Genomic DNA, 54,493 nt, shown 5'->3' on the forward strand with positions numbered 1-54,493 from the left:
CGATCATCGCCTCCATGCCGCGGCGCGGCCCGTCGGGCCCGCCCGGACCGAAGAAGCCCGGACCATAGATCCGGTGCCCGGCGACGAGGCCGATCCCGAACAGGTTGACGCAAAGCGAGACGGCGGCGACGCCGATCAGCCACTTCGCCTTCGAGCCGGAGAGCGTCATTGCAGGTCTCCGGAAAGGCCGCTGTCGTCATAGGCGAGCGCCACCAGGTCCACCGTGCTGCCGGTGTCGGTGCTGGCAACCGTCGTCGTGCTGCTGTCCGGCACCAAGCCGCTCGCGCCGGCGAAGATGCCGATCGCCAGCGAGGCCGCAGCGGCCAGCGAGCTCAGCTCCAGCAGGCGCCAGCCGCGCGGGTCCAGGGCCGCGAACCAGCCGCTGCGCTTCGGCGCGCGGCTCTCCTGCGTCGCCTGCACCAGGATGCGCTGGCGCAAGGCCAGGCTTGCCGGCTCGGGCGCCATTGCAGCCCGGAGCTCCGCCTCGAATTTCTCTTCATCCATTCGCATGGTCATTCCTCTCCATCCCCGGCGAGCCGCCCCCGCAGCTCGCGCTTCGCCCGCACCAGGAGCGATTCGAACGCTTTCACCGATATTTCCATCGTCTCCGCCGCCTGGGCATTGCTCAGGCCCGCGGTATAGCTCAAGGCGATCGCGGTCCGCTGCCGCTCGGGCAGGTCGGCCACCGCCGCCTGGATCTTCGCGTTGCGCTGCCGCGTCGCGATGTCCTCGTAGGCGTCCGGCCGGTCGTCGCTCTGCTCGGCGACGTTGTCGAGCGCCGCGTTCACCGGCTTGCGCTTCAAGTCGAGACAGCGGTTCACCACCACGCGGTAGAGCCAGGTGGAGAACTGCGCGCGGCCGGGCTGCCATTGCCCCGCCTTCTGCCAGACCTTCATGAAAGCGTCCTGGACCACGTCCTCGGCATCGCTCTTGTTGCCGAGCACGCGCCGCGCCAGCGCGAAGGCGCGGTCGATATGGCGGTCCATCAGCTGCGAAAACGCCCGGCGGTCGCCCTCGGCAATCTGCGAGAGCAAACCATCGTCGCTGTTTTCCGCCGTGAACTCGCGCGGCGGGCGCTCGGCCAGATCCATTCTCGGCATCACTGCAACAGAATTGTCGAACACTGCATGACTCCGATTATGAACCGAACACCCGCCATTGCGCACGTCAAGCTTCATCAACTTCCAGGGACCGAACCTTACGGAGCATCAGGGAGTCGGCGCCTGATCACCGGCCGGCGGCATATCACCCTGCGGCTTCTGCATCTCGTCCTTCTCGATGATGCCGTCGCCGTTCTTGTCCATGCGCTGGAACATCTGCTCGCCGGCGGCCTGGAACTCGGCCTTGGTCACCTTGCCGTCGTTGTCCGCGTCCATGCGGTCGAACATCTTGCCGCCGAAGCGGGCCCAGTGACGCTGCGGCATCTCGTTCTCGGCGATCTTGCCGTCGCTGTTCTCGTCGAGCTTCGCGAACATCTTCGCACCCTCGGCGTCGAACTCGGCCTTGGAGATCTTGCCGTCCTTGTCGGCATCGACCCGCTCCAGGATGCGCTGCGAGAAGTCGCCATGCTTCTTGTTCGCATCCGGCATGCCATTGCCGGCCTGGTCGCCGTGCTTCTTCGACCATTCGGCATGCATCTTGTCGCCGAAGACCTTGAGCTCGTCCGCGCTGACGAAGCCGTCCTTGCTGGTGTCGAGATCGGCGAACCACTTGTCGCGGCTCTGCTGGAACTCGGTCTGGTCGATCACGCCGTCTTTGTTGAGGTCGGCGGACTTCAGGAAGCCACCCGGACCACCGTGACCGCCATTGGGGCCACCGTCGGCGAAAGCGGCCGCCGCAAGCGTGGTCGCGGCAACGGTCAGCAGGGCTAAACGCTTGATATTCATCGTATTTCCTTGTGCCGGGGGCTCCATTGCGGCCCCGATGCAAGTAGTACGACAGCTGAATAGAATCCCTGCGGGCGGATCCCGATCACGAATTTCGTGGGCGCACACCCGCGGCGCGAGATCGCCGGGTCGAGCCCGGCGATGACGGTTTCAGGCGGCGAGGCCGCCGCGGCCCATGGCGAGGAATTTCTCGCGGCGCTCCCGGCGGACGGTGTCGCCATCCATGTTGTCGAAGCGTGCCAGCGCGGCGGCGAGCGAATCGCCCAGGCGCTCGATCGTCTCCTGCTTGGCGCGGTGTGCGCCGCCCAAGGGCTCGGCCACGATCTCGTCGATGATGCCGAGTTGCTTCAGATCTTCGGCGGTCAGTTTCAGCGCTTCCGCCGCGACCTCTTTCTGATCGCCGCTGCGCCAGAGAATGGAGGCGCAGCCTTCGGGCGAGATCACCGAATAGACCGAGTGCTCCAGCATGATCACGTGGTTGCCGGCGGCCAAGGCAATGGCACCACCCGATCCGCCTTCGCCGATGATCGCCGAGACCAGCGGCACGCCGATCTTGAGACAGGTCTCGATGCCACGGGCGATCGCCTCGGCCTGGCCGCGGGATTCCGCTTCGATGCCGGGATGGGCGCCCGGCGTGTCGACCAGCGTGATCACCGGCAGCTTGAAACGGTCGGCCAATTCCATCAGGCGGATCGCCTTGCGATAGCCTTCCGGCTTGGCCATGCCGAAGCTGTGGCGCACGCGGCCGGTGGTGTCGTTGCCCTTCTCATGGCCCATGATCGCGACCGGCCGGCCCTTGAAGCGGCCGAGTCCGCCCATGATCGCCTTGTCGTCGGCGAAGGCGCGGTCGCCGGCCAGCGGCACGAAGTCGGTGACGAGGCCGGCGACGTAATCGCCGAAATGCGGCCGCTCGAGGTGCCGCGCCACCAGCGTCTTCTGCCAGGGCGTCAGCTTGGCGTAGGTCTGCCGGGTGAGTTTTTCGACCTTGGCCTGGAGCTTCGCCACTTCCTCGGCGATGTTGACCTCGTCGCCTTGGGCAAGATGCCTCAACTCGGCGATCTTGCCTTCCAGCTCGGCGATCGGTTTTTCAAAGTCGAGGAAAGTGGCCATGAAGATCCGTCTTAAAGTTTAAGCGGCGGCGGCGATCTGCCTGGCCTTGGCGACCAGCACTTCCGCCTGCCGGATCGACGCGAGATCGATAAGGCGCCCGTCGAGCGAGACCGCGCCCTTGCCCTCTTTCTGGGCCTGGGCCATCGCCTCGAGGATCCGCTGCGCCTTCTTCACCTCGCTGTCGGAGGGGGTGAAGAGCTCGTTGGCGAGTGCCACCTGCGACGGATGGATCGCCCACTTGCCCTCGCAGCCCAGCACGCCGGCGCGGTTGCCGCCGGCCTTGTAGCCGTCGGGGTCGGAGAAATCGCCGAACGGCCCGTCGATCGGCCGCAGACCGTTGGCGCGCGCCGCGACCACCATGCGGGCGACGGCGTAATGCCACATGTCGCCCCAATGCACGTCGCGCTTGCCCGCCTCGTCCTTGTCGGTGAGCACCGAATAGCTCGGGTTGGCGCCGCCGATGTTGGTGGTGCGCGCCTTGGTCGAGGCCGCATAGTCGGCGACGCCGAAATGGAGGCTCTCGTTGCGCTTCGAGGCCGCGGCGATCTCGTGCACGTTCTGCATGCCGAGCGCGGTCTCGATGATCATCTCGAAGCCGATCTTCTTCTTGCGCCCGACCGCGGCCTCGCATTGGGTGACCAGCATGTCGGTCGCATAGACGTCGGCCGCGGTGCCGACCTTCGGGATCATGATGAGATCGAGCCGCTCGCCGCCCTGCTCGATCACATCGACCACGTCGCGATACATGAAATGGGTGTCGAGCCCGTTGATCCGGACCGACATGACCTTGGTGCCCCAGTCGATATCGCGCAGCGCCGCGATGACGTTCTTCCGGGCCTGCGGCTTATCGTCCGGGGCGACCGCGTCCTCGAGGTCGAGAAAGATCACATCCGCCGCCGATTTGGCGGCCTTTTCAAAGAGTTGCGGCTGGCTGCCGGGCACCGCCAATTCGCTGCGGTTGAGACGCGCCGGTGCCTGTTCAACGATCTTGAAGCTCATCCTTGCCCTGCTCCTGGTCCCTTGCGGACACTGCCTGAGAATGTCGGAAGTATGCCGCGGGGGCTCGGCTCCGGGGTTTGTGGCGGGTATCCCGGCCCCTGTCAATCCTGGGGTCATTGCCCGGCTTTTTTGCGCCGTCCGGATGCTGCCAAGGGATGATGTGCCTCCACCAGCTCGGCCAGGCGCTTGCCGGCAACGTGGGTGTAGATCTGCGTCGTCGCGATATCGGCGTGGCCGAGCATCTTCTGCAGGCTGCGCAAATCGGCGCCGTGGTCGAGGAGATGGGTCGCGAAGGCGTGGCGCAGCACATGCGGCGAGATCCGCTTCGGATCGATACTCGCCTTGAGCGCAAGATCCTTCAGCAGCTGCCCGAAGCGCTGGCGCGTGAGATGCCCTTCCTTGCCGCGCGAGGGAAAAAGATGCGGCGAGGTCCCAGGCTTGCCATTTGGGGGCTTTCCATTGGGGCCTTTCGGCAGGAAGGCCTGGCGCTGCTCGAGATAGGCGCTGAGCGCGGCGCGCGCCGGCGCATTCAGCGGCACCATGCGCTCCTTCGAGCCCTTGCCGCGCACGATCAGCACCGGCTGCTCGCGCAGCACCGCGGCCAAGGGCATGCCGACCAGCTCGGACACCCGCAAGCCGCTGGCATAGGAGAGCTCGACCAGCGCCTTCAACCGCGCGCCGCTCGGCCCGTCCAGGGCGGCGCAGACTTCGATGAGGCGTGCCATCTCGTCTTCATCCAGCAGCTTCGGCAGCGGGCGGCCGAGCCGCGGCCCGTCGAGCGCGGCCGACGGATCGTCGCTGCGCACTTCCTCGGCGACCAGGAATTTGAAGAACTGCCGCAGTGCCGACAGGCGCCGGGCACTGCTGCGCGCGGCAAAACCGCGCTTGTCCAAGGCGGCCAGATAGGCCGAGAGGTCGGCCGTCGCGCTGTCGCCGATCGAGATCTTGCGCGACGCCATGAACGCGGCCGCATCCTCGAGATCGCGGCGATAGGCCGCTTCCGTGTTGGCGGCGGCATTGCGCTCGGCGCTCAGCATCTCGAGGAAGCGCTCGATCAGCATGCCCGATGACGGCGTTTCGGCCATGCTCAGAGGCCGATCAGCACCGCGGCCTGGAGCGCGATGTCATGCGCCTCTTTGCCGAGGCCGACCGAATTGAGCCCGCCAAGCGCCGCGGTCAGCGCCGCCGGATCGGTGGCAGCGAGCCGGTCGCCGCCGAAGGCGATCAGCGAGAGCAGCACGGTCTCGCCGCGCCGTCCGGCCATGGCCGCCTGGTTGATCTGGGCCGCGACGCTGCCGCTCTGGGTGATCGGCGTGTAGCCGGTCCAGCCGCCGATCTTCTGGCCGAGGCCGGCGAAGAGCGCATAGACCTGCGCCGCCTTGTCCTGGCCGGCGCCGGCGGACTTCGCCCAGGCCGCGACCGGATCCTGGTCGCCGACGATTCCGCCCTTGCCGCGCGCGAGCCGTCCGAGCAAGCGCAGGCCCGGCGCCTGACGCGCGAGATCGGGATTGCCCGGCGCGGACTCGACCAGGTTCAGCCAGAAGGCGCCGCGATCGTCGTTGCCGGCGAGGAACATCAGCCGCGCCGCTTCCGGCGCGAACCAGGCGAGGTTGCGCGCCGGCTGCACCTGCTGCGCAAAGGGCGTGTAGAGCGCCGCCTGCACGAAGAAGTCGCCGCGCAGCCGACCGCGCTGCAAGGCGGCGCCGATCAGCCGCGCCCGCACGTCCGGCGTCGAGGCCGCAGCCGCGGCCTTGTAGAGCGCGGCCCGCGTCATCGGCGTATCGGCACCCGCCAGCGACGCCACCGGATCGCCGGTGGAGGCCGGCGCCTGTTGATAGAGCGCGATCAATTCCTCGATCGGAATGAGGCCGGCGGCGAAGGCGCGCTCCGCCGCCTCGATGCGGTTGGGCAGCGGCTGCGTGCCGTCGCGCGCCGTGAGAGCTGCGGCAGCGAGACCCGTCGGTTTCGGCGGCACGGCCGCGGCCGTCGCGGGAGTCGGCAGGCCCGCGAGCTGCATCGTCGCGATCAGCAGCGGATCGGCGCTGGCGATCTTCTTCACCGACTTCGGCTTCGCATCGCCCGTCACGACCGAGGCGACCGCGACGAAGTTGGTGGTCGCGGCATCCTTGCTCGGCATTTCGCGCAGCAGGTCGAGACCGAGCGATGCCTGGTCGGTCTGCTGGCGCGCCAGCTGGCAGTAGATCAGCGCCTTGCGCCAGAAGAGATCCGGCGTCGCCATCTTCGCCAGTTCACCATCGACCGTGGCGCAGGCGGCGCCGGAATCGCCGGCGCCGAGCGCCTGCTCGACGGCCTGTTGCGGGTCGGCCGGGGCGACATTCGCTGCCGCGCTGGTCATGCCCATGGCCCGCTCGGAGAAACCCAAGGCGTTCAGCCGGTCGGCCTTGAAGGCGAGCAGCGGATCGGTGCCGGGTGCGGCACCCGCGGGCGCGGCCGCGCTGGTCAGGAGGCGCAGCTGCAGATCCCGCGGCCCCGGCACGGTGACCGGCGCCGGCAATTGCGAAAGCAACGACATCAGCCGCGAGGTCTCGGAACCGAGCCAGAGATTGGGCCCAAGATCGGCGCCGATCGACGGCAGCGGCGCAGCCGCAGCGGCCGGCGCCGGCATGGGTGACACCGCGCCCGGCAGGCTCGCGCCGGGTTCGGCGCCGGTCGCATCCGGCGGCGGGAGGGGCTGGACCTCCGTCGGCGCCGGCAGCGGCTGGCTGTCGATCGAGGAGCCCGATCCGCCGGGCGGCGGCTGGTTATCGGCAGGCGGCTCCAGCGGCCCAAGCTCGGTCGGCGGGGAAAGCGCCCAGGCTGCGCCCGACGTGGCGGCCAGCAGAACGAGCGCGGCGAAGGCGGCCGGTTTTAGAACGGCCGGTCTCCGCGGGGTCTCGTCATTGCAGCGTGAGCCGGTCATTCGGGATCTGGACTTCCAGCTTGGACGTGGCCGGCGGCTGCTGATAGGTGCCGAGGAAGACCACCCCGCCCGCCAGCAGGACCACAACGATGACCACGACTCCGAGGATGATCCGATTCATGCCCAAGTTCTTGAAAAGAAAAGCTTCATTCCGCCGGCTCGGGCCGGCTGCGGCGCCGGGTAACTTGCCATAGGGCTTATTCTCTATGCTAGTCTCGTTTTCGATCACGCCGCGGTGAACGCGGGTGGTCGGCGGTGAGCGAAGGTACGGCGGAGAAGGATGAACAGAGTGATTCCCGGCAATCTCGACCGCACGATCGTCCTGGTCGGGCTGATGGGCGCCGGAAAGAGCTGCATCGGCAAGCGCCTGGCGCAGCATTTCGGGCTGCCCTTCGTCGACGCCGATCGCGAGATCGAAGCCGCCGCCGGCTGCAGCATCTCCGACATCTTCGAGGTGCATGGCGAGCAGGCCTTCCGCGACGGCGAGCGGCGCGTGATCGCGCGCCTGCTGAACAACCCGGTCCATGTCATGGCGACCGGCGGCGGCGCCTTCATGGACCCGCAGACCCGGGCGCTGATCAAGGACAAGTCGATCTCGATCTGGCTGCGCGCCGAATTGGAGCAGCTCCTGAAGCGGGTCGGCCGCCGCAACGACCGGCCGCTGCTGAAGAACGTCGACCAGCGCGCCAAGCTGACCGAGCTCATGGAGCTCCGCTATCCGGTCTATGCCGAGGCCGATGTCACGGTCGACAGCGCCGACGGCCCGCCGGAGATGACCATGGACCGCGTGCTCGAAGCCTTGGACTCCTATCTCAATCATCCGCAGTCGGGCGCGGCGGAATGAGCGACCGATCCGGAATCGACCGGCTGAGCGTCGAGCTCGGCAAGCGCAGCTACGAGATCTTGATCGGCCGCGGCCTGATCGCCGATGCGGGCGCGCTGATGCTGCCGCATCTCAAGCAAAAGCGCGTGGTCGCGGTCACCGACAGCAATGTCGCAAGGCACCACCTTGAAAGCCTGGAACGCGCGGTGCGCGCCGCCGGCATCGCCATCGACAGCATCGTGCTGGAAGCCGGCGAGCAGACCAAGAGCTTCGCCGGCCTGGAGAACCTGCTCAGCCAGCTGCTGGAGCTCGGCATTGAGCGGCGCACCACCTTGGTGGCCTTGGGCGGCGGCGTGATCGGCGACCTGACCGGCTTCGCGGCGGCGGTGGCGTTGCGCGGCATCGATTTCGTGCAGATTCCGACCACCTTGCTGGCGCAGGTCGATTCCTCGGTCGGCGGCAAGACCGGCATCGACACGCCCCAGGGCAAGAACCTGGTCGGCGCCTTCCATCAGCCGCGCCTGGTGCTGGCCGACACCGCGGCGCTCGACACCCTGCCGCGCCGCCAGATGCTGGCCGGCTATGCCGAGGTCGCCAAATATGGACTGATCAACGACCCGGCTTTTTTCTCCTGGCTGGAATCGAATGGCGTCGATGTCATCGAGCGCGCCGATGGACCCTTGCGCCATGCGGTGCTGGAAAGCTGCCGCAACAAGGCGCGCGTGGTCGCCGCCGACGAGCGCGAGCAGGATGCCCGTGCCCTGCTCAATCTCGGCCATACCTTCGGCCATGCGCTGGAAGCCGAATGCGGCTATTCCGACGAGTTGCTGCATGGCGAGGCGGTGGCGATCGGCATGGTGATGGCCTTCGATCTTTCCGCCCAGCTGGGACTTTGCTCGCTCGAGGACGCCGCCCGGGTGCAGCGGCATCTCGCGAGCGTCGGCCTGCCGACCTCACCCAACTGGATCGACGGGCGCGACTGGCAGGCCGAGCGCCTGATCCGCCATATGAGCCGCGACAAGAAGGTGCAGGACGGGCGCATCGCCTTCGTCCTCGCGCGCGGCATCGGCAAGGCGTTCTTCCCGGCCCATGCCGAGCTCAATGAAATCTCCGCTCTGCTGGAAACCGCCATCGCCGCCTGATCTGTTCTCAATGAATGGATGACGCCATGATCATCTATGCCATCGGCCTGATATTGCTGCTGGTCTGCTCCGGATTCTTCTCCGGGTCGGAAACCGCGCTCACCGCCGTCTCTCGCGCGCGCATGCAGTCCCTCATCAGCCAGGGGAACAAGCGGGCGCTGATGGTCGGCAAGCTCCACCAGAGGATGGAGAAGGTGATCGCGACGGTGCTGCTCGGGAACACTTTCGTGAACGCCGCGACTGCGGCGCTGATGACGGCGTTCTTGAGCGCCGAGTTCGGCGAGCGCGGCGCCATGCCGCTGATCGCCGCCGGCGTCGCTACCGCCTTCCTGTTCATCTTCGCGGAAGTGCTGCCGAAGACCTTCGCCATCAACAATGCCGACCGGTTCTCGCTGACGGTGGCGCCGCTGGTGCAGTTCTTCGTCATGCTGACCTATCCGGTCACCCATGTGACCCAGCTGATCTGCAGCGGCTTCCTGCGGCTGTTCGGATTGAAGATCGTCAATGAGCCGGGCGCGGCGGAGCGCATCGAGGAATTGCGCGGCGCGATCGAGCTCCACGCCGGATCGGCGGAGGAGATCCAGGACACCGGGCAGATGCTGCATTCGATCCTGGACCTCGACGACGTGCCGGTCTCCGACATCATGATTCACCGGCGCAACATGACCATGCTGGACGCCGACCTGCCGATCGAAGAGATCGTGAACCAGGCGCTGAACAGCCCGCATACGCGCATCCCGATCTATCGCGGCGATCCCGACAACATCGTCGGCGTGCTGCATGCGAAGGCGCTGCTGCGCGCCCTCCATGCCAACCAATGGAAGTTCGAAGGGCTGGACATCGTCGCGCTGGCCGGCAAGCCCTGGTTCATTCCCGACAGCACCGATCTCCTGGCCCAGCTCGAGGCCTTCCGCGCGCGCCACGAGCATTTCGCCATCGTGGTCGACGAATACGGCGCCCTGATGGGTATCGTGACGCTCGAAGACATCCTGGAAGAGATCGTCGGCGACATTTCCGACGAGCACGACATCAAGGTCAGCGGCGTCACCGCCGAGGCCGACGGCTCCTATGTGATGGACGGCACGGTGACGCTGCGCGACCTCAACCGCGAGTTCGGCTGGCAGTTGCCGGACGAGCATGCCTCGACCATCGCCGGCCTGGTCATGTACGAGGCGCGGCGCATCCCGATGGTCGGGCAGGTCTTCGTCTTCTACGGCTTCCGCTTCGAGATCCTCGACCGCCGCCGCAACCAGATCACCCGGGTGAAGCTGACGCCGCCGGCCACGGAGCCGAAGCCGGAAGGCGAGACGGTTGCCGCGACCCGGGCCGCCAATCCGGACACCACCGTGACGGTGAAGATCCAGCCGAAGAAGCCGGGCGGCGGCACGACCGGAGCTGCGGCGTGAGTACACGGGAGCTGCTGCACAAGCGCGACTTCGCTTTCGAGGGCTACCGGCGCGCCGACGGCCATTACGACATCGAGGGCCGGATGACCGACCGGAAGACCTATGCTTTTCCGAACGATTTTCGCGGCGAGATCAAGGCCGACGAGCCGCTGCACGACATGCGGGTCCGCGTCACGCTCGACGATGAGTTCAGGATCATCGAGGTGGTGGCGGAGACTGCAGCGGCGCCCTTCGCCGTCTGCCCGGCGATCACGCCGGTCTTCGCTTCACTCAGAGGCGCCAGGATCGGTCGCGGCTGGAGCGCGCTCTTAAAGGAGAAGTTCGGCGGAGTCGAAGGCTGCACCCATCACGTCGAGCTGCTGCGCACCCTGGCTACGGTCGCGTTCCAGACCATCTATGGCGCGCAGCAACGGCAACGCCGCGAGAAGGCCGGGCCGCCGGCCGAGAGCGTCGAAGGCAAGAAGAAGCGGCCGGGTTTCATCGACACCTGTCACGCGCTCGCCGCGGACGGAGAGGTGGTGAAGCAGAGCTGGCCGGATTTCTATCAGCCGAAAAGCTGATCGCTGTCAGCGCTTGCCTTTGGCCTTGCCGTGGCCGGCGGATCGATGACCGGCTTCAGTCGCCGCGTCGCGGAAGTAGTTCAGCAGGTACACGCGGATCGCCGCCGTCATGCTGTAGCCGCCGCGCTTCTTAGCGACGCCGGTACAGAAGTCATGCAGGCTCAGCCCTTCGCGGGCGGCAGCTTCCTGCAGCGCTTCCCACATCTCGGGTTCCATGCGCAGACTGGTTCGCCTGCCCGCCACTGTCACATTGCGGGCAATCATCGCCGCTTTCGGCCGTTTTGCCATTTTTCTTCCGACCCCGATTCACCGGCCCTGGTTCATCCCGCCAGCGCCGGCGCCGTCCCTACTCAAATCGAGTACGCTTATCGCTAGATGTTATTCGCTATTAAGTCAACCGGGTTGTAGAGTTTTTCGCTTCAATCCTAGTAAGTTAGGAAACATTGCCCCGAAGTTTGGCCCTGCCCAATTTCGGGTATTGTTCAGGCTTCCGGTTCGCCCGGTGCGCTGGCCGAAATCGCCAAGGCATGCACCGGTCCGGCCAGCTCTTCCGCGAGAATTTGGTATATCGCGCGCTGCCGCTCGACCCGGCTGCGGCCGGAGAACTGCGCGCTGCGGATCGCGACTCGAAAATGTGTTTCGCCGCTCTCGCGCCAGCCGGCGTGACCATGATGCTGATTGGTCTGGTCCTCAACCTCCAGCGCGTCGGGGGCAAAGGCCGCCTTGAGCTTGCTTTCGATCCGCGCCTTTACCGCACCCATATTCACACTCCCACGCGCCTGCCGCACAGGCACAAGCTTGTCCGGCTCGGATATTGTCACCATATCTGCATCATCACGAGAGACAATCCCGACCTTGGGCTGAATCACGGACAGCGGCGATGCAGGCGCGGCATAGGGCCTTTGCTTGCACCGGTGCCGCCGGCTCCGCCATACTGGAACGATGGCCAAGCGCTACCACATACCCGATCCCCCGCCGCAGGCGATGCGCTGCCATCATGCCGGATGTGAGGCCGAGGGGCTCTATCGCGCGCCGAAATCGCCGCACCAGCTGAACCAATATCTCTGGTTCTGCCTGGACCATGTGCGCGAATACAACAAGTCCTGGGATTTCTACGCGGGCATGAACACCGATCAAATCGAAAAGCAGGTGCGCTTCGACACGGTCTGGCAGCGCCCGACCTGGCCGCTCGGCCAATGGGGCACCAGCGCCGCCGCGCGGCGCTTCGCCGCAATGGACGAGACGGAGTTCATGCCGGATGACGTGCGCGAGGCGGTCAACGCGCGCATGAACGCCGCGAAGAACCGCGCCGAGCAGGAGCACCGCCGGCAAAGACAGAAGATCGCCAGCAAGGAAGAGGCGGCGCTCGCCGTGCTCGAGCTCTCGCCGCCGGTGACCTGGGCCGAGATCCGCGCCCGCTACAAGTCGCTGGTGAAGCGGCTCCATCCCGATGCCAATGGCGGCGACACCAGCGCCGAAGAGCAGCTGAAGCTGGTCAACCAGGCCTATGGCACCTTGAAGGCCGCCGCGGCCGAAGCATGACGACGGCCAGCTTGCGGCGCGCCCGCACCTCGGTTCTCGAAATCGCCTACGAAGAAAGCGGGCCGGCCGACGGCACGCCGGTCTTCCTGATGCACGGCTTTCCCGACGACGTGCGCACCTGGGACGGCGTCGCAGTTCCGCTGGCCGCGCAAGGCTATCGGGTGATCGTGCCCTTCCTGCGCGGCTATGGGGCGACGCGATTTCTATCGCCGAACACCATGCGCTCGGGCCAGCAGGGCGCCATCGGGAGCGACCTGAAGGAACTGATGGATGCGCTCGGCATCGCGCGCGCCTTCCTCGTCGGCTACGATTGGGGCGGCCGCGCGGCCTGCATCACCGCGGCGCTCTGGCCGGAGCGGGTGAAGGGCCTGGTCTCGGTCGGCGGCTACAACATCCAGAACATCGCCGGGAACATGAAGCCCGAGCCGGCCGACCAGGAATGGCGCTTCTGGTACCAATGGTATTTCAACACCGCGCGCGGCGTCGCCGGGCTCGCCGCCAACCGCCACGACATCTGCCGGCTGCTCTGGAAGATGTGGTCGCCGAACTGGGCCTTCGACGACGCGACCTATGCCGCGACCGGAGCCGCTTTCGACAATCCCGACTATGTCGACATCGTCATCCACTCCTATCGCCACCGCTATCAGGCGGCACCGAGCGACCCGGCCTATGAAGACATCGAACGGCGCCTGGCCTTGAGCCCCAAGATCACGGTGCCGACGGTCGTGCTGCATGGCGCCGCGGACGAAGTGGATGTGCCCGAGACCTCCGCGCAGCACGCGCCCTATTTCACCGGCTTCTACCGCCGCGAGGTCGTGCCGGTCGCCGGCCACTTCTTTCCCCGCGAGGCGCCGCAGAAGGTGGTCGACGCGGTCCTGGAACTGGCGGCGAAGCCGTAGCCGCGCCGCTCAGCCGTCGCCGAGTATGGCGGCGCGGCGCGCCAGGCTCTCCTTCGGCCACTCCTTCTGCATGTCGTAGTAGACGTCGAAGCTGCGGGCGCCCGGCGGCAAGATAACCCAGGGCACCTTGGACCGCGTGAAGATATGCGCATCGGGGGCGATGTCGTGGGCTTGGTCGAGCGTGGAAACGCGTACGAAGACCATCACGCCGCGGCGACCGTAATCGCTCCACAGCGCCGTCTGGCACTTGGCGCAGCGATAGATGTCGTGCGGCCGCCCGGATTCGGTCGGCATCGTTATGCGCACCGGCTCCTGCGATCCCTCGGCGAGCTCGATGCAGCTCCGCTCGATCAGGGCGTTGATCGCGAAGGCGCCGCCGGTCTGCTTCTGGCAGTCGCGGCAGTGGCAGCAATTGACGAACATGGGCGGGCGCGCCAGTCGATAGCGGACCGCGCCGCAGAAGCACGATCCCGATAGATTGGTCTCGGTCATGAGGCCCTCCGAAAAAAGAATCGGCCCGGATGTCACATTTCCGGGTTCCTCGTTCGTCTTGGTAGTGTAGCAACACGGAGACGACCATGACACCGAAGCTTAATCCTTTCGCCGCCGCGCCCGAGTTGATGAAGAAGTGGCAGGGCGCATCGATCGCCGTCGCCGGCAGCCTCGACCCCGCGCTGGTCCACCTGGTGGAGATCCGCGCCTCGCAGATCAACGGCTGTGCGAACTGCCTCAACATGCACACGGTGTTCGCCCGCGAGAAGGGCGAGACCGAGCAGCGCATCAACCTGCTGCCGGCCTGGCGCGAAGCGCCCTGTTATAGCGAGCGCGAACGCGCCGCCTTGGCCTGGACCGAGGCGCTGACCAAGCTGTCGGAGGGCCATGCCCATGAGCGCGCCTATGAAGCCTTGAAGGCGCAGTTCACCGAGGAGGAGCAGGTGAAGCTCACCCTGATGATCAACATCATCAACGGCTGGAACCGGCTGGCGGTCGGCTTCGGGCTGTGGATCGAACCCGAGGCGGTGAAGGCCAGCCTCAAGGCCGCCGCCGCGTGACCGCCAGGGCGCGCGGGCGTCTCGCGCCCGCGCGGCTCAGGGCTCGACGATCGTGATCCGGTTGCCGGCGCTGCCGGCATCCGGCGCATCCTTGCAGACGCCCGACCAGACGCGCACGCCCTGCCCGGCGCTCATCGCCGGCTGGTTCTGTTGATGGTTGCAGCCGGCGCCGTAGCCGGCGGCCGCGGCTTCGCTGCCCTCGATCGGCTGGCCCATCGTGGTGAGGCGTCGGATCACCAACTCCCCGCCGACCTGGCTGATGTTGATGATCGCCGGCCCGTCCGGCAGCGTCGCGCGCACCACGCTGACGCTGCGCGGCGAAAGGCGCCCGCCGGTCATCGCCACCTGGACCAGTCCGCGATAGGTATCGCCGAAGCCGGGCGTGCTCGAATGATAATTGCCGGCGGCGATCATCCAGTCGCCCGACTTGTCGTGCAGGGCGGCGAGGAACAGCGCGCCATAGGCCACGTTCGACGCGGGGTCGAGCGCGGTCGCGAGATCCGGAAACGCGTTGGGGTGATGCCGCAGGCTGATCTGCATGCAGCCGACATCGATGTTGACGTCGCTCTCGGTCTTATAGGCAGTGAGCGCGGTCAGCGCCGCTTCCTTGGTCGGATAGTAATGCCCCGTGCCGCCGACATTGAGCGTCCAGGGCCAGGGCTTGGAGATGTCGCCATAGGGGCTGCCGCTGGATTCCACGCGGGCGATCGCCTTCAGCATCCCCGCGGGCATACCGTATTGGGTCTCCTGCGCGGCGATGGCGTCGAGACAGAGGTCGCTGTCATCGGCCGAAGCCGACGACGCGGCGGCGGCGGCGAGCCAGGCGCCGCCGAAGACCAGGCCGAGGATGGTCCGAAACCCCATCTCCCTCCAATGCCATGGCGGGGCCGGCTTGTCCAATCGTCCGCCGCGCGCCTGCGCGGTTCAGCGCAGCCTGCTCGGCATCGACGGGCAGCACATCCGGCCCGGACCCGAATCCTCACACCACCGAGAAATGAGAGGAATCGCTTTTCAACCGATTGCCGTGTATGAAAGCCTACCGATTTCAGTCAAGGGGATTTACGTCATGAGATCGATCGCGTTTGCCACGGTGGCCGCACTGTCCGTGCTTCTGGTCGCCTGCGGCTCCTCCGGCAAGAAGGACGCGCCCGCCGCCCAGATGGCGAGCGGCCAGAAAGTCGTCATCAAGAAGGGCGTCTGGGACGCCTTCATCAACTACAAGCATTGGCTGATGCCGAAGAGCTATTCCGGCCCGGTCGGCAACGGCTACTTCGCCGTCACGACGGATGGCAGCGGCTGGGGCCTGACCGGCTGCCCTGACACCTATTGCGAAGTCGGCTCGCTGACCCCGCAGGCGGCGATCAACGAATGCTCCACCCGCAACGGCGGCCGCGACTGCCTGGTCTTCGCGCACCAGGACAAGATCGTCGTTCCCTACGAGATCGCCCAATAACCCGCGACTACTGCATGCCGAGCTGGCGCGCCTGGGATGCGGAATCCCGGGCGCCCCACCGGCGGCGGATCTTCCCGTCCCTGACCTCGAACCACTCGATCGCGACCAGCTCGTAGCTGCGGTCGGTCGGCGTCTGTCCGCGATACGGCCCGACGAAGGCGCCGCTCTCGCGATAGCGCACGGCGACGATGTCGCCTTCGCCGATCATATCCTCGATCGCGAGCCGCAGCCGGAGGCCGTGGTGCAGGTCGTACCAGCCGGGCAGCACCTCGTCGAGCGAGCCCCAGCCGAGCGCGCCGTAGATCACCGCGTCGGGCGCGAACAGACTGCGCAACCGGCCGAAATCACCGGCGTTGAGGGCCTCGACATATTGCTGGATGACGGCCTTGCTGCCGCCGACCGGAGGGCGCGGGACCGGATCGCTCCGGACCGGATTGTCTCGATTGTCTCTAACTTGGGTGGCCATGACCGCCTCGCTCCTATGGGGGGCTGAACGAGCTTCCTTGCGGTTCCAGTATGCTGCGCCGACCCTTACCAAATTCGCAACCCCGGCCTTCGGCCATCCCCCTAGTCAGCACAGGGCAAAGCCGTTAAAACGCTTGCCGGTTTAAGCGTTTGGCGGGTCGGCCCGAATCCGAGCGGGCCCGGCAAATCCTTGAATTGGCTTGCACTTCCTCCCATTTCTGGATTTTGGAACCTGCCCTGATGGCTTTGCAAACTTCCGCCTCGGCCAAGAACGGATCGGCGTACGACAAGTCCACCTTGCCGGACATCACCATCTCCGTGCGCCAGCAGTTCGGCCTCGATTCCGACATGCAGGTTCCGGCCTTCAGCCAGCGCACCGAGAACGTGCCCGACGTGGACGAGGCCTACCGCTTCGACCACGACACCACGATGGCGATCCTGGCGGGCTTTGCGCATAACCGCCGCGTCATGATCCAGGGCTATCACGGCACCGGCAAGTCGACCCATATCGAGCAGGTCGCGGCCCGCCTCAACTGGCCCTGCATCCGCATCAACCTCGACAGCCATATCAGCCGTATCGATCTCATCGGCAAGGATGCGATCGTGCTGAAGGACGGCAAGCAGGTGACCGAGTTCCGCGAAGGCCTGCTGCCCTGGGCCTTGCAGCACCCGACCGCTTTGGTGTTCGACGAATACGACGCCGGCCGGCCGGACGTGATGTTCGTGATCCAGCGCGTGCTCGAGGTCGAGGGCAAGCTGACCTTGCTCGACCAGAACAAGATCATCCGCCCGCATCCGGCCTTCCGCCTGTTCTCGACCGCGAACACGGTGGGCCTCGGCGACACCACCGGCCTCTATCACGGCACCCAACAGATCAACCAGGGCCAGATGGACCGCTGGAACATCGTCTCCACGCTGAACTACCTGCCGCATGACGACGAGAGCAACATCGTCGTCGCCAAGTGCCCGCAATACGACACGCCGGAAGGCCGCAAGACCATCGACGCGATGGTGGCCTGTGCCGACTTGACCCGCGCCGGCTTCATCAACGGCGACATCTCGACCGTGATGAGCCCCCGCACCGTGATCACCTGGGCCGACAATGCGCGGATCTTCAACGACGTCGCTTTCGCCTTCCGGGTCTCGTTCCTGAACAAGTGCGACGAGCTCGAGCGGCCGGTGGTGGCGGAATACTACCAGCGCTGCTTCGGCACCGATCTCAAGGACAGCGCCGCCAAGGCCCAGCTCTCGCACTGATCATGGCATGAGCGGATCCAAGAATCCGATCGATGAGTTCCGGCGCGTCACGGGTGCTGCGATCCGTGCGATCGGCGAACGCAACGACGTCCAGGTGAGCTTCGCCCCCGGCGCCGCCGGCGGCGGCCAGACCGGCCTGCTCGGTGGCGAGGCCCGGCTGACCGCGCCCTCGCGCCACATGCCGGCCAATGAGGTCGCCTGCACTCGCGGCGAGGCGGATGCGATCGCGCTGAAGCTGAAGCACCACAACGCCAAGACCCACGGCAAGGAAAGCCCGCGCACGCCGCTCGCCCGGGAGATTTTCAACGCGATCGAGACCGCGCGGGTCGAGGCGATCGGCTCCAAGCAGATGGCCGGCGTGCAGCAGAATTTGACCGCGCAGCTGGAAGAGCACTGCCGGCAAAAGGGCTATGCCCGGATCAACGCCAAGCAGGAGAACAACCTCGCCGAGGTGATGCGGCTGCTGGTGCGCGAGGCGGTGACCGGCCAGGCCGTACCGGCGACCGCAAAGTCGATGGTCGATGCCTGGCGCAGCGACCTCTCGGCCCAGGTGCGCGACGATATCGGCCAGCTCTCCGACGTGCTCGGCAACCAGCGCGCCTTTGCCAAGGCGACGCGGCGCCTGCTGCAGGACATGCAGCTCGAGGACATGCAGGAGGATGCGGAATCGGATTCCGACGAGGAATCCGAGGACCAGGACGACAACCAGCAGCAGCCCGACGACCAGCAGTCCAAGGGCGGCGAGAAGGACAAGTCGGAATCCAGCGTCGAGATGGAAGCCGATGCCGCGCAGGCCGAGGCGACCGAGGCCGAGGAAGCCGACGACACCGAAGACTCCGATATGGACATGGAAGCCGGGGAGGAGCAGCCCGGCCGGCCTTCCAAGCGCCATGAGCCGGACTTCAACCGCGGCCGCAACGAGCCCGCCTACAAGGCCTTCACCACCCAGTTCGACGAGGTGATCGACGCGGCCGAGCTTTGCGACGCCGACGAGCTGACGCGGCTCCGCCATATGCTGGACCAGCAGCTCAGCCACCTGCAGGCGGTCGTCGCGAAGCTCGCCAACCGGCTGCAGCGCCGCTTGCTGGCCAAGCAGAACCGCTCCTGGAACTTCAATCTCGAGGAAGGCCTGCTCGACGCGGCGCGGCTGCCGCGGGTCATCGTGAACCCGGAGCTGCCGCTCTCCTACAAGCAGGAGAGCGACACCGAGTTCAGGGACACCGTGGTCTCGCTGCTGATCGACAATTCCGGCTCGATGCGCGGCCGGCCGATTACCGTCGCGGCGATGACCGGCGATATTCTCGCGCGCACGCTGGAGCGCTGCGGGGTCAAGGTCGAGATCCTCGGCTTCACCACGCGGATGTGGAAGGGCGGCCAGTCGCGCGAGCATTGGATCGCCGGCGGCAAGCCGAGCAATCCGGGCCGGCTCAACGATCTGCGCCACATCGTCTACAAGTCGGCCGACGCGCCCTGGCGGCGCGCGCGCAAGAATCTCGGGCTGATGCTGCGCGAGGGCATCCTCAAGGAGAATATCGACGGCGAGGCTTTGCTCTGGGCGCATCAGCGGCTGATCGGCCGGCCGGAGCAGCGCAAGATCATGATGGTGATCTCCGACGGCGCGCCGGTCGATGACTCGACGCTCTCAGTCAATCCCGGGAATTATCTCGAGCATCACCTCAGACAGGTGATCGACTGGATCGAGTTGCGCTCGCCGGTCGAGCTCATCGCGATCGGCATCGGGCATGACGTAACGCGCTACTACCGCCGCGCGGTCACGCTGGTCGATGTCGAGCAGCTGGGCGGCACGGTGCTGGAGCAGCTCGCCGCCCTGTTCGAGGAAGATTCAGCGCCGGCGCAGCGCCGCTTCGCTGCCGCCGGCCGCCGCTAGAATCCCAGATCAGCACCCGTGGCCGGGCTGCGCGCTCGAGGAGCCGAAGCCGGTCGTCCCGGTACAGGGCGACTTCGGATCGTCGAACTTGCCGGTGCCCGGGGGCGCCAGCTTCAGCGGCTCGTAATCGTAGTCCAGCGTGCTGCTGCCGCTGCCGCCCACGGCCGAGCTGCCGTTGGTGCCGCCGAGCGGGCCGACCGCGCCAGGCCGGCTCGGGCTTGACGGCGCGCTGACGCCGCCGGCGGCCGAGGTCGGTGCGCCGACACCATCGGCCAGCGCCAAGGGCGCCGCGATGCCGAGCAGCGCGACGGCGACGACCGCAACGATCGCCAGCTTGGCCTTGGTCTGGGTGTTCATCTCTTCGCGCATGGCGAGAATCCTCGCTGTCCGATGCGGCATAAATGGGCAGCCGGCGCAGGACCCTCAAGTCACGTTGCCGCGCGGATTGCCGCAGCCCCGCCCGAGCATTAGAACGGGGCAATAATACGCTTGGATGCAGGGGAATCACCATGTCGGATGCCGAATCCTTCGCGATCAACCTCGCCTGGTGGAACGGCGTGGTGGAGACCCATGTCCATTCGTCGGACTACCTGACCCAGGCCTTCCGCCAGGGCGGCGACACCTTGCACCCGATTGAAGCCGAGGAAATCGGCGATGTCCGCGGCAAGTCCCTGGTCCATCTGCAATGTCATTTCGGTCTCGACACCTTGTCGCTGGCCCGGCGGGGCGCCAAGGTGACCGGTCTCGACTTCGCCCCCAATGCCGTGGCGGCGGCGCAAGCGCTCGCCGCCGAGGCGAAGATCGACGCACGATTCGTGCAGAGCAATGTCTACGACGCTGTCGCGGCGCTCGGCGCCAGCTACGACATCGCCTTCGTCACCTGGGGCGCCATCGTCTGGCTGCCCGATCTCCACCGCTGGGCCCGGGTCGTCGCCGAGGTGCTCAAGCCCGGCGGCTTCCTCTATTTGCTGGAGGGCCACCCGATGGCCCTCACCCTCGAGCAGAAGAAGGCCGAGGATCCGCTGGTCCCGGGCTGGCCCTATTTCGAACATGCCGCGCCGCAGGTGGTCGAGGAGCAAGGCACCTACGCCAACAAACAGGCCAAGCTCGCCCATACCCGGACCCATGAATGGGCGCATCCCTTGCGACAGATCTTCGGCGCGCTGCTCGAGGCCGGCCTCGCGATCGAGATGTTCCACGAGCATGACCGGATCGCCTGGCAGCTCTGGCCCTGCCTGGAATACGACGGCAACCGGATGTACCGGCTGCCCAAGGACCGCATCCCCTTGCCGCTCAGTTTCTCCTTGCGGGCGCGGAAGCCGGCCTAGGGCGCCGCGACCCTCCATTCTGTACATGCTGGGTACATGCAAGGCGGCCCATCTACCCTTCGCGCCAATTGTACCTGCTTTGTTCCATCAATGCAATCGTCAGCCTCCATCCCAGGAATCCCCCCAGCCCAGCCGCTTCGCCCGTTTGTAGGAATCGCCTTCGCGCCGGGTGACGAGGACGCGCCGCGCCTCTCCATCGCTCCCGCATAATTTCAGCGCGACCTTGCCGCTCCCGGCCTGCGGCGGCGCGATGACGCGCGCCGCCGGCAACGCCGCCGAATTCCGCGTGACGGCAAGATAGCTGAACTTCTCGTCTTCCCAGGGCACTTCGGCATCCTTGGCCCGGAGATGGGCACGGCTGCGCGCGACGCGGCGGGAGAAATGGCACCAATCGGGGGCGATCAGCGGACATGCGCCGCCGTGCGGACAGGGCGCGATCATGCGCGCACCCTGCTTCAGCAGGAGATCGCGCGCCTCAAGAACGCGCCGGTAGCCGCCGGGCGTGCCGGGCTCGACGATCAACAAGGTGTCGCCGGTGAGCGACCAGAGTCGTTCGACGAGTCGCACGCGTTGCGCGACATCAAGCTCGTCCAGCACATAGGCGAGCGTCACGAGATCATGCGTGCCGGAGGCCGGTGCATCGCCGCGCCAGTCGATCGCCGCCACCCCGCTCTGCGGCGCAAACTCCGCGCCGAACCTGCGCATCGAGCCGCTGGCTTCGACCAGCGTTGCCGCATTGAGACCGGGCCAGCAATCGGCGGCGGCCCAGAGCGCGGTGCCGGGACCGGCGCCGAAATCGAGCAGGCGGCGCGGTGCGAATTCCGGCCGCACGGCGGCGACGGCGTTGAGCGCCGCGCGGATCGCGGCGTAGGTGGCGGGCAGGCGGGCGGCGAGATAAGCGCGGGCCGCCATGTCATCGGCGACATGCAGGCGGCCGTCGTGCAGTTCCGCGCGATAGCGTTGGGAGAGTACCTCCGCGGCTGCGGCGAGATCGCGCGGCGGGACGCCTTGCAGGGCTTGATCGACGGCTTGGCGCAGGGCGCCCGGCAATTCCATGTCCGGCTACGCCCCCGCCTCTGTCCTGCCGTTCTGCATTCAGGAACCCGCCTTCAGCGCACGGCGGAACGCCGCCGTCGTCATCTCGATCAACTGCCGATGAATTTCGTAGCGTGAACGCCCGCCGCCGTCCATGCAGATCGGGTCGCCGATCTCCTCAGCCTCGGCGAGCGCCGCCGCGCCGGGTTTGCACTCGGCAAACATGCTGAAATGGCTGGCATCGGCGATCGTCGCGTAATGCGCGTTCGGAATCGCCCGCGCCGCCTCGGCCGCATCCAGCGTCACCGGGATCTTCCCCGGCTGACCGAGATTGACGAGATCGACCGGAATCCCGACCGCGGTAAAGCTCTCGAACGCGAAGACGTCGATCGGGGCCGGATCGATCGCCATCGCGAAACGGATGCGCTGGTCCCGGTTGTCGCGAGCGGCGGATTGCAGATCGAGGGCATGAAGATCGACGCCGCTCTGCCGGACCCATTCGCAGAGCGAGGCGTTGCGCAGGTCGGTGTCACAATAACCCGCCAGACGCTTCGGATCGATGCGCGCACCGGCGATCGCCAAGACCGTGCCGCCGCCCATCGAAAGACCGAGCGCACCCACCCTGGTCGGGTCGAGATGCGGTTTGAAGAACGGATCCTGCTCCAGGGCATCGAGGGTTGCGGTGAGATCGCCCGGCCGCATCCAGAGCTTCATCGTTTCCGCGGCGGATCGGTTCTTGCCGGAGTTTCCGGGATGGGCCGGCGCCGCGACGATGAATCCCTGTCGGGCCAAGGCTGTCGCGACCCAGCTCAGCGCCTGCGGGTTTCCCGCCAGACCGGCACCATGGGAAAGCAGAATGAGCGGAAATCGCCCGGCCGGGATCGGGGAATCCTGCAAGGCGGCCGTTCCCTGAAAGAACAGGCTGTCGCCCAGCACGACCGGCGCGCCGCCCGCCTGGGCCGGATACCAAACCGTTGCATCGAGATTGCCGCCGCGCGCGGCGGCGGGCGCCAGGATCTGGCGGACACCCACCGGGTCTTCGGCCTCGGCCAGCGGGGCCAGTATCACCATGGCCATTCCGGCGGCCCACAGCATGAAACAGACTCTGATCGAAACCTTCACCGAAACCTCCCATATGGCGGAACCGGCCGGAAACATGGCCGGAGGCGGCGCCGTGGGGCGACCTCGAACGCGTTTCGATCGTGCTGAATCGCGATTTAGTCCCTCCCGGCGGGCGACGGACCAGAGGCTGGATCAGGCCGGCTTCGTGCGGCGCTGCCGCCACGCCGCCGGCGTCATGCCGGTGACGCGGCGGAACTCGCGATTGAAGTTGGATTTGGTCTGGAAGCCGACTTCGAGCATGATTCCGGTGACCGGCTGGTCGGTCTCGGCCAGCAGCTTGCAGGCCGCGGCGATCCGGAAATCATTGACGAACCGGGAGACGTTCTTGCCGGTGGCGCGATTGATGGCCGTCGAGATCCGCCGGGCCGGGATCACCACCTTGCGCGCCAGGCGATCGAGATTGAGATTCGGGTCGCGATAGGACCGCTTGGTCTCCATCAACGCCTGAATGGAAGCGAGGATCTCCTGGTCGCCGGGCTCCTCGACCTGCGCGCGGATGTTTTCGGGCTCGACGAGGGCCCGGCCGCGCAGCGCGACCGCGCCGGCGATCGACAGGATGATCAGCGCCAGCAGATTGCCGAGGGCCACGATTTCCGGAGCATGCCGGCCGGCGGTCCAGGAAAAATCCAGAAGGACCAGGAGATCGAGCGTCGCCGAGAGCAGCAGCGACAGCGCCGCGAACAGCAGCGCGCGATAGACCGGCTCGGCACTTTCGAACGGGGTGGCCCGCAGCGCGTCCGACCCCGTCCGCATCAGATGCAGGATCGCCCCGGCATAGCCGACGAAGATTGCCGGCAGCGCCAGGTCGACGGCACTGCGCCATGTCACCAACAGGAGAAGGACCAGGGCAGCGGGAATCCCGTGCAGGGCCAAGCGCCAACGGAGGGAGAAGCGGCTGTTCCGGACCTGCCTGGCAACGCCGGCATAGACCAGCGGCGGCACCAGCGCCGCAGTGACGGGCGTTACGAACATGACCGGTGCGATGCCGTAGCCCCAGCGCAGTCCGGAGAGCAACGCCTGGAAGGCGCAGAGCAGGATCAGCGCCAGGAAGGGCAGGTTCCGCGCGGTTCCGGAAGCGGATGCGCTATCGCGCTTCAACACGGCAACGAACAGGACGAGGAGCAGAACGGCGACGACGAAGGAAATCGGGACGAAGGGCATCAGGGCCGGGCGTGGAAATGAGTGAGGCGGGTAACACCGATCATGGTCGTCTCCGAGAGGCTCACTGCGCGCCGGCGGCTTCGATCATCAGCTCGGCGATCTCGACCGCGTGCATTGCCGGGCCGCGATCGCCGAACAGCTGGCCGGTGACGAAGATCCCTTCGATCAGGAGCAGCAGCCCGTCGGCCAGCACCGGCGGGCGTTTCGCGCCCATGCCCTTCGCCATCTCGGTCAACCGCGCGCGCAGGCGCTGCTTGTGGTCCTCGGCGACCCGGCGCGCCGGATGATCGCCGGTCGGGTATTCGACCGCGGCGTTGGTCAGCCCGCAGCCGCGGTAGTCGTCGCGCTGCGCGCGCTGCGAGAGGCCGCGGATGTAATCGAGGATCTGCGCCTTGGGATCGTCCGGGTGCTTTTCCGCCGAGTGGTTGAAACGGGCCCAGAACTCGCCGTCATAGTCGCGCAAGTAGGCGGCGGCGAGCTCGTCCTTCGAGGTGAAGCTGCGGTAGAGGCTGGGCTTGGTGACGCCGGCCTTGGAGACGATCTCATCGACGCCGACCGCGCGGATCCCTTCGCGGTAGAACAGCTCCCGCGCGGTCTTGCGAATCCGGTCGGCCGCCAGCATCGGCTGGACCGCGTCCGTCTTTGAGTTTTTCCGAGCCATATCAGCAGTTTAAAACTTTTATTGACACCCGTACGGACCGGTACGTATATAGGCGTCCCTTTAGATACGTACCGGTTAGTCACATGCTGAAGATAGTGCGTCGCGCGCCGTTTGGGAAGAACTATGCGTTCGTGGTGGTGGGCGTGGTGTTCCTCGCCCTGCTGGTCGCGGCCGGGCAGCGCGGCGCGCCGAGTGTGCTGATCCAGCCGCTGGAGCGGGCTTTCGGCTGGGACCGCGCGACGATCTCCTTCTCGGCCAGCCTCGGTATCCTTTGCTACGGCCTGATGGGGCCCTTCGCCGCGGCGCTGATGCAGCGCTTCGGCATCCGCCGCGTCATCACGATCGCCTTGGCGCTGATGTCGCTCTCGGTCGGCGCCAGCTATTTCATGACCCAGGCCTGGCAGTTGATTCTGCTCTGGGGCCTGTTGTCCGGCGTCGCCTCCGGCAGCGTCGCGCTGGTGCTGGCGGCGACCATCGTGGCGCGCTGGTTCACCACGCATCGCGGCTTGATCATGGGCATCATGACGGCGAGCACGGCGAGCGGGACGCTGGTCTTCATCCCCGGCCTCGCCTGGATCCAGGAACAGGGTGGCTGGCAACCGCTGGTCCTCACCGTCGCGGCCTGCACCGCGCTGATGATTCCGGTGGTCTATTTCCTGCTGCCGGAATGGCCGTCGGATCTGGGGCTGCGCCGCTATGGCGCGACGCCGGAAGAAGCCGATCCGGCACCGGATCGCCGCAACCTGGTGGCGCTGTCGCTGGGCACCTTGGCGCGCGCGATGAAGACCCGCGCCTTCTGGTATCTGTTCGCCACCTTCTTCGTCTGCGGCTTCACCACCAACGGGCTGGTCGGCACGCATCTGATCGCCTTCTGCGGCGATCACGGCATCATCGAGGTGCAGGCGGCGGGGCTGATGGTGACCATGGGCATCTTCGACCTGATCGGCACCACGGCGTCGGGCTGGCTCACCGATCGCTTCGACCCGCGGAAGCTACTGTTCATGTATTACGGCCTGCGCGGCCTCTCGCTGATCTACCTGCCGTATTCCGACTTCGGCTTCTATGAGCTGGCGATCTTCGCGGTCTTCTACGGCCTCGACTGGATCGCGACCGTGCCGCCGACGCTGAAGCTGATCCAGGAGAATTTCGGCACCGCCGATTCCCCGATCATCTTCGGCTGGGTCGCCGCCGGCCACCAGATCGGCGCCGAGGCGGCGGCCGCCTTCGCCGGCTGGATGCATTCCTGGCAGGGCAACTACGTGCAGGCCTTCGTGATCGCCGGCTTCACCGGCCTGGTCGCCGCGGTGATCTCGCTGCTGATCGCGCGGCCGGGCAAGGATGCGGCGCAGCTCAAGCCAGCGACGCAGGCCGGGTGAGTACGAGCTTACGCTTGCACCATCGGACGCAGCTTCAAGACCCTCACCCTGTCCCTCTCCCTACGGGCGAGGGGACGCTGCGGCATGAGCCTTCACAAAATCTCCCTCTCCCGTAGGGAGAGGGCTGGGGTGAGGGTCTTGCCGCAGCTTGAGGCCTTTCAAGCAGACACTGGCTACCCGATATTGCGTTTCAGGAAGTCGATCGTCCGGTCCCAGGCCAAGCGCGCGTCTTCCTTGTCGTAGTTCTGGCCGGTCGGGTTGGCGAAGGCGTGGTTGGCGTCGTAGCTGTAGATGTCATGCGGCTTGTTCGCCTCCTTCATGTTCCCGCCGAAGGCCTTGACCATCTCCGGGTTGATGAAAGTGTCCTGCTTGCCGAACTGGCCGAGCACCGGGCCTTTGAGCTTGCGGAGCTCGGCCGCCGGCTTGTCGACCCGGCCGTAGTAGATCACCGTCGCATCGACCGGATGGGCGATCGAGGCGTTCAACGACCAGCCGCCGCCGAAGCAGAAGCCGAGGGTCGCGACCTTCCCGTTCACCTCTTTCATGCCATAGAGATAATCGATCCAGGTGTTCGTGGTCTCGGTCGCCTCCTCGTCCTTGACCGCGCCCATCGCCGCCTTGGCGCCGTCGGGATCGGTCGCGACCTTGCCGTCGTAGAGATCGATGGCGAGGCCGACGAAGCCGTTGGCGGCCAGCTCGGACGCGACTGCCTTGATCTGGTCGTTCAAGCCCCACCATTCGTGGATGATCATCACGCCGCCGGCGGGAACCGTCGCCGGCAGCGCCAAGGCCGCCGAGACCGAACGGCCGCTCGGCGTCTTCACCGTGACGGTTTGCAATCCCGCGGCGGCCTGCGCCACACGGACCGGATCGGCGAGCAAGGCGGCGAGCGAGAGTCCGGCAAAGCCGGTCAGCACCTCACGGCGGGCAGGAGAACGGAGATAGGCTTTGAGCTCGGTCATCGGGGCCTCCTCGTTTTCGGATGATCGGGGGAAGGAAGGATCGGAAAGAAGAAAGGCATTATCGCCGAGGCGCGACGGCGCAAAAGCCCCGACGCAGCCCTTGCCGCTTTTGTGATCTCGACTCTGGCCCCGACTCGGACGGCTCGACTATGCTGCGGGCCCTTGAGTCGCACCATCGTGGGAGCTTGTCGATGCGCCTGACCCTGCAACGCGGCACGGCATGGATGGCCGTGGTCGCCGGATTGGGTGCGGGCCTGATGAGCGCCGCGCCTCTCGCCACCGCCGGCGAGGACGAGGCCCGCCAGTTCATGCAGGCCGGCGAATACGACAAGGCCATCCAGGAATTGCAGCCCCTGGCCGACCAGGGCAGCCCGACTGCCGAATACCTGTTGGGCGAGATCTATTTCGGCGGCCATGGCGGCGACATGCAACAGTCGCTGAAATGGATGACCGCATCGGCCGAGCAGGGCTATGCCCAGGCCCAGGCGCGGCTCGGCATCATCTACGCCAAGGGGCTGGGCGTGCCGGTCAACAACATCGAGGCCTATCGCTGGTTCTCGCTCGCCGCCCAGGGCGCCGATCCCAAGGCGCAGCTGAAGACCGTCTCCGAGGCCAATCGCGACGTCATCGCCAAGCGCCTGTCGCCGGCCGAGCGGCAGCAGGCCGAAGGCATGGTCCAATCCTGGCGCGCGGCCGGAACGCCGCTGATCGCGGCGCCGGCGCAGAGCGAGGGCGTGATCGGAAAGGTCGGGGAGGTCATTCCCGGCATCCGCATCCAATTGGCGGCGGTGAAGAATGCCGACGAGGCGACGCCCGAATGGAGCCGGCTGCAGAAGGCGTTGGGCGGGCAGCTCGATGGCCTGGTGCTGACCGTGGAATCGGTCGACCTCGGCACCAAGGGCATCTATCACCGCATCCAGGCCGGACCCTTCGCCGACAAGGCCGCCGCTTCGGCCAAATGCGAGGTCATCAAGCAGATGAAGCACGACTGCCTGGTGGTGGTGCGGAAGTAGCCGACCCCATGCGTTCGGAACCGCGCCGCGACTGGGTCGTCTACCCGCTGGCCATCCTCGGTCTGCTGATGCTGATCGTCTTCGGTTTCATCGGCATTACCAGCACGCCCTATAACATGCCCGCCCGCAGCATGCTGCCCAATCTCCAGGTCGGCGATCGCTTCTTCGCCTGGCGCGGCTACTACCAGGATCACGCGCCGGAACGCGGCGAGATCGCCATCTTCCGGACGCCGCGCGGCGACGACTACACCAAGCGCGTGATCGGCCTGCCGGGCGACACGATCCAGATGAAGGCCGGACGGCTCTGGATCAACGGCGCAGAGGTCGAGCGCAAGCCCGAAGGCGACGTTACGGATGAAACCTTCGGAACGCTGATGCAGTATCGCGAGATGCTGCCGGACGGCGCCAGCTACCTGATCCTGGAGCGGGACGACGCCTCGTTCCTGGACGAGGTCGGTCCGTTCCAGGTGCCGGCCGACGCCTATTTCATGATGGGCGACAACCGGGACAATTCCAACGACAGCCGCATGCCGGAAATGGGTGCGGTGCCGCGCGCCAGTTTCCAGGCCCGTCCCTACCTCATCTACTACTCGCCCGACCTCGAACGGATTGGCAGCCGGGTCAACTGATCCGGCGTGACCGGCATCACCGATCGGTCGGATCGCCGTCGCGGCCGGCGTTCATTTTGCGGTAACATCTGAACCGTGATCGCCGGGCGCGCGACTTAGGCGCCGGATGCGATCCTTCGGGGGATGATTCATGGGTAAGCTCAGGCAGGCTTTGCGCGCCGACCTTCAGTCGGAGCGCGAGGATCGGAAATTCGGCAGCGGCTGGATCAGCGGCGTGCTGGCGCTCGCCTGCTCACTGGCGGGCCTGATCACCGTGCTCTGCATCCGCTATCCGAACCTGCTGACCACGCCGATGCTCAGGGAGCAGCTCGATGTCGGGCTGGTGCGCCTGGCGTTGCACGTCGTGCTGATCCTGGGCTTCCTGCTGGCGGTGCTGAACCTCGCCTTGCGCCGGCAGAAGATCATGGGCTTCACCGCGGTGACCGGCATCCTGGTCGCCACCCTGCTCGGCGGCTCCAAGGCGGAAACCAGCGACGTGCTGGATACCGGAGTCTATTTCGGGCTCGACTGGTTCCTGATGAACCTCGCCTTCCTCGGCATCATCTTCATTCCGCTGGAGCGGATCTTCGGCCGCCTGAGCGAGCAATCGATCTTCCGCCAGGACTGGCGCGCCGATCTCTTCTATTTCCTGGTCAACTCGCTGCTGGTGCAGTCGCTGACCTATCTCTCGCTGAAGCCGGCGCTGACCGTGGTCGCCAACACGCAATGGACCGAGCTGCGCGCGCTGATGGCGAGCCAGCCCGTGTGGCTGCAGTTCCTCGAGATCATGTTCCTGACCGACCTGGTGCAATACTGGGTGCACCGCTTGTTCCACCAGATCCCGTTCCTGTGGAGATTCCACGCGGTGCACCACTCGGCCCAGGCGATGGACTGGATGGCGGGTTCGCGCATGCATCTGTTCGAGATCGTGGCCTTGCGCGGCTTCACCGTCATCCCGATGTATGCCCTGGGTTTCGAGGAGACCGCGCTCAAGGCGTATATCCTATACGTCTTCCTGCACTCGACCTTGCTGCATGCCAATGTACGTTTCGACTTCGGCCCGCTGAAGCATGTAATCGCCACGCCGCAATTCCACCACTGGCATCACGGCATCGAGCAGGAAGCGATCGACGTCAATTTCGCCGTCCACTTCCCGCTGCTCGACAAGCTGTTCGGCACCCATCACCTGCCGGGCAAGGCCTGGCCGACGGGCTACGGCGTGGGCGGCCATCCGGTGCCGGACGGCTACTGGAACCAGTTCCTGTATCCGCTGAAGCCCTAAAACGTCATGCCCGGGCTTGACCCGGGCATCTCGCTCCGCGTGGAGCCAGATCCCCGGGTCAAGCCCGGGGATGACGATTTGATGATTGGGATTAACCTTGTCTGCCGCAGTGCAACACTGCATTCTCCCTCGCATTGCGGGTGGAGCATCGGATGGTCAGCACGGCTGCGGCGGAGAAACAGGGTCCTTTGCCCAAGGCGACGGCGGCCCCGTCGCGCACCGCCTGGATCGACATGGCCCGCGGCATGGCAGAGGTCTCGGTCGTCACCTTCCACATCCTGCAGGCGATGAACAATGCGGGGCTGACACCCGAAGGCCTGTTCGATTTCTGGACCCCGGTCGGCGACATGATCCGCATGCCGCTGATGATGTTCGTGGCCGGCCTGTTCGTCGAATACTCGCTGCGCAAGGGCCCCAAGGCCTATTTCACCGGCAAGACCCAGCGCGTGGTCTGGCCCTATCTCGTCTGGGCCCATGTCTATTCGATCTACTGGTTCGTGAAGCCCTCGGAGTTCGACAGCCGAAGCTTGAACGACGTGCTGCTGACGGTGTTCATGCCGGGCTCGCATCTCTGGTTCCTGCAGTCGCTGTTCATCTATTACGTCGCGGTCTATTTCCTGCTGAAGCGCGGCCTGAAGACCACCTTCGCGATCTCGATATTGCTGCTGGCGATCATCCCCTTCTTCGATGCGGAGGAGATCCGGCGCCTGCCCTATCTCTTCCTGTTCTTCCTGTTCGGCATCGGCTTCAACCGGATCCTGCGGGCGAAGGGATTCCCGTTCGGGCCGGTGGTCGGCTGCGTGCTGATCGCGCTGGCGATCGCCGTGCCGGTGCTGATCACCGATGCGCTGGGCTTCTCGAAATACCAGCTGGTCGCGATCCCGGCCTCGATCATCGGCGTGCTCGCCTGCCTGCAGATCTCACGCTTCCTGGTGCATGTGCCGGTGGTCAACTGGCTGTTGAACCTGTTCGGCACCTTCTCGCTGGAGATCTACTGCGCCCATGTCGTGTTCTCGTCGCTGACGCGGCAGGTGCTGGTGAAGCTGTTCGGCTGGAACGAGTTCTGGCCGATCTTCCTCGCCTGCACCACGGCCGGCCTGTTCCTGCCGATCGTGATGGCGCTGGTACTGCGGCGGATCGGCCTCGACGTGGTGTTCGAATGGCCGAAGCATCTGTTCCGCCGCGAGAAGGCGGTCGAGGCGCAGAACTTCTGACCAGTGCCGTCTGCAGAGAGAGATGGCCGGGTCATGCCCGGCCATGACGGACTTAAATGCTCAGCCGTTCTCCGCCAGCACGGTGCCGGCGAGGTAGAGAGAGCCGCAGATCAGGACGCGGCAGGCCGGGCCTTCATCGTGGGAGTCCACCACCGAGCGCAAGGCGGCTTCGACCGAGGGGAAGGCGCTGGAGATCAGACCGACTTCGGTGCCGGCTTTCACGCAGTCCTCCGCGGAGAGGCTGGCATGGTCGCCGGAGATGGCGACGGCGTTCAAGTCCTCGAGCAAAGGCGCAAGGGGCTTCAGGAAGGCGACCGGGTCCTTGGTCGAGAGCATGCCGAAGATCGCATGGGCGCGAAGATCGGCGCCGCGCTTGCGGTCCTGGTCCTGCCAGTCGCGGATCATGTTGGCGATCACCTGGCCGGCATCCTCGTTGTGGCCGCCGTCGAGCCAGAGCTCCCAGTCCGGCGGCAGCATTTCCACCAGCGGCCCATGCGTCAGGCGCTGCATGCGCGCCGGCCATTGGACATTGCGCAGACCCTGCGCGATGGCACCGTCGTCGATTTTGAAACCCTCCAGCCAACGGGTCGCGGCGATCGCGGTCCCGGCATTGGCAAATTGATGTGAGCCCAAGAGGCCCGGCGGCGGATAGCGACGCGGGCCGCGGGTGTCGAGGAAGCGGAGCGAGTCCTTCAAGAGCCCGTCGACGAACCACTCCCTCCCGTAGCGATAGAGCGGCGCGCCGAGCTCCTTGGCCTTCGCCTCGAAGACCGCCAGCGCCTCCGGCGGCTGGCGGCCGACGATCGCCGGGCGGCCCTGCTTGATGATGCCGGCCTTGTTGGCGGCGATCTTCTCGAGCGTGTCGCCGAGGAACTGCATATGGTCCATGGAGATCGGCATCAGCACGGATGCGAGGGGCCGGTCGATCACATTGGTCGCGTCATAGGTGCCGCCGAGACCGGTTTCCAGCAGCACGACATCGGCCGGATTGCGGGAGAAGGCGAGATAGGCCGCGGCCGTGGTGATCTCGAAGAAGGTGATCTGCTGGCCGCCATTGGCCTGCTCGCATTCCTCCAGCAGCTCGATCAGCGCCGGCTCCTCGATCAGCGAGCCTGCGAGGCGGATCCGCTCGTTGAAGCGCACCAGATGCGGCGAGGTATAGACATGGACCTTGTAGCCGGCGGCTTCGAGGAAGGCGCGCAAGTAGGCGATTACCGAGCCCTTGCCGTTGGTGCCGGCGACATGGATCACCGGCGGCAGCTTCTTTTCCGGATTGCCGACCCGGTCCAGCAGGCGCTGCACGCGGCCGAGCTCGAGATCGATGAGCTTGGGATGCAGCTTGTTCAGCCGCTCCAGCACGATGTCGCTGGAGCTGCTGGATCCTTGGGTCGACGCGTTCACCGACGCGATCTTGTTCACGGTCGTTATCGCTAAAAGTTAAGCCGCTTCACGCTTGGTCAAGAGGCCGATCAGACGGGCGAGCTGCTCGCGCAGCTCCTTGCGCGGCACCACCAGATCGACGATGCCGTGCTCCAAGAGGTATTCGGCGCGCTGGAAGCCTTCCGGCAGCTTCTCGCGGATCGTCTCCTCGATCACCCGCTGGCCGGCGAAGCCGATCAGCGCGCCCGGCTCCGCCACATGGATGTCGCCCAGCATCGCGAAGGATGCGGAGACACCGCCGGTGGTCGGGTCGGTCAGGAGGACGATGAAGGGCAGGCCCGCCTCTTTCACGCGATCGACCGCGATCACGCTGCGCGGCATCTGCATCAGCGAGAAGATACCCTCCTGCATGCGGGCACCACCCGAGGCCGGGATCGCGATCATGGCGGCGCGCTTCTCGACCGCGAGGTCGGCCGCCTTCACCAGGCCCTCACCGACGCCCATGCCCATGGAGCCGCCCATGAATTCGAAATTGAAGGCGGCGACCACGACGGGCACGCCGAGGATGGTACCGGAGCCGACGATGATCGCGTCCTGCTCGCCGGTCTTGGACTGCGCCTCTTTCACCCGGTCGGTGTAGCGCTTGCGGTCGCGGAACCTCAGCGGATCCGCCTCGACCTTCGGCAGCTCGGCGCGCTCATATTGGCCGTCGTCGAACATGAGCTCGAGCCGGCGCTTCACGCCGATCCGCAAGTGATGGCCGCAATGGGTGCAGACCCGCTGATTCGCTTCCAGCTCGCGGTGGAAGATCATCTGGCCGCAGGACGGGCATTTGTCCCAGAGATTGTCCGGCGTGTCCGGCTTCTTGACCAGCGCACGGATCTTGGGGCGGACGAAATTGGTGAGCCAGCTCATGCCACGGCGCTCCGCTGCTTCGCCGCCGCACGCACGCCACGGCTAAGATCGCGCACCAGTTCCAGCACATGCTCCTTCAAGGCCGGCTTCGGCTTGCCGCCCGCGTCGAGCGAATCCGCGATGCGTTGGACGATCGCGGAGCCGACGACGGAGGCATCGGCCTGCTCGGCCACGGCGCGCGCCTGGTCGGCGGTCTTGATGCCGAAGCCGACGGCAACCGGGAGATCGGTGTGGCGCTTCAAACGCTGCACCGCCTTGGCGACGTCGACATGGCTCGCCGACTTGGTGCCGGTGATGCCCAGGATCGAGACGTAGTAGACGAAGCCCGAGGTGTTCTGCAGCACCGTCGGCAGGCGCTGGTCGTCGGTGGTCGGCGTCGCCAGGCGGATGAAGTTCAAGCCGGCCTTGAGCGCGGGGAGGCAGAGCTCCTCGTCCTCTTCCGGCGGCAGGTCGACGATGATCAGGCCATCGACGCCCGCCTTCAGCGCGTCCTTGAGAAACGCCTCCACGCCGTAGGAATAGATCGGGTTGTAGTAGCCCATGAGGACGATCGGCGTGTTCTTCTCGGCAGCGCGGAATTCGGTGACGAAGGCGAGCGTCTTCTTCAAGGTCATGCCGCTCTTCAGCGCGCGCAAGGACGAGGCCTGGATCGCCGGGCCGTCGGCCATCGGATCGGTGAAGGGCATGCCGAGCTCGATCACGTCGGCGCCGGCGGCGGGCAAAGCCTTCACCAGGTCGAGCGCGGTGGCGTAATCGGGGTCGCCCGCGGTCACGAAGACGACGAGGCCGGCGCGGCCTTCCGCCTTCAACTCGGCGAAGCGGCGTTCGATGCGGGTGGTCATAGCTTGGTCCCGAGCCTTTCCGCGACGGCGAAGATATCCTTGTCGCCGCGGCCGCTCAAATTGACGATCACGGTCTTGTTCTTTCCGAGCTTGGGCGCGAGCTTCTTCACATAGGCCAGCGCATGCGCCGGCTCGAGCGCCGGGATGATGCCTTCGAGCTTCGAGAGCAGCTGGAAGGCCTCCAGTGCCTCGGTGTCGGTCGCCGAGACGTAGTTGGCGCGGCCGATATCGTGCAGCCAGGAATGCTCCGGGCCGATGCCGGGATAGTCCAAGCCGGCCGAGATCGAATGCGCGTCGGCGATCTGGCCGTCGGCATCCTGCAGGAGATAGGTGCGGTTGCCGTGCAGCACGCCGGGGCGGCCGCCGGTGATCGAGGCGGCGTGGCGGCCGGTCTCGACGCCGTCGCCCGCGGCCTCGACGCCGTAGATCTCGACCGAGGTGTCGTCGAGGAAGGGATGGAACAGCCCCATCGCGTTGGAACCGCCGCCGATGCAGGCGACCAGCGCATCCGGCAGGCGGCCTTCCGCCTCGTGGTGCTGCTGCTTCGCTTCCTCGCCGATGACGCTCTGGAAGTCGCGCACCATGGCGGGATAGGGATGCGGGCCGGCGACGGTGCCGATGATGTAGAAGGTGTTCTCGACGTTGGCGACCCAGTCGCGCAGCGCCTCGTTCATCGCATCCTTGAGCGTCCGGGTGCCGGACTTCACCGGCACGACCTCGGCGCCGAGCAGCTTCATGCGGAAGACGTTGGGCTGCTGCCGGGCGATATCGACCTCGCCCATATAGACGGTGCAGGGCAGGTTGAAGAGCGCCGCGACCGTCGCCGTCGCCACGCCATGCTGGCCGGCGCCGGTCTCGGCGATGATCCGGGTCTTGCCCATGCGCTTGGCCAGCAGGATCTGGCCGATGCAGTTGTTCACCTTGTGGGAGCCGGTGTGATTGAGCTCCTCGCGCTTCAGGTAGATGCGCGCACCGCCCAGTTCCTCAGTCAGGCGCTGGGCGAAATAGAGCGGGCTCGGCCGGCCGATGTAATGCTTGCGCTGATACGCCATCTCCTCGGCGAATTTCGGGTCGGCCTTGGCTTCGTCATAGGCCTTCTCGACGGCGAGGATCAGCGGCATCAGGGTTTCGGCGACGAAACGTCCGCCGAAAATGCCAAAGCGGCCGTGTTCATCGGGGCCGGCGCGGAATGTATTGGGTTTGTTCACGGGCTTCTGGTGACCGGTCTAGCGAAAGGGGCGCAATCAACCATAGACCAAAGGAAAGGTCAAAGGCCAACCCGCCTCACAGCGACTGGGCGACCGCCAGGAAGTCTTTGATCTTGCTGACATTCTTCTCTCCGGGCCGATCCTCGACCCCGGAGGCGACATCGACCGCCGGCGCCCCGCTCCGCCGCACCGCCTCAGCCAGGTTCCCGGGGGTGAGGCCGCCCGAGAGCATCCAGGGCAGCGGCGAGCGGAAGCCCTGGAGCAGGGTCCAGTCGAAGCTGACCGCATTGCCGCCGGGGAGCGCGTTCTTCATGTCGGCGGGCGGCTGGGCGTCGAACAGCAGGCGGTCGGCCACGGTCTGATACGCAGCGGCGCGGGCGATGTCGGCGGCGTCGCGGACCTTGATCACCTTCATCACGGCCAAGCCGAACTTCGCCTTGATGGCGGCGACCCGTTCCGGCGTCTCGCTGCCGTGAAGCTGCAGCAGGTCGAGCGGTGCCGCGGCGAGGATCGCGGCGATCCGCGTGTCGTCATCATCGACCAGGAGCCCGGTCTTCAGCACATGGGAGGGAACGGCGCGACCGAGCAAGCCGGCCTGTTCCGGCTCGACATAGCGCGGGCTCTTCCTGAAGAAGTTGAAGCCGATGAAGGCGGCGCCGTGCGCGACGGCGGCGGCCACGGTTTCCGCGGTCTTCAGGCCGCAGATTTTGGCCGGTATCACGATCACACCGTCTCGCGCAGGAAATAGGGAAAGGCGGTGACCAGGATCGCGAGCTGGATGGCGATGCCGACCAGCTGCAGCACGGCGGTGATGAGGGTGAAGGTCAGCGGCGCGTATTGGATCAGGAGAGTCGCGGCGAAGAGGCTCTCGATCAGCTGCTCCACCACCATCAACGGCACTTCGACGGCGATGAGCGCGATCAGCAGCTTGAAGCCCTGGCCGGCGGTGCGCTTCCAGGCGGTCTTGAGCGGCATCGGCGCATCGAGCGCGATGCCGATCCAGCTCGGCGAGATGCGGACGACCAGCGCCGCCCAGATCAGCAGGCTGGCGAGCAGCGCCGCCATCACGCCCGGCATGCCGAAGCCGGCGAGGAGCAGCATGAGAATGAGGGCGACGAAGCCGCTGCCGATCGAGGTCGAGAGGAACAGCAGGAAGAAGCGGAGATGCCGGCCGTTCAGGGAAAGGCCGATCCCGGGTGCCGCATCCATGCCCAGCGTCAGCTGGCGCAGCCAGTTCACCGAGAAGACCGCCAGGGTCGCGGCATAGGCCACGGCGAGCAGCGCGATCAGCGGCATCGCGCCGCCGTCTTCCGGGATCTGGTTGGGCTGCGCGGCGGCCATCGCCTCGAGCATCACCTGCTGCAGCGGCACCAGGATGCAGAGCATGGCCGCCAGCGGCACGACCGCCAGACGCAGGAAGTGATCGCGCGCATCCCAGCTGCGCCGGAAGCCGGCGCGCAGCAGCGGTCCGAGCAGGATCTCGCGCTTGGGCTCGACGATCATAGAGACTTAGGCGGCGTCGATTTCCGCCACGATCCTTCCGGCGGCGCCGGCGGGATCCTGGTCGGCGGTGATCGGCCGGCCGATCACCAGGTAATCGGCACCGGCCCTTGCGGCCTCGGCCGGCGTCATGACGCGCTTCTGGTCACCGGCGGCCGACCATTCCGGACGGATACCCGGCGTCACCAGCAGGAAATCGTTGCCGAGGCGCTCGCGCAACGGCGCGATCTCCTGCGGCGAGCAGACCACGCCGTCGAGATCGCTTTCCTTGGCGAGCTCGGCCAGGCGCAGCACCTGATCCTTCGCCGGCACCGACTGGCCGACGCGGCGCAGATCGACGTCGTCGAGGCTGGTGAGCACGGTCACGGCGATCACCTTCGGCCGGCGCAGGTTGAGCTTGTCCGCACTCTCCGCTGCGGCGTCGCGCGCGGCACGCATCATGGTCTTGCCGCCCGCGGCATGGACGTTGAGGATCAGCGGCTCCAGTGGTGCGACAGAACGCACCGCGCCCGCGACCGTGTTCGGGATGTCGTGGAACTTCAAGTCGAGGAAGATCGGCGCCGGTCCGCTGGCGCCCTCCTTCTGGGCGGCGACGATGGCGGCGATGCGGCGATAGCCCGGCGCGCCATGAGCCATGTAAAACTCCAGGCCGAGCTTGATGCCGGCGACCGAGGGTCCGAGGCGACCGGCTTGCGCCGCCGCCGCTTCCAGGTCCGCCGTGTCGATCGCCGCCAGGACGCCGCTCTTGCGCAGCAGTTTCATCGCGCTCAAGGCCTCTTTCTCCCGCTTATCCACCGGTGGGCTGCTTCTAGCCCAGTTCCGGCCCCCCGTCATCACTCGGAAATCTGGGGGCGGCGTTGCACGAAGCAATGCCCTTGTCATGGCCAAACTGGTATTTTCCCAGCGAACCCATAGGGCGAATCGCGAAGGATGACATGATGCGACACGCTGCGGCGCGGATTGCCGCCGGGTTAGGCCTGCTGGCCCTGCTGCTGCTCACCGGCTGCGGCACCGAGGGGCCGCGCGGACCGCAGCTGCAGCCGCGCGCGGGCCTGTCCTGGCAGGCCGCGATCGGCCAGGTGGCGACCAGCACCGCCGACGTGCATTGCTCCGGTGTGCTGGTGGCGCGCGACATCGTGGTCACCGCCTCGCATTGCCTGTTCCTGAACACCGCCAAACGCCCGGCTTCGCCGAGCGACCTGGTGTTTCGGCCGAACCTCGGTGGGCTGCAGGCGCTGCCGCCTTCGCGCGGCGTCGCCTTCCTCGGCCAGGGCGCCGTCTTGCGCGGCGGCAAGCTCCGCAACGAGGATGTGTCGAAGGACTGGGTGGTGCTGCAGATCAGCCCGCCGGTGACCGCCGTGCAGCCGATCACCGTCGCCAACCTCACCATCGACGGCATGCTGCACATGATCGATTCCGGCAACCGGCTGGTGACTGCCGGCTATGGCAGCGGCCCCTATGACGAGCTCCGGGTGCATGAGAAATGCCGGCTGCTGTCGCAGCAGGAGCTCGGCCTCTTTCCCGACGACAGCTGGCTGCAGCTCGACTGCGTCTTCCGGGTGGGCGACAGCGGCGGCGGCATCATCCTGCTGGACGGCGCCAACCAGCCGGCGCTGATCGGCATCATCGCCGGCTTCGGCCATATGCCGCGCAACAAGACCGAGCCGCTCGGGCTCGGCGTCAATGCGAGCCAATTCCTGCCCTATCTCCGGCAGCCGGTCTCCCAAGCACCGACCCCGACCCCGCGCCTCGCCGCCTTGCTCACCAATTGACACCCTGCCGCAAGCTGTATACAGCTTGGAAGATCGCCGGACCGAGGGAGCGTGGGATGAGCGGAGAACGGGGCGCCCGCGAGTCAGTGCGGCGCAAGGAGCGCCGGGTGCCGGTCAAGGGCATCCGCCAGCTGCCCTTTGCCCGGGTCGAGAACCGCTATCCGCCGATCCAGCTGCTCTCCGCCGACGAGCTTGAATCCATCCACCGCGCCTCCTTGCGCCTCCTCCAGGAGGTCGGGATGGAGGTGCTGCATGAAGAGAGCCGCCGCGTACTGCGGTCCGCCGGCGCCGAGGTCGACGAGACCAACCAGCGGGTCCGCTTCGCGCCGGAGCTGATCGAGAGCTTGGTCGCCAAGGCGCCGGCCGAGTTCACCCTGGAGGCGCGCAACCCCATCCACAACGTTCGGGTCGGCGGGCCGCATGTGATCTTCGCCGCGACCGGCGGCCCGGCCTTTGCCAGCGACTGCGACCGCGGCCGGCGCGCCGGCAACTACCAGGACATGTGCGACTACATCCGCCTGGTGCATCGGCTCAACGTGATCCACCAGGAAGGCGGCTGCCCGATCGAGCCGACCGATCTGCCGGCCGAGACGCGGCATCTCGACTTTTACCGCGCGGCGATCGCGCTCACCGACAAGACCTGGCAATGCTGGGCGCTCGGCGGCTATCGGGTCGAGGATGCGATCGAGATGGCGGCGATCGCCATGGGCAAGACGCGCGCGGAATTGCGCGCCAGCCCGGTGACCTTGACCGTGGTCAATTCCAACTCGCCGCTTCGGCTCGACATCCCGATGGGCGAGGGCCTCGCCTCCATGGCGAAGGCCGGGCAGCCGGTGGCGATGACACCCTTCACGCTCGCCGGCGCCATGAGCCCGGTCACCATCGCCGGCGCTCTCGTGCAGCAGAATGCCGAGGCTTTGGCCCTGATCGCGCTGGCGCAGATCTATGCGCCGGGCGTGCCGGTGCTCTACGGCGGCTTCACCTCGAACGTCGATATGCGCACCGGCTCGCCGGCCTTCGGCACGCCGGAATATGCCAAGGCGGCGCTCGCCTCGGGGCAATTGGCGCGGCGCTACCAGATCCCGTTCCGCTCCTCCAACGTGACGGCTTCGAACTGCGTCGATGTGCAGGCGGCTTACGAAGGCGGCATGTCGCTCTGGGGCACGATCATGGGCGGCGTCAATCTCATCGAGCATGCGGCGGGCTGGCTGGAAGGCGGGCTCACGGCCTCTTTTGAAAAACTGATCCTCGATGCCGAGATGCTGCAGTTGATGCGGGAATTCCTGAACCCGCTGCAGATCGACGAAGACAGCCTCGGCCTCGAGGCCATCCGAGAGGTCGGGCCGGGCGGGCATTTCTTCGGCACCGGCCATACCCTCGCAAGGTTCGAGCGCGCCTTCTACGAGCCGATGCTGTCCGACTGGCGCAATTTCGAGAACTGGCAGGACAGCGGCGCCAAGTCCGGCACCGAACGCGCCAATGCAATCTGGAAGGAGCTGCTCAAAAGCTACGAGCAGCCGGCTCTCGATCCCGCCATCGCCGAAGCGCTCGACGCCTATGTGGCGCGGCGCAAGGAAGAGATCGGGCGGCAGACCGCGTAGCGGGGATCATTCCCGACAACCACGACATCAATATGTGAGGCGGCGCACTTCTACGCGGGGGCGGAATCCATTAGGATTTCCGCCATCTCTGGGAGGTTTCCATGCGGCGTCTTCTGCTTGCGGTGCTTGCGGTGATGGTCCTGGCCGTGCCGGCGCTGGCGGAGCCACGGATCGCACTTGTGATCGGGAACTCCGATTACAGGGGCGAGCTCCCGAAGCTCGCCAACCCGGCGAATGACGCGTCGCTGATGACCGCGACCTTGCGGAAGCTCGGCTTCAAGGTGGTCGAGGTGCGCAACGCCGATCTTGACGACATGCGACAGGCGCTTTCCGATTTCAGCGGGCTGCTCGCCGGAGCGGGCCCGCAGGCGGTGGGATTGTTCTTCTACGCCGGCCACGGCATCCAGGTGGAGGGCGTGAACTACCTCATTCCGCTCGGAGCTGACATTCAGCGGGCCGCGGACGCCGACCTCAAGGCCCTCTCCGCGGACATGGTCCTGAAGCAGATGAACTTCGCCGGCAACGGATTGAACATCATCATACTCGATGCCTGCCGCAACAACCCGCTCTCGCGCGGCATGCGCTCGGCCAGCACTGGCCTTGCCAAGATGGATGCGCCGATCGGCACCTTCATCGCCTATTCTACCGCGCCCGGGCAGACCGCGGCCGACGGCAAGGGCAATAACAGCCCCTATACCGCCGCCCTCGCCAAGGCGATCCAGAAGCCCGGCATCGCGATTGAAGAAGCGTTCCGCGACGCGCGGGTCGAAGTGCTGCAGACGACCAACAAGGAGCAGATCCCCTGGGAATCCTCCTCGCTGACCGGCGCGTTCCAGTTCAACCCGGGACCGAAAACCGCCGAGCCGCAGGTTGCGGCGGCTGCGCCGGCTCCGGCACCGGCGACAGCACCCACGCCAGCGCCCCCGGCACCGGCCGCGAAGACGCCGGCGGCACCGAACGGCAAGGCTGCGAAGTGCACGGATTGTCCCGAGATGGTTTCGATTCCGGCCGGTTCCTTCATGATGGGTTCACCGGACAGCGAGGATGAAAGACAGGATAACGAGGGGCCTCAGACCAAGATCAGCGTTCGCGCCTTCTCGATGAGCAAGAACCTCATCACCCGCGGCCAGTTCGGCGAGTTCATTGCCGCGACCGGATACAAGCCCGCCGATCGATGCGAAGCGGAGATGACCAGCAACGGCTTGAAATACACCGACAATGCCAACTGGAAGAATCCCGGTTACAGCCAGACCGACAAGCATCCGGTCGCCTGCGTCAGCTGGGATGATGCCAATGCCTATGCGAATTGGCTCGCGCAGACCACCGGCCAGCCCTATCGCCTGCCCAGCGAGGCCGAATGGGAATATGCCGGGCGCGCCGGCACCACCACCAGCCGCTTCTGGGGCGACGACGCGGACGACGCCTGCGATTACGCGAACGCCGCCGACAAGGCGGCGAAACGGAAATTCTCCGGCTGGAACGTGGTCGATTGCGACGACGGCTTCGTCTACACGGCGCCGGTCGGCAGCTTCAAGCCGAACAAGTTCGGCCTCAACGACATGCTCGGCAACCTGAAGCAGATGGTGGCGGGCTGCATCACCGATTCGATCTCGGATCTTCCGACCGACGGATCGGCCGGCACAAAGAACTGCGATGCGCATCCGCTGCGCGGCAGCTCCTGGGAGTCGATCCCCAGCGTCATGCGCATGGCGGACCGGCAGATCATCCAAAGCGGCGAAGCCGGATTCCACATGGGCTTCCGCGTGGCAATCGGCCAATAGCCGCCGGCATCGATCAACCTGCGGTGCACTTGAACGCGCACGATTTCGGGGATGGGCTCATGCGTCGATTGCTGCTGGGTATGCTGGTCGCGATGCTGATGACCGCGCCGGCCTTGGCCGAGACACGGGTGGCGCTGGTCATCGGCAATGCCAGATATGACGGCGAGCTGCCGAAGCTCACCAACCCCGCCAACGACGCGGACCTGATGGCGGCCACGCTCAAGAAGCTCGGCTTTCGGGTGAACATGGTCAAGGACGCGAACCTCGACCAGATGAAGCGGGCGATCCAGGATTTCGGCACCTCGCTGAGCGATGCCGGGCCGACCGCGGTCGGTCTCTTTTATTACGCCGGCCACGGCATCCAGCTTGCCGGCGAGAACTACCTGCTGCCGCTCGGCTCCCGGCTGCAGAAGCCCGCCGACGCCGATCTGGTCGCGGTGAACGCCAATCTCATCCTGAAGCAGATGGAGTTCGCCGGCAACGCGCTCAACATCATCATCCTCGATGCCTGCCGCAACAATCCGCTGTCACGCGGCATGCGTTCGGCGGATCAGGGTCTTGCGCGCATGGATGCCCCGATGGGGAGCTTCATCGCCTATTCGACCGCGCCCGGCGCCACCGCCGCCGACGGCAGCGGCAAGAACAGCCCCTACACCCTGGCGCTGTCCAAGGCGATGCAGAAACCCGGCATTCCGATCGAGGAGGCTTTCCGCGACGCGCGGGTCGAGGTGATCGCCGCGACCGACAAGACGCAGATCCCCTGGGAGTCGTCGTCGCTGACCGGCGCCTTCCAGTTCAATCCGGGTGCGCGGGCCGCCGAGCCGCAGGTCGCCGCCGTCGCGCCGGCTCCGGCGACTGAACCCGCGCCAGCACCGGCTGCGAAAGCTCCGGAAGCGGGCGGCGCGAAGGTGGCGATGTGCAAGGACTGCCCGGAGATGGTGTCGATCCCGGCCGGGTCCTTCCTGATGGGATCGCCGGAGAGCGAAGATGATCGCGATGAGAAAGAGGGGCCGCAGACCAAGATCGATATCCGCGCCTTCGCGATCGGGAAGTATCCGGTGACGCGCGGTCAGTTTGCCGAGTTCATCCAGGCGACCGGCTACAAGCCGGCGCGACGCTGCTTTGCCGAGGTGAGCCACGGCAAGTGGGAAGAAACGAGCAAGGCCAGCTGGAAGGATCCGTCCTTCTCGCAGACCGACCGGGATCCGGTGGTCTGCGTGAGCTGGCAAGACGCCATGGCCTATGTGAAATGGCTGTCGCAAGCGACGGGAAAGCCCTACCGCCTGCCGAGCGAGGCCGAGTGGGAGTATGCGGCCCGGGCCGAGACCACCACCAGCCGATATTGGGGTGACGATGCCGACGAGGCCTGTACCTACGCCAACGCCTCCGACCGGCATACCAAGCGGGAATACGACATGCCTGCCGTCGATTGCGACGACGGCTACCTCTACACGTCGCCGGTCGGAAAATTCAAACCGAACAAGTTTGGGCTCTACGACATGCTCGGTAATGCGCGTCAGGTTGTGGCGGGCTGCCTCACCGATTCCATTGCCGCGCTTCCCAAGGATGGCTCGGCAAACGAGGACTGCAGTGAGCACCCACTCCGCGGCAGCTCCTGGGAGTCCTGGCCAAAGCTCATGCGCTCAGCATCCCGCGAATGGATCGACTCGGAATACGCTCATCTCGGTTTCGGCTTTCGCGTCGCGCTCGGCGAGTAGAAACAAAAAGCCCCGCGCCTTTCAGCGCGGGGCTTTTTGCCGTCCCACTGAAGGGATCAGATCACCGAGTGGATCCAGTCGGCCAGCTGCTGCTTCGGCAGCGCGCCGATCTTGGTGGCGGCGACCTGGCCGTCCTTGAACACCATCAAGGTCGGGATGCCGCGGATGCCGTACTTCTTCGGCGTCGCCGGATTATGGTCGATATTGATCTTGGCGATCTTCAGCTTGCCGTCGAGATTCTGCGCGATCTCCTCCAGCGCGGGGGCGATCATCTTGCAGGGGCCGCACCACTCCGCCCAGAAATCGACCAGCACCGGGCCGGACGCCTTCAGGACGTCGGTGTCGAAAGAGCTGTCGCTCACATGGGTCGTGCTCATCGGGTTTCCTTTGTTGATCGCCGAATGGGTCCCGTCACCGGACGGCCCAAACTTGTTAACAAATCTATGGACGCCCCCCGTCCGGGTCAAGCCGAGCGGATGTGACGCCGGTCCGCGGCGCATGCATATCCAGGAGCGCCGCAGGGATATCCATCAAGACCGGGACCGCACTCCAGAGAATCTTGCAGGCGATTGATTTCCCTGGGTAAATCACCGCGATCGCGGCCCGGTAGGCGCTGAGCTGCCGCAAGTAAGCCGGGGCGACCTGCTGCACCTGCAGGGGCGGCGGGCGGTTGCTCTTGTAATCCAAGATGACGCAGTCCCGTTCCCGCACCAGCAGGCGGTCGATCTGGCCGGTCAAAGCCTGGGTCTTCCCCGCCGCGTCGAACAGCGTCGCCACCACCGGCACCTCGGCCCGCGAATCGGGACCGAACAGCGCGGCAAGATCCGGATCCCGCAGGATGCGCAGCACCTCGCCGCCGATCTCGGCGACCTGCTCGGGCTTGAGCCCATTGGCGCGGCGCGACAGGAATCGCTCGGCCGCCGCCGGCCAGGAATCGGCGGCGACGTTGGGCAGCAATTCCAGCAGTCGGTGCACCAGCAAGCCGCGCTTGAAGCGATAGCCCTGATCGCTGCCGATCGGGCTGAGCGTCGCCGGCTCCGGCTCCGAGGGACGCGACGGTGCGAGCGGCTGCGGCGGGTCGGGCTCGGCGGCGACCGGTGACGCTGCCCAAGCGGGCAGCGCGGCATCTTCGACCGGGAGGCTCGACTTGGCCGACGTCGATTCCGGGTCCGCAGTCTGCTTCTCGACATAATGGGAGGCCGTGCCGATCCAGCCTTCCGCGGTGTCGATGCCCGGCGGCGCCGGCCAGTTTTCGAGCGGCACCGTGTGGCCGGGCAACTGGGCGATCGCCGCGACCACCAGTTCGTGCCAATCCGGCGCGGCGCGGAGTCCGAGGCGGCCGCAGACATAGAGCCGGTCTTCGGCACGGGTCAGCGCCACATAGAGCAGGCGATTGGATTCTTCGCGGCGCTTCCGCTGCATCTCTGCCCGCGCGCGCGCGGTCAAGGCGACGTCGGCCTGCCGGCGCGGCGACCAGAGCGGCAACTCGCTGCCCGCGCCGGGGATCCAGAACAATCCGGTCGAGCGGTTGTCGAATTGCGGCTTGTCGGCGAGGAAGACGATCGGCGCCTGCAGGCCCTTAGCGCCGTGCACGGTCATGATGCGAACCTCGTCGGCGGCGGAGTCGCCCAGCTCGCGCTTCACGATCGAGGCGGTGGAGCGGATCCATTGCAGGAAGCCCTGCAGCGAGGGCGTGTTGCCGGCGGCATAGCGCAAGGTGAGGTTCAGGAACTCGTCGATCGCCTCGTCCGCCTCAGGCCCGAGCCGGGTATGGATGCGCTTCCTGCCGCCGCCGGCGCCGAGCAGGTCGGCGAACAGCGCGAAGGGGGAATCGAAATCGGCGCGCGCGAGATAACGGCCGAGCCGGTCCGCCGCCTCGCGATAGAACAGGGTCTGCGGTGCCATGGCGTTGAGGCGTTGCCAGACCGATTGGCTGCCGCGATCGAGGCAGAGATTCATCACTTCATCCTCGCCGAGACCGATCAGCGGACTCTTCAACAGGCTGGCGAGGTTGAGATCGTCCTCCGGCATCAACAGGAAGTCGGCGAAGGCCATCAGGTCCATGACGGCGATGTCTTCCAGCAGCCGCAGCCGGTCGATGCCGGAGACGGCGATCCCCTGGCCTTTCAGCGCGCGGACCAGATTCAGGACGAAGGGATCGCGCGAGCGTACCAGCACCATGATGTCGCCGGCGCGAATCAAACGGCCGCGCGAGGGCAGCTCCTCCTTGCCGACCATGGCGGCGATCTTCGCCGCGATCGCCTGGGCGAGGCGCTCCGCCGGCGAAGCGGTGCCGGCGGTCACCTGCGGCACGGCCCAGGGTTCGGGATCGCCCAGCTTCACCGGCCGGCAGCGCGGCCAGACCTCGACCAGGCCGGCCTGGCCGATGCGTTTGAGCCCGTGCGTCAAGGTCTGCCCGGGATCGAGCACACCTTCACGACCCGGTCCGGCGATCACCGCATCGACCAGCTTCAAGACGGCACCGGTCGAGCGGAATGAGACATCGAGCGGCACGTCGAGGAAAGGCGGGCGGAGATCGTCGCGCCGGGATTCGTCGGGCAGCAGGTCCTTGTAGTAGTCGCGGACCTTGCGCGCCTCCTCAGGCTCGGCACCCTGGAAGCTGAAGATCGACTGCTTCTGATCACCGACCGCGAAGATGGTGCGGGTCGCGCGCTCCGGGTCCTGGCCCGCGGCGCCCTCGCCGGCGAAGAATTCCTCGGTCAGCGCCTTGATGAGGTCCCATTGCTGGTGGTTGGTGTCCTGCGCCTCATCGACCAGGATGTGGTCGATGCCGCCGTCGAGCTTGTAGAGCACCCATTGCGCGATGCCCTGGCGTCGCATCAGGTTGCGGGCCTTCAAGATGAGGTCGTCGTAGTCGAGCACGGCCCGCTGGCTCTTGAGCGTCGTGTAGCGGCGCAGGATGTCGAGCGCCAGCACCGCGAGCGCGTGGCTGTCGGCCAGGCAATCCGCGCGCCGCAAGCGCTCGAGAGTCTCGGCGATGCGATCCGCCTCGGCGCGCAAGGCGTCGCCGATGCCGGGCCAGGCCTGTTCGACGGCCTTGGTGGCGAGCTTCCCGCGCGGTTCGCCCTCCTTGGTGAAGAAGATGTTCTTGTAGGTGTGGAAATCCTGGATGCGCACCTCCTGCTCGGCGTGGAGCCAGGTCCGCAGGGCCTCGGCGCGGGCCTGGTCGGACTTCCCGCCGTTCGACAGCTCCTCGATCGCGCGGCGCAAGGCGGCGGTGTCGCAGGCGCCGTCGTCGCAGGCCGCGGCGACGATCGATTCCGGCGTCTCGTCTACCCCCACGTCGAGCGTGGTGGCCATTGCGCGGCGGAGAGATTCCGGCGAGTCCATGCGATCGCGCAAGGCCTCGAGCCGGTCGCGCTCCTGCATGAAGCTGTCGAGCAACTCCTTCAATCGGCTCTCATGCATGCGGCCGACGACCTTGGCCAGCGCCTGCGTGAGGGCCATCGATTGCCCAGCTCGGGCGGCAATCAGCATCGATTCCCGAGCCTCGAACAGGAGCTCGGCGGAATCGCGCTCCTCGATCAGGCGGAAATGCGGCGCGACCCCGGCTTCGAGCGGGAAGCGGCGCAGCAAGGATTGGCAGAAGGCGTGGATGGTCTCGATCCGCATGCCGCCCGGCGCGTCGAGCACGCGGGCGAAGAGTCCACGGGCGCGCGCCATCATCGATTCCGGCGGACGCGCGCCGGTCAGGCGCTCGAGATCCCTCACCAGCACGTCCTGGTCGACGATCGCCCATTCGCGGAGCTGGGTGGCGATGCGGTTCGCCATCTCCGCCGCGGCGGCGCGGGTGAAGGTGAGGCACAGGATGCTGGTCGGCCGGGCATTGGCCAGCAGCAGGCGCAGCACCCGGTCGCGCAAAACCGTGGTCTTGCCCGAGCCGGCCGAGGCGTTGACCCAGGCGCAGACCGCGGGATCGGCGGCCCGGCGCTGCAGCCGGGTCGCCCGTTCGGCGGCATCGGCGCCGGCGGGCCGGAGCGTCACGATCTCAGCCATAGTCGCCCGCTTCCTCGTCGGTCTGGTTGACCGACCATTCGCGGATCCGCTCGAGATGTTCATAGTCGTTGAAGCGTGGCGCGTATTCGCCACGTGGCACCGGCGGATAGGCGGCGCCGTCGCGGCCGAAGGCTTGCAGCAGGCCGACCAGGCCGGCGCGGGCTTCGGCGGCGAGATCGTCGGGATCGACCGGCCCGCCGCCGCGTCCCGGCTGGCGCACTTCGGCGATCTCGCCGGGCGTGGCGCCGCCGGAGAGCCGCCAGTATTCAAGCCGCGCGACGGGGCCCTTGGCGAGGTCCGTGAAGGCGCCGCCCTGGATGATGGCGGCCTCCAGCGCCAATTGCGGCGCCAGGCCGAGCAGCACCTCCTTCAGGGCCGGCGGCGTGCCGGTCTTGTAGTCGATCACCACGAGCGCGCCGTCGGCCTGGCGGTCGATCCGGTCGGCCCGCGCGCGGAGCTCGAAGGCCGGCTTCACCTCGGTGAGCTTCAAGCTGCCATCGAGTTCGGTGCGGCTCTCGTCGAGACCCGGCCGGCGCTCGATTTCCTTGGCGATGAACCAGCGGGCGATCTTTTCGAAACGCGGCCACCAGAAAGCCATGACCGCGGGTTTCGACTCATAGGGCTTGAACTCCGCGCGGCCGATCTCGATCAGCCGCGCCTCGGCCTCGGGTGAAAGAGCGTCGGGGAATTCCGAGACGAAGCGATGCAAGGCCTGATGCACGATGGTGCCGAGGTCGGAGAAATCCGGATCCTGGTCGATCGGGTCGAGCGGCTTCAGGCCCAGGATATGCCGCGCATAGATCGCGTAAGGGTCGCGCATCCAGGTCTCGATCTGCGTCACCGAGAGGCCGGCGGGCCGCCGCTTCGCGCCCGGCGTCGGCCTCGGCCGCTGGATCGGCTGCACCATCTCGGCGCGGTCGAGGCGCTGGCGCCAGCCGCGCCAGACCGGCGCCGACTGGCCGGAGGCGGCAATCAGGTTCTGATCGATGCCGAGCAGCTTCAGATAGGCTTCGAGGCGCAGCAGCCAGCGCGCGGGAATGGTCGGCTGCCCGTCGGCGCGGAGCGCGCGGGTGAGCACCACCTGCTTCGCCCCCATCGCCTGCTGGAAGTCATGGGCCGAGAGGCCGATCCGGCGCTCCGGCGCCGGCAGGCCGAAATCGCGGCGCATCGGCCGGTTGAGCCAGGAATCGACCGCCGGTTCCGGCGGCCAGACGCCTTCATTGAGGCCGCCGAGCACGACGAACTCGGCCTGCTGCAGGCGCGCTTCCAGCGGACCCCAGATGAAGAGGCGCGGGTGCAGGCCGTAGCGCGGCCGGACGGCGATGCCTTCCATCAGTTCCGGCAGCAGGGCCGCATAGCCCGCGCCGTCGAACGGCGGCATGTCGCGGGCTGCGAGCAGCAGGTCCTGGACGAAATCGGCCAGCGCCTCGCCGTCTTCCCCGGCCCAGAGACGCGCGACGCCGGATGCTGATTCGGTGGACGCAAGGGCCTCGGCGACGCGCACCTGGGCTTCCAGCCGTTCGGCAATCGGGCATGGGCCGTCGAGATCGTCGAAGGTGGCGGTCATTTCGATCAGCTTCTCGACGAAATATTGCGCCGCGCGCAGGGCATCGCGCTCGGATTCGCGCGTGCTGGCCTTGCGCGCGCTCTCGAGCGTGTCGCGCAACCCGCCGAGCCCCGGCTTCGGGCGCGGCCCACGCAGGATGGCGCGTTCGAGGGCGCGCACCCGCTGGCGAAACTCGGGCGTCGGCATGCCGCCCGAGGCGAGCGGGTGTTTCAGCAGGCTGAGCAGCGGCACCGGCGCCCATTCCGCGGCGGCGGCCTCGGCGATCAGCAGGAAGAAGGCGGCGGGCGGCGTCAGGCGCAGCGCCTCGCCTGCCGAATCGTCGATCGCGATGCCCCAGCGCAGGAGTTCCGCCTTCACGCGCCGCGCCAGGCCGCGATCCGGCGTCACCAGGGCGGCGCGTTCCGGCGCCGGACGTTCGACCGCTTCGCGAAGCAGCAGCGCGATGACGCCGGCCTCCTCCTGCTCGGTCGCGCAGTCGATGCGGGCGACATCGCGCCAGGCCTGCTCGACGACCTGCTCTCCGCCGGCGGCAAGAGTCTGTCTCGCGCGCTTGTCCCAGCTCTCCGTCACCGGGGCCGGCAGCAGCGAGTCGGCGACGATGCGCGCGCGCAAGGGCGGCGCGCCGGTGAAGCCGTCGCTCGGCCAGACGGCGACGTCCTTCGGTTCGGTCTCCAGGCGGTTCAGCAGCTGGTGCAGGCCGAATTGCGGATGGCTCTGGTCCTCGGCGATTTCTTTCCAGGTCGCGGCGTCGGCCTCGCGGTCGAGGCCGGGCAGCACGACCATGCCCTGCGGCAGGCCGGCGACCAGCGCGATCAAGTCGGCGCTGGCGGGAACCGAGCCGGTCGAACCGGCGGCGATCACCGGGTCCTGCGGCGGCCGCTCGCGCCAGAGCGCGCATTGCCGTTCGAGAAGAGTGTTGCGCCGGGTCGGCGGGTCGAGCACGCCCTCTTCTTTCAGGATCGTCGGCCAGTTCAACTGCACCAGATCGAGGAATTGCACCGTCAGTTGCCAATAGACGGAGTCCGCCGGTGCGAGATCCTTCACCTTGCTGAAATCGAGCCGCTCGGTCTCGACCTGGTCGATGAGCCGCGCGAGCTCGGCCGCGAGGCGCACCGCCTGGTCGAAGGCGATGCTGCCGCTGCCGGCGCCGAGCCGCGCCTGCGGCGAATGGTGGATGAGGCGCGCCAGCAGCATACGGCGCCGCAGGTCGCCGATCGCCGGCGGAATCTCTGCGGCGTCGATCCCGGGGATCCCGGCCTCGGAGATCGACTGGCCTTCCTCGTCGGGTTCGCCGATCGGCTGCAGCCGCGGCAACAGCAGCCCGCCGCCGGGAACACCACCGGTTCCACCGGCCTGGCGCAGGAAGGCTTCCGACAGTGCGCGGGCGGCGCGGCGGTTGGGCAGCAGCACCGTCATCTTCGACAGGGTGAGCGGATCGCCGGCGCGCGCGATCAGGCCCGCGGCCAGGGCATCGGCGAAGGGCACGCCGGTCGGAATGGTGTAGACGGCTTTGCGCGGAGTCATCCGCGGGATGATGGACTAGAAGCGAATCCCGTGGAAGCCGAGTTCGCGCTCGACCTCGCGGAGATGCTGCGGCGTGGAGACGTGGTACCACTCGCCGTCATGGCGGATGCCGTGCAGCCGGCCCTGCTCGATCGCGCGATCCCAAAGGATGTTGACCGAATAGGCGCCGTCGGGCGAGGCGTCGAACAGCCTGGGATGGGTGATGTTGATGCCGCTGTAGAGGAAAGGCGCCACTTCCCATTCCGGGCGGCGCTTCAGCTTGCCTTCCTGGTCCATCAGGAAATCGCCCGGCCCGTCATAGCCGATCGCGGTCACGGTCGGCTGGAGCAGCAGCAGCGAATCCATGCGCTCGGGATCCCAAGCCTTGGCGAGGCGGTGCAGCGCATCCTCGCGGCCGTTCAGCCAGATGATCTTGGCATTCACGACGAAGAAGGGATCGCCGCCCAGCAAGGGCAGCGCCTTCTTGGTGCCGCCGCCGGTTTCCAGGATCTCGGGCTCCTCGGAATAGAGGATCTCGATGTCCTTGCGGGTTTTCAGGTGATCGCGGATCACTTCGCCGAGATGATGCAGGTTGATGACCGCGCGCTCGACGCCCGCGGCGGCGAGGCGGTCGAGCACGACGTCGAGCATCGGCCGGCCCAGCACCTTCACCATCGGCTTCGGCACCGTGTCGGTCAGCGGGCGCAGCCGCGTGCCGTAGCCGGCCGCCATCACCATGGCGGATTTCGGAAGCTTGAAGGCCGTCACGCAGGGCTCCGTTCATCGACTTCAAGAATGCGCCGGTCCGCCGGGGGCAAGTGGCGCCGATACCAGGCCGCCACCGGCTCCAGCGCCGGATGCGCCGTGTAGCGCTCGATCAGCGACCAGACGCGGGGCATGAACTTCTGATAATGCAGCTTGCCGTCGCGCCGCAACAGCCGCGCGAAGGTCCCGACGATCCGCGTGTTCCAATGCGCGGTCTTGACCGCGAAGGCGGTCATGAAGGCGTCACGATCGAGCGCCGGAAAGGCCGCGAGATAGCGGTCGATCAGCGCGTCGCGCAGGCCGTCGGCAATCGCGCGCCGGTCATTGGCTACGAGAGTCGCGAGGTCGAAGACCACCGGCGCCTGCACCGCGTCCTGGAAGTCGATGATGCCGCAGGCGGCGACCCCGGGCCGGTCGAGCTTCAGCAGGTTGTCGGTGTGATAGTCGAACAGCGCGATCGAATCCGGGACGGTCCGCATCCTGGGCAGCACGGCGTGCCAGGCGGATTCGAACTCCTGCCGAACCGTGTCGCTTGGCGGCGCGCCGTGGATCGCCGGCCAATACCAGTCCAGCATGCGGAAGAGCCCGTCGAGCGCGCGGTCATCGTCGAAGGCCGGCAGGCTCGCGAGATCGGCCGGCGTCGCCCGGCGGTGCAATTCGATCAGCAGATCCACGGCGAGCTGGTAGAGCGCGGTCTCGTCCTCGCCCTGGCCGAGCAGGCGCGTGAAGGTGTCATCGCCGAAATCCTCGACCAGGGCGAGCCCGGCACTGGAATCCGCCGCGAGGATTTCGGGCGCGCTCAGGCCAAGCTTGCGCAGCAGCGCGTCGACCTTCAGGAAAGGTTCGATCGAAAGCTCCGGCGGGCATTCCATCAGCAGGCAGCGCTGGTCCCCGCGCAGGAGCCGCGTGTAGCGGCGCACCGAGCCGTCGCCGGCCAGTGGATGCGCTTCCGCAGCGTCCCAGCCATGCTCGCTGAGAAAGTTCATGCGAAGGTTTTCGCGATCGCCGCGGCGCGGTCGCGCCAAGCGGGTGTCGGCAGCAAGGTCGCCTGCCGCGCGCCGTCGCCGGTGATGGCGAGGCGCATCTCGAGATGCTCGCGGGGCTTCAGCGAACCCAGGCGATCCGGCCATTCGACCAGCGATATGCCTTCGGCGAAGGCTTCCTCGATGCCGAGTTCCAGGGTCTCGTCCGGCGATTTCAGGCGATAGAGATCGAAATGCCAGATCTCGACCGGTTCGCCGCCCACCGCGGCGTCATAGGTTTGCACCAGGGTGAAAGTGGGACTGGGCACCTCTTCGGGTGCAGAGGTTAACGCGTTGATGAAGGCCCGTGCGAAGTGGGTCTTGCCGGCGCCGAGGTCGCCGGAAAGCAGAATCACGTCGCCGGGGTGCACTTGCCCGGCAATGATCGCGGCCAGTCTCTCGGTCGCCGCGGGATCCGGCAAATTGAGGTCGATTTCAGTCGAGTCGCCCATGTCGGGCAAGCTGTACCGGCCTTATTTGCGCAAGGCAACGCCTTGATCCATAAGCCTCCCGCGGGCAGGATGCGCTGCGCTTGACGGGAGAGAGTCGCGATGGGGCAAACCCATAAGACGGATGTGGCGATCATCGGCGCGGGGCCGGTCGGCCTGTTCGCGGTGTTCGAATGCGGCATGCTGAAGATGCAGTGCCACGTGATCGACGCGCTGGAAGGCGCCGGCGGGCAATGCGTGGCGCTTTATCCCGAGAAGCCGATCTACGACATTCCCGGCCATCCGCGGATCGACGCCGCCGAGCTCATCGCCAAGCTGGAACAACAGGCGGCGCCCTTCAAGCCCATCTATCATCTCGGGCACCGGGTCGAGAAGCTGACCCGGAACGGCGAGGGCTGGAAGGTCGAGACTAACCAGGGGGCCACGATCGAGGCGCGCGCGGTGGTGATCGCTGCCGGCTGCGGCGCCTTCGGGCCCAACCGGCCCCCGCTCACCGATCTCGAGAAATACGAGGGCAGCAGCGTCTTCTACCTGGTGAAGCGGCGCGAGGATTTCCGCGGCAAGCGGGTCGTCATCGCCGGCGGCGGTGACTCGGCGCTGGACTGGACCATCGGCCTGGCGGATATCGCCGAGCGCATCATGGTGGTGCACCGCCGGCCGAAATTCCGCGGCGCGCCGGAATCCGTCGCCAAGATGGAGCAGCTCGCCAAGGAAGGCCGCATCGATCTCGTCGTGCCCTATCAGCTGCACGGCCTGGTCGGCGCGAATGGCAAGCTGGAAGCGGTCGAGGTCGCGACCCTCGACGGCCAGGTGAAGCGGCTGGAGGCCGATATCCTGCTGCCCTTCTTCGGCCTCGCCATGGACCTGGGGCCGATCGCGCATTGGGGCTTGAACGTCGAGCGCAACCACATCGTGGTCGATCCCACGACCTGCGCCACCAGCGCGCCGGGGATCTTCGCGGTCGGCGACATCGCCCACTACGCCGGCAAGCTGAAGCTGATCCTCTGCGGCTTCTCGGAGGCCGCCATGGCGGCGCATGCGATCTATCCGCTGGTCCATCCCGGCGAGGCGCTGCATTTCGAGTATTCGACGACCAGCGGCGTGCCCGCGGCGGCGAAGTAGCATCCAGTCTGGGGCACCCCCTCCCAGCCTCCCCCGAAGTCGGGGGAGGGGCGCACCCCGCTTGCCTCTCCCTCCCCCGTCTTCGGGGGAGGTAAGGTGGGGGTGCCACGCAATGACTCTCTCCGGGTTAGGGGCTCTACCCGCTGATCGCGACCGGCGCTCTGGCG

The 54,493-nt window shown here is 66.7% G+C and carries 55 protein-coding genes (2 of these 55 only partly in view); 21 read left to right on the plus strand and 34 right to left on the minus strand.

What is annotated here, in order from left to right:
• From ACYQ4T_RS25640 to ACYQ4T_RS25680, 9 genes are all read right to left on the minus strand, one after another.
• Window positions 1-169, minus strand: partial view of a periplasmic heavy metal sensor gene (locus ACYQ4T_RS25640; RefSeq protein ID WP_459859473.1) — the 5' end (the start) only. The gene continues 353 nt to the left of window position 1, outside the view; only the first 169 of its 522 coding nucleotides appear in the window; its start codon is at window positions 167-169; its stop codon lies off the left edge, out of view.
• Window positions 166-504 carry a hypothetical protein gene (locus ACYQ4T_RS25645; protein WP_459859474.1) on the minus strand — a complete coding sequence of 113 codons (339 nt, stop codon included), beginning with the start codon at window positions 502-504 and terminating at the stop codon, window positions 166-168. The genes ACYQ4T_RS25640 and ACYQ4T_RS25645 overlap by 4 nt, the downstream gene beginning before the upstream one ends.
• Window positions 505-512: 8 nt before the next feature.
• Window positions 513-1,091, minus strand: coding sequence for an RNA polymerase sigma factor (locus ACYQ4T_RS25650; protein WP_459859475.1), 579 nt, complete (start codon window positions 1,089-1,091; stop codon window positions 513-515).
• Window positions 1,092-1,208: 117 nt separating this feature from the next.
• Entirely contained in the window at window positions 1,209-1,886 is a 678-nt protein-coding gene (locus ACYQ4T_RS25655; protein ID WP_459859476.1) for a hypothetical protein, read from the minus strand.
• 150 nt (window positions 1,887-2,036) lie between these two features.
• Entirely contained in the window at window positions 2,037-2,996 is a 960-nt protein-coding gene (locus ACYQ4T_RS25660) for an acetyl-CoA carboxylase carboxyltransferase subunit alpha (protein ID WP_459859477.1), read from the minus strand.
• An 18-nt stretch (window positions 2,997-3,014) separates the two neighbouring features.
• Window positions 3,015-3,995: an HpcH/HpaI aldolase/citrate lyase family protein gene (locus ACYQ4T_RS25665; protein WP_459859478.1), complete on the minus strand. Its 981-nt coding sequence runs from the start codon at window positions 3,993-3,995 to the stop codon at window positions 3,015-3,017.
• A 113-nt stretch (window positions 3,996-4,108) separates the two neighbouring features.
• Window positions 4,109-5,080 carry a site-specific tyrosine recombinase XerD gene (locus tag ACYQ4T_RS25670; protein WP_459859479.1) on the minus strand — a complete coding sequence of 324 codons (972 nt, stop codon included), beginning with the start codon at window positions 5,078-5,080 and terminating at the stop codon, window positions 4,109-4,111.
• A gap of 2 nt (window positions 5,081-5,082) precedes the next feature.
• Window positions 5,083-6,915, minus strand: coding sequence for a hypothetical protein (locus ACYQ4T_RS25675; protein WP_459859480.1), 1,833 nt, complete (start codon window positions 6,913-6,915; stop codon window positions 5,083-5,085).
• The gene (locus ACYQ4T_RS25680) at window positions 6,893-7,036 is read right to left on the minus strand and encodes a hypothetical protein (RefSeq protein WP_459859481.1); all 144 of its coding nucleotides are present in this window, start codon (window positions 7,034-7,036) and stop codon (window positions 6,893-6,895) included. Before ACYQ4T_RS25680 ends, ACYQ4T_RS25675 begins: the two co-directional genes overlap by 23 nt.
• A gap of 159 nt (window positions 7,037-7,195) precedes the next feature.
• Between ACYQ4T_RS25680 and ACYQ4T_RS25685 the strand changes: the two genes are divergently transcribed.
• Genes ACYQ4T_RS25685 through ACYQ4T_RS25700 form a run of 4 tightly spaced genes read left to right on the plus strand, consistent with a single transcriptional unit; the run spans window position 7,196 to window position 10,846 of the window.
• Window positions 7,196-7,759: a shikimate kinase gene (locus tag ACYQ4T_RS25685; protein WP_459859482.1), complete on the plus strand. Its 564-nt coding sequence runs from the start codon at window positions 7,196-7,198 to the stop codon at window positions 7,757-7,759.
• Window positions 7,756-8,880, plus strand: coding sequence for a 3-dehydroquinate synthase (gene aroB, locus ACYQ4T_RS25690; RefSeq protein ID WP_459859483.1), 1,125 nt, complete (start codon window positions 7,756-7,758; stop codon window positions 8,878-8,880). Before ACYQ4T_RS25685 ends, aroB begins: the two co-directional genes overlap by 4 nt.
• A gap of 26 nt (window positions 8,881-8,906) precedes the next feature.
• Complete coding sequence (locus tag ACYQ4T_RS25695; protein ID WP_459859484.1) at window positions 8,907-10,286, plus strand: HlyC/CorC family transporter; 1,380 nt, start codon at window positions 8,907-8,909, stop codon at window positions 10,284-10,286.
• Complete coding sequence (locus ACYQ4T_RS25700; protein ID WP_459859485.1) at window positions 10,283-10,846, plus strand: DUF2889 domain-containing protein; 564 nt, start codon at window positions 10,283-10,285, stop codon at window positions 10,844-10,846. Before ACYQ4T_RS25695 ends, ACYQ4T_RS25700 begins: the two co-directional genes overlap by 4 nt.
• A 6-nt stretch (window positions 10,847-10,852) precedes the next feature.
• On the opposite strand, the gene ACYQ4T_RS25705 is transcribed toward ACYQ4T_RS25700, so the two are convergent.
• Window positions 10,853-11,134 carry a ribbon-helix-helix domain-containing protein gene (locus ACYQ4T_RS25705; protein ID WP_459859486.1) on the minus strand — a complete coding sequence of 94 codons (282 nt, stop codon included), beginning with the start codon at window positions 11,132-11,134 and terminating at the stop codon, window positions 10,853-10,855.
• A 194-nt stretch (window positions 11,135-11,328) separates the two neighbouring features.
• Entirely contained in the window at window positions 11,329-11,607 is a 279-nt protein-coding gene (locus ACYQ4T_RS25710) for a BolA family protein (protein ID WP_459859487.1), read from the minus strand.
• A 181-nt stretch (window positions 11,608-11,788) separates the two neighbouring features.
• Between ACYQ4T_RS25710 and ACYQ4T_RS25715 the strand changes: the two genes are divergently transcribed.
• Together ACYQ4T_RS25715 and ACYQ4T_RS25720 are read left to right on the plus strand one after the other, a co-directional pair.
• The gene (locus tag ACYQ4T_RS25715) at window positions 11,789-12,388 is read left to right on the plus strand and encodes a J domain-containing protein (RefSeq protein ID WP_459859488.1); all 600 of its coding nucleotides are present in this window, start codon (window positions 11,789-11,791) and stop codon (window positions 12,386-12,388) included.
• Window positions 12,385-13,287: an alpha/beta fold hydrolase gene (locus ACYQ4T_RS25720; protein WP_459859489.1), complete on the plus strand. Its 903-nt coding sequence runs from the start codon at window positions 12,385-12,387 to the stop codon at window positions 13,285-13,287. Before ACYQ4T_RS25715 ends, ACYQ4T_RS25720 begins: the two co-directional genes overlap by 4 nt.
• 9 nt (window positions 13,288-13,296) lie before the next feature.
• Here ACYQ4T_RS25720 and ACYQ4T_RS25725 read toward each other — a convergent pair whose 3' ends face one another.
• On the minus strand, window positions 13,297-13,779 hold the full coding sequence (locus tag ACYQ4T_RS25725) for a GFA family protein (protein WP_459859490.1): 483 nt from the start codon (window positions 13,777-13,779) through the stop codon (window positions 13,297-13,299).
• Window positions 13,780-13,865: 86 nt separating this feature from the next.
• Between ACYQ4T_RS25725 and ACYQ4T_RS25730 the strand changes: the two genes are divergently transcribed.
• Window positions 13,866-14,339 carry a carboxymuconolactone decarboxylase family protein gene (locus tag ACYQ4T_RS25730; RefSeq protein WP_459859491.1) on the plus strand — a complete coding sequence of 158 codons (474 nt, stop codon included), beginning with the start codon at window positions 13,866-13,868 and terminating at the stop codon, window positions 14,337-14,339.
• A gap of 36 nt (window positions 14,340-14,375) precedes the next feature.
• Here the strand turns inward: ACYQ4T_RS25730 and ACYQ4T_RS25735 are convergent, their stop codons facing one another.
• Complete coding sequence (locus ACYQ4T_RS25735; RefSeq protein ID WP_459859492.1) at window positions 14,376-15,203, minus strand: transglycosylase SLT domain-containing protein; 828 nt, start codon at window positions 15,201-15,203, stop codon at window positions 14,376-14,378.
• A gap of 202 nt (window positions 15,204-15,405) precedes the next feature.
• Between ACYQ4T_RS25735 and ACYQ4T_RS25740 the strand changes: the two genes are divergently transcribed.
• On the plus strand, window positions 15,406-15,792 hold the full coding sequence (locus ACYQ4T_RS25740) for a hypothetical protein (protein WP_459859493.1): 387 nt from the start codon (window positions 15,406-15,408) through the stop codon (window positions 15,790-15,792).
• Between the two features lie 7 nt (window positions 15,793-15,799).
• Here ACYQ4T_RS25740 and ACYQ4T_RS25745 read toward each other — a convergent pair whose 3' ends face one another.
• Entirely contained in the window at window positions 15,800-16,258 is a 459-nt protein-coding gene (locus ACYQ4T_RS25745) for an ester cyclase (protein ID WP_459859494.1), read from the minus strand.
• A gap of 239 nt (window positions 16,259-16,497) precedes the next feature.
• Here ACYQ4T_RS25745 and cobS point away from each other — a divergent pair, with 239 nt between their 5' ends.
• Both cobS and cobT read left to right on the plus strand, forming a co-directional pair.
• The gene (cobS, locus tag ACYQ4T_RS25750; RefSeq protein WP_459859495.1) at window positions 16,498-17,514 is read left to right on the plus strand and encodes a cobaltochelatase subunit CobS; all 1,017 of its coding nucleotides are present in this window, start codon (window positions 16,498-16,500) and stop codon (window positions 17,512-17,514) included.
• 7 nt (window positions 17,515-17,521) lie between these two features.
• A complete protein-coding gene (gene cobT, locus ACYQ4T_RS25755; protein WP_459859496.1) occupies window positions 17,522-19,402 on the plus strand; it encodes a cobaltochelatase subunit CobT in 1,881 nt (626 codons plus the stop codon).
• A 9-nt stretch (window positions 19,403-19,411) separates the two neighbouring features.
• Here cobT and ACYQ4T_RS25760 read toward each other — a convergent pair whose 3' ends face one another.
• Window positions 19,412-19,771 carry a hypothetical protein gene (locus ACYQ4T_RS25760; RefSeq protein ID WP_459859497.1) on the minus strand — a complete coding sequence of 120 codons (360 nt, stop codon included), beginning with the start codon at window positions 19,769-19,771 and terminating at the stop codon, window positions 19,412-19,414.
• A gap of 140 nt (window positions 19,772-19,911) precedes the next feature.
• Here ACYQ4T_RS25760 and ACYQ4T_RS25765 point away from each other — a divergent pair, with 140 nt between their 5' ends.
• Window positions 19,912-20,730 (plus strand): class I SAM-dependent methyltransferase, encoded by an 819-nt coding sequence (locus ACYQ4T_RS25765; protein WP_459859498.1) that lies wholly within the window; start codon window positions 19,912-19,914, stop codon window positions 20,728-20,730.
• A gap of 99 nt (window positions 20,731-20,829) precedes the next feature.
• Here ACYQ4T_RS25765 and ACYQ4T_RS25770 read toward each other — a convergent pair whose 3' ends face one another.
• The 4 genes from ACYQ4T_RS25770 to ACYQ4T_RS25785 form a co-directional block, all read right to left on the minus strand.
• The gene (locus tag ACYQ4T_RS25770; RefSeq protein ID WP_459859499.1) at window positions 20,830-21,786 is read right to left on the minus strand and encodes a small ribosomal subunit Rsm22 family protein; all 957 of its coding nucleotides are present in this window, start codon (window positions 21,784-21,786) and stop codon (window positions 20,830-20,832) included.
• Between the two features lie 39 nt (window positions 21,787-21,825).
• Entirely contained in the window at window positions 21,826-22,836 is a 1,011-nt protein-coding gene (locus tag ACYQ4T_RS25775) for an alpha/beta hydrolase family protein (protein WP_459859500.1), read from the minus strand.
• Window positions 22,837-23,019: 183 nt separating this feature from the next.
• Complete coding sequence (locus tag ACYQ4T_RS25780) at window positions 23,020-24,048, minus strand: helix-turn-helix domain-containing protein (RefSeq protein WP_459859501.1); 1,029 nt, start codon at window positions 24,046-24,048, stop codon at window positions 23,020-23,022.
• 61 nt (window positions 24,049-24,109) lie between these two features.
• A complete protein-coding gene (locus ACYQ4T_RS25785; protein WP_459859502.1) occupies window positions 24,110-24,670 on the minus strand; it encodes a TetR/AcrR family transcriptional regulator in 561 nt (186 codons plus the stop codon).
• 122 nt (window positions 24,671-24,792) lie between these two features.
• On the opposite strand from ACYQ4T_RS25785, the gene ACYQ4T_RS25790 reads away from it, so the two are divergent.
• Complete coding sequence (locus ACYQ4T_RS25790; RefSeq protein WP_459859503.1) at window positions 24,793-26,085, plus strand: MFS transporter; 1,293 nt, start codon at window positions 24,793-24,795, stop codon at window positions 26,083-26,085.
• A gap of 173 nt (window positions 26,086-26,258) precedes the next feature.
• Here ACYQ4T_RS25790 and ACYQ4T_RS25795 read toward each other — a convergent pair whose 3' ends face one another.
• Window positions 26,259-27,047, minus strand: coding sequence for a dienelactone hydrolase family protein (locus ACYQ4T_RS25795; RefSeq protein ID WP_459859504.1), 789 nt, complete (start codon window positions 27,045-27,047; stop codon window positions 26,259-26,261).
• Between the two features lie 191 nt (window positions 27,048-27,238).
• On the opposite strand from ACYQ4T_RS25795, the gene ACYQ4T_RS25800 reads away from it, so the two are divergent.
• From ACYQ4T_RS25800 to ACYQ4T_RS25815, 4 genes are all read left to right on the plus strand, one after another.
• Window positions 27,239-28,060: an SPOR domain-containing protein gene (locus ACYQ4T_RS25800; RefSeq protein ID WP_459859505.1), complete on the plus strand. Its 822-nt coding sequence runs from the start codon at window positions 27,239-27,241 to the stop codon at window positions 28,058-28,060.
• A gap of 8 nt (window positions 28,061-28,068) precedes the next feature.
• Window positions 28,069-28,689: a signal peptidase I gene (gene lepB, locus ACYQ4T_RS25805; RefSeq protein ID WP_459859506.1), complete on the plus strand. Its 621-nt coding sequence runs from the start codon at window positions 28,069-28,071 to the stop codon at window positions 28,687-28,689.
• Between the two features lie 130 nt (window positions 28,690-28,819).
• Entirely contained in the window at window positions 28,820-29,950 is a 1,131-nt protein-coding gene (locus ACYQ4T_RS25810; protein WP_459859507.1) for a sterol desaturase family protein, read from the plus strand.
• Between the two features lie 152 nt (window positions 29,951-30,102).
• A complete protein-coding gene (locus ACYQ4T_RS25815) occupies window positions 30,103-31,164 on the plus strand; it encodes an acyltransferase family protein (RefSeq protein ID WP_459859508.1) in 1,062 nt (353 codons plus the stop codon).
• Window positions 31,165-31,224: 60 nt separating this feature from the next.
• Here ACYQ4T_RS25815 and ACYQ4T_RS25820 read toward each other — a convergent pair whose 3' ends face one another.
• The 7 genes from ACYQ4T_RS25820 to pyrF form a co-directional block, all read right to left on the minus strand.
• Window positions 31,225-32,583, minus strand: coding sequence for a bifunctional folylpolyglutamate synthase/dihydrofolate synthase (locus ACYQ4T_RS25820; RefSeq protein ID WP_459859509.1), 1,359 nt, complete (start codon window positions 32,581-32,583; stop codon window positions 31,225-31,227).
• An 18-nt stretch (window positions 32,584-32,601) separates the two neighbouring features.
• Window positions 32,602-33,459 (minus strand): acetyl-CoA carboxylase, carboxyltransferase subunit beta, encoded by an 858-nt coding sequence (gene accD, locus ACYQ4T_RS25825; RefSeq protein ID WP_459859510.1) that lies wholly within the window; start codon window positions 33,457-33,459, stop codon window positions 32,602-32,604.
• The gene (gene trpA, locus ACYQ4T_RS25830; RefSeq protein WP_459859511.1) at window positions 33,456-34,301 is read right to left on the minus strand and encodes a tryptophan synthase subunit alpha; all 846 of its coding nucleotides are present in this window, start codon (window positions 34,299-34,301) and stop codon (window positions 33,456-33,458) included. The genes accD and trpA overlap by 4 nt, the downstream gene beginning before the upstream one ends.
• Window positions 34,298-35,509 (minus strand): tryptophan synthase subunit beta, encoded by a 1,212-nt coding sequence (gene trpB, locus ACYQ4T_RS25835; RefSeq protein ID WP_459859512.1) that lies wholly within the window; start codon window positions 35,507-35,509, stop codon window positions 34,298-34,300. Before trpB ends, trpA begins: the two co-directional genes overlap by 4 nt.
• A gap of 76 nt (window positions 35,510-35,585) precedes the next feature.
• Complete coding sequence (locus ACYQ4T_RS25840; protein ID WP_459859513.1) at window positions 35,586-36,230, minus strand: phosphoribosylanthranilate isomerase; 645 nt, start codon at window positions 36,228-36,230, stop codon at window positions 35,586-35,588.
• 2 nt (window positions 36,231-36,232) lie between these two features.
• On the minus strand, window positions 36,233-37,012 hold the full coding sequence (locus ACYQ4T_RS25845) for a hypothetical protein (protein WP_459859514.1): 780 nt from the start codon (window positions 37,010-37,012) through the stop codon (window positions 36,233-36,235).
• A 6-nt stretch (window positions 37,013-37,018) separates the two neighbouring features.
• Entirely contained in the window at window positions 37,019-37,771 is a 753-nt protein-coding gene (gene pyrF, locus ACYQ4T_RS25850) for an orotidine-5'-phosphate decarboxylase (protein ID WP_459859698.1), read from the minus strand.
• Window positions 37,772-37,944: 173 nt separating this feature from the next.
• Here pyrF and ACYQ4T_RS25855 point away from each other — a divergent pair, with 173 nt between their 5' ends.
• From ACYQ4T_RS25855 to ACYQ4T_RS25870, 4 genes are all read left to right on the plus strand, one after another.
• A complete protein-coding gene (locus ACYQ4T_RS25855; protein ID WP_459859515.1) occupies window positions 37,945-38,781 on the plus strand; it encodes a trypsin-like serine peptidase in 837 nt (278 codons plus the stop codon).
• A 56-nt stretch (window positions 38,782-38,837) separates the two neighbouring features.
• A complete protein-coding gene (locus ACYQ4T_RS25860) occupies window positions 38,838-40,382 on the plus strand; it encodes a trimethylamine methyltransferase family protein (protein ID WP_459859516.1) in 1,545 nt (514 codons plus the stop codon).
• 101 nt (window positions 40,383-40,483) lie between these two features.
• On the plus strand, window positions 40,484-42,163 hold the full coding sequence (locus ACYQ4T_RS25865) for an SUMF1/EgtB/PvdO family nonheme iron enzyme (protein ID WP_459859517.1): 1,680 nt from the start codon (window positions 40,484-40,486) through the stop codon (window positions 42,161-42,163).
• Window positions 42,164-42,222: 59 nt separating this feature from the next.
• Window positions 42,223-43,881: an SUMF1/EgtB/PvdO family nonheme iron enzyme gene (locus ACYQ4T_RS25870; protein WP_459859518.1), complete on the plus strand. Its 1,659-nt coding sequence runs from the start codon at window positions 42,223-42,225 to the stop codon at window positions 43,879-43,881.
• Between the two features lie 56 nt (window positions 43,882-43,937).
• On the opposite strand, the gene trxA is transcribed toward ACYQ4T_RS25870, so the two are convergent.
• The 6 genes from trxA to tsaE all read right to left on the minus strand — a co-directional run bounded on the left by trxA (window position 43,938) and on the right by tsaE (window position 53,207).
• Window positions 43,938-44,258, minus strand: coding sequence for a thioredoxin TrxA (trxA, locus tag ACYQ4T_RS25875; RefSeq protein WP_028098708.1), 321 nt, complete (start codon window positions 44,256-44,258; stop codon window positions 43,938-43,940).
• 64 nt (window positions 44,259-44,322) lie between these two features.
• Window positions 44,323-47,898 (minus strand): double-strand break repair helicase AddA, encoded by a 3,576-nt coding sequence (gene addA / locus ACYQ4T_RS25880; protein WP_459859519.1) that lies wholly within the window; start codon window positions 47,896-47,898, stop codon window positions 44,323-44,325.
• Window positions 47,891-50,989: a double-strand break repair protein AddB gene (gene addB / locus ACYQ4T_RS25885; protein ID WP_459859520.1), complete on the minus strand. Its 3,099-nt coding sequence runs from the start codon at window positions 50,987-50,989 to the stop codon at window positions 47,891-47,893. Before addB ends, addA begins: the two co-directional genes overlap by 8 nt.
• Window positions 50,990-51,004: 15 nt before the next feature.
• On the minus strand, window positions 51,005-51,736 hold the full coding sequence (locus ACYQ4T_RS25890) for a nucleotidyltransferase family protein (protein ID WP_459859521.1): 732 nt from the start codon (window positions 51,734-51,736) through the stop codon (window positions 51,005-51,007).
• On the minus strand, window positions 51,733-52,719 hold the full coding sequence (locus tag ACYQ4T_RS25895; RefSeq protein ID WP_459859522.1) for an aminoglycoside phosphotransferase family protein: 987 nt from the start codon (window positions 52,717-52,719) through the stop codon (window positions 51,733-51,735). Before ACYQ4T_RS25895 ends, ACYQ4T_RS25890 begins: the two co-directional genes overlap by 4 nt.
• Window positions 52,716-53,207 carry a tRNA (adenosine(37)-N6)-threonylcarbamoyltransferase complex ATPase subunit type 1 TsaE gene (gene tsaE, locus ACYQ4T_RS25900; protein WP_459859523.1) on the minus strand — a complete coding sequence of 164 codons (492 nt, stop codon included), beginning with the start codon at window positions 53,205-53,207 and terminating at the stop codon, window positions 52,716-52,718. Before tsaE ends, ACYQ4T_RS25895 begins: the two co-directional genes overlap by 4 nt.
• Before the next feature lie 99 nt (window positions 53,208-53,306).
• Here tsaE and ACYQ4T_RS25905 point away from each other — a divergent pair, with 99 nt between their 5' ends.
• Window positions 53,307-54,326, plus strand: coding sequence for an NAD(P)/FAD-dependent oxidoreductase (locus ACYQ4T_RS25905; RefSeq protein ID WP_459859524.1), 1,020 nt, complete (start codon window positions 53,307-53,309; stop codon window positions 54,324-54,326).
• A gap of 136 nt (window positions 54,327-54,462) precedes the next feature.
• Here the strand turns inward: ACYQ4T_RS25905 and ACYQ4T_RS25910 are convergent, their stop codons facing one another.
• Window positions 54,463-54,493, minus strand: partial view of a sensor histidine kinase gene (locus ACYQ4T_RS25910; protein ID WP_459859525.1) — the 3' portion only. The gene runs 2,381 nt beyond the window's last position; only the last 31 of its 2,412 coding nucleotides appear in the window; its start codon lies off the right edge, out of view — the gene reads right to left on this strand; its stop codon occupies window positions 54,463-54,465.

This window comes from Dongia sp. agr-C8 (genome assembly GCF_054658695.1).

What these genes read in the sequence shown, in the direction of transcription:
- ACYQ4T_RS25645 (WP_459859474.1), bottom strand. Translation starts at nt 504, where the DNA reads ATGGATGAAGAGAAATTCGAGGCGGAGCTCCGGGCTGCAATGGCGCCC.
- ACYQ4T_RS25650 (WP_459859475.1), bottom strand. Translation starts at nt 1,091, where the DNA reads ATGGATCTGGCCGAGCGCCCGCCGCGCGAGTTCACGGCGGAAAACAGC.
- ACYQ4T_RS25655 (WP_459859476.1), bottom strand. Translation starts at nt 1,886, where the DNA reads ATGAATATCAAGCGTTTAGCCCTGCTGACCGTTGCCGCGACCACGCTT.
- ACYQ4T_RS25660 (WP_459859477.1), bottom strand. Translation starts at nt 2,996, where the DNA reads ATGGCCACTTTCCTCGACTTTGAAAAACCGATCGCCGAGCTGGAAGGC.
- ACYQ4T_RS25665 (WP_459859478.1), bottom strand. Translation starts at nt 3,995, where the DNA reads ATGAGCTTCAAGATCGTTGAACAGGCACCGGCGCGTCTCAACCGCAGC.
- ACYQ4T_RS25670 (WP_459859479.1), bottom strand. Translation starts at nt 5,080, where the DNA reads ATGGCCGAAACGCCGTCATCGGGCATGCTGATCGAGCGCTTCCTCGAG.
- ACYQ4T_RS25675 (WP_459859480.1), bottom strand. Translation starts at nt 6,915, where the DNA reads ATGACCGGCTCACGCTGCAATGACGAGACCCCGCGGAGACCGGCCGTT.
- ACYQ4T_RS25680 (WP_459859481.1), bottom strand. Translation starts at nt 7,036, where the DNA reads ATGAATCGGATCATCCTCGGAGTCGTGGTCATCGTTGTGGTCCTGCTG.
- ACYQ4T_RS25685 (WP_459859482.1), top strand. Translation starts at nt 7,196, where the DNA reads ATGAACAGAGTGATTCCCGGCAATCTCGACCGCACGATCGTCCTGGTC.
- aroB (WP_459859483.1), top strand. Translation starts at nt 7,756, where the DNA reads ATGAGCGACCGATCCGGAATCGACCGGCTGAGCGTCGAGCTCGGCAAG.
- ACYQ4T_RS25695 (WP_459859484.1), top strand. Translation starts at nt 8,907, where the DNA reads ATGATCATCTATGCCATCGGCCTGATATTGCTGCTGGTCTGCTCCGGA.
- ACYQ4T_RS25705 (WP_459859486.1), bottom strand. Translation starts at nt 11,134, where the DNA reads ATGGCAAAACGGCCGAAAGCGGCGATGATTGCCCGCAATGTGACAGTG.
- ACYQ4T_RS25710 (WP_459859487.1), bottom strand. Translation starts at nt 11,607, where the DNA reads ATGGGTGCGGTAAAGGCGCGGATCGAAAGCAAGCTCAAGGCGGCCTTT.
- ACYQ4T_RS25715 (WP_459859488.1), top strand. Translation starts at nt 11,789, where the DNA reads ATGGCCAAGCGCTACCACATACCCGATCCCCCGCCGCAGGCGATGCGC.
- ACYQ4T_RS25720 (WP_459859489.1), top strand. Translation starts at nt 12,385, where the DNA reads ATGACGACGGCCAGCTTGCGGCGCGCCCGCACCTCGGTTCTCGAAATC.
- ACYQ4T_RS25725 (WP_459859490.1), bottom strand. Translation starts at nt 13,779, where the DNA reads ATGACCGAGACCAATCTATCGGGATCGTGCTTCTGCGGCGCGGTCCGC.
- ACYQ4T_RS25730 (WP_459859491.1), top strand. Translation starts at nt 13,866, where the DNA reads ATGACACCGAAGCTTAATCCTTTCGCCGCCGCGCCCGAGTTGATGAAG.
- ACYQ4T_RS25735 (WP_459859492.1), bottom strand. Translation starts at nt 15,203, where the DNA reads ATGGGGTTTCGGACCATCCTCGGCCTGGTCTTCGGCGGCGCCTGGCTC.
- ACYQ4T_RS25740 (WP_459859493.1), top strand. Translation starts at nt 15,406, where the DNA reads ATGAGATCGATCGCGTTTGCCACGGTGGCCGCACTGTCCGTGCTTCTG.
- ACYQ4T_RS25745 (WP_459859494.1), bottom strand. Translation starts at nt 16,258, where the DNA reads ATGGCCACCCAAGTTAGAGACAATCGAGACAATCCGGTCCGGAGCGAT.
- cobS (WP_459859495.1), top strand. Translation starts at nt 16,498, where the DNA reads ATGGCTTTGCAAACTTCCGCCTCGGCCAAGAACGGATCGGCGTACGAC.
- cobT (WP_459859496.1), top strand. Translation starts at nt 17,522, where the DNA reads ATGAGCGGATCCAAGAATCCGATCGATGAGTTCCGGCGCGTCACGGGT.
- ACYQ4T_RS25760 (WP_459859497.1), bottom strand. Translation starts at nt 19,771, where the DNA reads ATGCGCGAAGAGATGAACACCCAGACCAAGGCCAAGCTGGCGATCGTT.
- ACYQ4T_RS25765 (WP_459859498.1), top strand. Translation starts at nt 19,912, where the DNA reads ATGTCGGATGCCGAATCCTTCGCGATCAACCTCGCCTGGTGGAACGGC.
- ACYQ4T_RS25770 (WP_459859499.1), bottom strand. Translation starts at nt 21,786, where the DNA reads ATGGAATTGCCGGGCGCCCTGCGCCAAGCCGTCGATCAAGCCCTGCAA.
- ACYQ4T_RS25775 (WP_459859500.1), bottom strand. Translation starts at nt 22,836, where the DNA reads ATGGTGATACTGGCCCCGCTGGCCGAGGCCGAAGACCCGGTGGGTGTC.
- ACYQ4T_RS25780 (WP_459859501.1), bottom strand. Translation starts at nt 24,048, where the DNA reads ATGCCCTTCGTCCCGATTTCCTTCGTCGTCGCCGTTCTGCTCCTCGTC.
- ACYQ4T_RS25785 (WP_459859502.1), bottom strand. Translation starts at nt 24,670, where the DNA reads ATGCTGGCGGCCGACCGGATTCGCAAGACCGCGCGGGAGCTGTTCTAC.
- ACYQ4T_RS25790 (WP_459859503.1), top strand. Translation starts at nt 24,793, where the DNA reads ATGCTGAAGATAGTGCGTCGCGCGCCGTTTGGGAAGAACTATGCGTTC.
- ACYQ4T_RS25795 (WP_459859504.1), bottom strand. Translation starts at nt 27,047, where the DNA reads ATGACCGAGCTCAAAGCCTATCTCCGTTCTCCTGCCCGCCGTGAGGTG.
- ACYQ4T_RS25800 (WP_459859505.1), top strand. Translation starts at nt 27,239, where the DNA reads ATGCGCCTGACCCTGCAACGCGGCACGGCATGGATGGCCGTGGTCGCC.
- lepB (WP_459859506.1), top strand. Translation starts at nt 28,069, where the DNA reads ATGCGTTCGGAACCGCGCCGCGACTGGGTCGTCTACCCGCTGGCCATC.
- ACYQ4T_RS25810 (WP_459859507.1), top strand. Translation starts at nt 28,820, where the DNA reads ATGGGTAAGCTCAGGCAGGCTTTGCGCGCCGACCTTCAGTCGGAGCGC.
- ACYQ4T_RS25815 (WP_459859508.1), top strand. Translation starts at nt 30,103, where the DNA reads ATGGTCAGCACGGCTGCGGCGGAGAAACAGGGTCCTTTGCCCAAGGCG.
- accD (WP_459859510.1), bottom strand. Translation starts at nt 33,459, where the DNA reads ATGAGCTGGCTCACCAATTTCGTCCGCCCCAAGATCCGTGCGCTGGTC.
- trpA (WP_459859511.1), bottom strand. Translation starts at nt 34,301, where the DNA reads ATGACCACCCGCATCGAACGCCGCTTCGCCGAGTTGAAGGCGGAAGGC.
- ACYQ4T_RS25845 (WP_459859514.1), bottom strand. Translation starts at nt 37,012, where the DNA reads ATGATCGTCGAGCCCAAGCGCGAGATCCTGCTCGGACCGCTGCTGCGC.
- pyrF (WP_459859698.1), bottom strand. Translation starts at nt 37,771, where the DNA reads ATGAAACTGCTGCGCAAGAGCGGCGTCCTGGCGGCGATCGACACGGCG.
- ACYQ4T_RS25855 (WP_459859515.1), top strand. Translation starts at nt 37,945, where the DNA reads ATGATGCGACACGCTGCGGCGCGGATTGCCGCCGGGTTAGGCCTGCTG.
- ACYQ4T_RS25860 (WP_459859516.1), top strand. Translation starts at nt 38,838, where the DNA reads ATGAGCGGAGAACGGGGCGCCCGCGAGTCAGTGCGGCGCAAGGAGCGC.
- ACYQ4T_RS25865 (WP_459859517.1), top strand. Translation starts at nt 40,484, where the DNA reads ATGCGGCGTCTTCTGCTTGCGGTGCTTGCGGTGATGGTCCTGGCCGTG.
- ACYQ4T_RS25870 (WP_459859518.1), top strand. Translation starts at nt 42,223, where the DNA reads ATGCGTCGATTGCTGCTGGGTATGCTGGTCGCGATGCTGATGACCGCG.
- trxA (WP_028098708.1), bottom strand. Translation starts at nt 44,258, where the DNA reads ATGAGCACGACCCATGTGAGCGACAGCTCTTTCGACACCGACGTCCTG.
- addA (WP_459859519.1), bottom strand. Translation starts at nt 47,898, where the DNA reads ATGGCTGAGATCGTGACGCTCCGGCCCGCCGGCGCCGATGCCGCCGAA.
- addB (WP_459859520.1), bottom strand. Translation starts at nt 50,989, where the DNA reads ATGACTCCGCGCAAAGCCGTCTACACCATTCCGACCGGCGTGCCCTTC.
- ACYQ4T_RS25895 (WP_459859522.1), bottom strand. Translation starts at nt 52,719, where the DNA reads ATGAACTTTCTCAGCGAGCATGGCTGGGACGCTGCGGAAGCGCATCCA.
- tsaE (WP_459859523.1), bottom strand. Translation starts at nt 53,207, where the DNA reads ATGGGCGACTCGACTGAAATCGACCTCAATTTGCCGGATCCCGCGGCG.
- ACYQ4T_RS25905 (WP_459859524.1), top strand. Translation starts at nt 53,307, where the DNA reads ATGGGGCAAACCCATAAGACGGATGTGGCGATCATCGGCGCGGGGCCG.